The organism is Gallaecimonas kandeliae (assembly GCF_030450055.1).
GTDB lineage: Bacteria > Pseudomonadota > Gammaproteobacteria > Enterobacterales > Gallaecimonadaceae > Gallaecimonas > Gallaecimonas kandeliae.
This window is the reverse complement of record NZ_CP118480.1, coordinates 1,061,591-1,115,894: the sequence shown is the minus strand read 5'-3', so window position 1 is coordinate 1,115,894 and position 54,304 is coordinate 1,061,591. Positions and strand designations below refer to the sequence as shown.

General features: G+C 60.1%; 60 protein-coding genes and 6 tRNA genes. 42 read left to right on the top strand and 24 right to left on the bottom strand.

Going from position 1 to position 54,304, the window contains the following annotated elements:
* Nucleotides 1-171 precede the first annotated feature (171 nt).
* Nucleotides 172-1,272, bottom strand: a complete 1,101-nt coding sequence (locus tag PVT67_RS05380) for an NADH:flavin oxidoreductase/NADH oxidase (protein WP_301499648.1) — start codon at nucleotides 1,270-1,272, stop codon at nucleotides 172-174.
* 187 nt (nucleotides 1,273-1,459) lie between these two features.
* Between PVT67_RS05380 and PVT67_RS05375 the strand changes: the two genes are divergently transcribed.
* The 6 genes from PVT67_RS05375 to leuB all read left to right on the top strand — a co-directional run bounded on the left by PVT67_RS05375 (nucleotide 1,460) and on the right by leuB (nucleotide 7,554).
* Nucleotides 1,460-1,849 carry a GMC oxidoreductase gene (locus PVT67_RS05375; protein ID WP_301498629.1) on the top strand — a complete coding sequence of 130 codons (390 nt, stop codon included), beginning with the start codon at nucleotides 1,460-1,462 and terminating at the stop codon, nucleotides 1,847-1,849.
* Nucleotides 1,850-1,874: 25 nt separating this feature from the next.
* On the top strand, nucleotides 1,875-2,570 hold the full coding sequence (locus PVT67_RS05370) for a TorF family putative porin (protein WP_301498624.1): 696 nt from the start codon (nucleotides 1,875-1,877) through the stop codon (nucleotides 2,568-2,570).
* Nucleotides 2,571-2,974: 404 nt separating this feature from the next.
* Nucleotides 2,975-4,495 (top strand): 2-isopropylmalate synthase, encoded by a 1,521-nt coding sequence (locus PVT67_RS05365; RefSeq protein WP_301498622.1) that lies wholly within the window; start codon nucleotides 2,975-2,977, stop codon nucleotides 4,493-4,495.
* Nucleotides 4,496-4,568: 73 nt separating this feature from the next.
* Nucleotides 4,569-5,966, top strand: a complete 1,398-nt coding sequence (gene leuC / locus PVT67_RS05360) for a 3-isopropylmalate dehydratase large subunit (RefSeq protein ID WP_301498621.1) — start codon at nucleotides 4,569-4,571, stop codon at nucleotides 5,964-5,966.
* Entirely contained in the window at nucleotides 5,963-6,514 is a 552-nt protein-coding gene (leuD, locus tag PVT67_RS05355) for a 3-isopropylmalate dehydratase small subunit (RefSeq protein ID WP_301498619.1), read from the top strand. Before leuC ends, leuD begins: the two co-directional genes overlap by 4 nt.
* A complete protein-coding gene (gene leuB, locus PVT67_RS05350) occupies nucleotides 6,511-7,554 on the top strand; it encodes a 3-isopropylmalate dehydrogenase (RefSeq protein ID WP_301498617.1) in 1,044 nt (347 codons plus the stop codon). Before leuD ends, leuB begins: the two co-directional genes overlap by 4 nt.
* A gap of 31 nt (nucleotides 7,555-7,585) precedes the next feature.
* Here the strand turns inward: leuB and PVT67_RS05345 are convergent, their stop codons facing one another.
* Nucleotides 7,586-8,491, bottom strand: a complete 906-nt coding sequence (locus tag PVT67_RS05345) for a LysR substrate-binding domain-containing protein (protein WP_301498615.1) — start codon at nucleotides 8,489-8,491, stop codon at nucleotides 7,586-7,588.
* A gap of 126 nt (nucleotides 8,492-8,617) precedes the next feature.
* Between PVT67_RS05345 and PVT67_RS05340 the strand changes: the two genes are divergently transcribed.
* Nucleotides 8,618-9,367, top strand: a complete 750-nt coding sequence (locus tag PVT67_RS05340; protein ID WP_301498613.1) for an isocitrate lyase/PEP mutase family protein — start codon at nucleotides 8,618-8,620, stop codon at nucleotides 9,365-9,367.
* Between the two features lie 76 nt (nucleotides 9,368-9,443).
* On the opposite strand, the gene PVT67_RS05335 is transcribed toward PVT67_RS05340, so the two are convergent.
* The 14 genes from PVT67_RS05335 to PVT67_RS05270 all read right to left on the bottom strand — a co-directional run bounded on the left by PVT67_RS05335 (nucleotide 9,444) and on the right by PVT67_RS05270 (nucleotide 17,993).
* The gene (locus PVT67_RS05335; RefSeq protein ID WP_301498611.1) at nucleotides 9,444-9,911 is read right to left on the bottom strand and encodes a hypothetical protein; all 468 of its coding nucleotides are present in this window, start codon (nucleotides 9,909-9,911) and stop codon (nucleotides 9,444-9,446) included.
* A 58-nt stretch (nucleotides 9,912-9,969) separates the two neighbouring features.
* Nucleotides 9,970-10,509: a hypothetical protein gene (locus PVT67_RS05330; protein WP_301498609.1), complete on the bottom strand. Its 540-nt coding sequence runs from the start codon at nucleotides 10,507-10,509 to the stop codon at nucleotides 9,970-9,972.
* Nucleotides 10,510-10,585: 76 nt separating this feature from the next.
* The gene (locus PVT67_RS05325; protein ID WP_301498608.1) at nucleotides 10,586-10,954 is read right to left on the bottom strand and encodes a hypothetical protein; all 369 of its coding nucleotides are present in this window, start codon (nucleotides 10,952-10,954) and stop codon (nucleotides 10,586-10,588) included.
* A gap of 53 nt (nucleotides 10,955-11,007) precedes the next feature.
* Entirely contained in the window at nucleotides 11,008-11,433 is a 426-nt protein-coding gene (locus PVT67_RS05320) for a hypothetical protein (RefSeq protein ID WP_301498606.1), read from the bottom strand.
* Between the two features lie 37 nt (nucleotides 11,434-11,470).
* The gene (locus PVT67_RS05315) at nucleotides 11,471-12,262 is read right to left on the bottom strand and encodes a DUF2971 domain-containing protein (RefSeq protein ID WP_301498604.1); all 792 of its coding nucleotides are present in this window, start codon (nucleotides 12,260-12,262) and stop codon (nucleotides 11,471-11,473) included.
* 147 nt (nucleotides 12,263-12,409) lie between these two features.
* Complete coding sequence (locus PVT67_RS05310; RefSeq protein ID WP_301498602.1) at nucleotides 12,410-12,778, bottom strand: SEL1-like repeat protein; 369 nt, start codon at nucleotides 12,776-12,778, stop codon at nucleotides 12,410-12,412.
* A gap of 4 nt (nucleotides 12,779-12,782) precedes the next feature.
* A complete protein-coding gene (locus tag PVT67_RS05305) occupies nucleotides 12,783-13,625 on the bottom strand; it encodes a tetratricopeptide repeat protein (RefSeq protein WP_301498600.1) in 843 nt (280 codons plus the stop codon).
* A 397-nt stretch (nucleotides 13,626-14,022) separates the two neighbouring features.
* On the bottom strand, nucleotides 14,023-14,319 hold the full coding sequence (locus PVT67_RS05300) for an integrase core domain-containing protein (RefSeq protein ID WP_301498597.1): 297 nt from the start codon (nucleotides 14,317-14,319) through the stop codon (nucleotides 14,023-14,025).
* 80 nt (nucleotides 14,320-14,399) lie between these two features.
* Entirely contained in the window at nucleotides 14,400-14,759 is a 360-nt protein-coding gene (locus tag PVT67_RS05295) for a hypothetical protein (protein ID WP_301498595.1), read from the bottom strand.
* A 167-nt stretch (nucleotides 14,760-14,926) separates the two neighbouring features.
* Nucleotides 14,927-15,493 carry a hypothetical protein gene (locus PVT67_RS05290; RefSeq protein ID WP_301498593.1) on the bottom strand — a complete coding sequence of 189 codons (567 nt, stop codon included), beginning with the start codon at nucleotides 15,491-15,493 and terminating at the stop codon, nucleotides 14,927-14,929.
* An 82-nt stretch (nucleotides 15,494-15,575) separates the two neighbouring features.
* Entirely contained in the window at nucleotides 15,576-16,100 is a 525-nt protein-coding gene (locus tag PVT67_RS05285; protein WP_301498590.1) for an SseB family protein, read from the bottom strand.
* A 110-nt stretch (nucleotides 16,101-16,210) separates the two neighbouring features.
* Nucleotides 16,211-17,095 (bottom strand): IS3 family transposase, encoded by an 885-nt coding sequence (locus PVT67_RS05280; protein WP_301498589.1) that lies wholly within the window; start codon nucleotides 17,093-17,095, stop codon nucleotides 16,211-16,213.
* Nucleotides 17,020-17,382, bottom strand: a complete 363-nt coding sequence (locus tag PVT67_RS05275) for a transposase (protein ID WP_301498586.1) — start codon at nucleotides 17,380-17,382, stop codon at nucleotides 17,020-17,022. The genes PVT67_RS05280 and PVT67_RS05275 overlap by 76 nt, the downstream gene beginning before the upstream one ends.
* Nucleotides 17,383-17,456: 74 nt before the next feature.
* Nucleotides 17,457-17,993, bottom strand: coding sequence for a hypothetical protein (locus PVT67_RS05270; protein ID WP_301498584.1), 537 nt, complete (start codon nucleotides 17,991-17,993; stop codon nucleotides 17,457-17,459).
* A 112-nt stretch (nucleotides 17,994-18,105) separates the two neighbouring features.
* Here PVT67_RS05270 and PVT67_RS05265 point away from each other — a divergent pair, with 112 nt between their 5' ends.
* Nucleotides 18,106-18,411 (top strand): hypothetical protein, encoded by a 306-nt coding sequence (locus PVT67_RS05265; protein ID WP_301498581.1) that lies wholly within the window; start codon nucleotides 18,106-18,108, stop codon nucleotides 18,409-18,411.
* Between the two features lie 87 nt (nucleotides 18,412-18,498).
* Here PVT67_RS05265 and PVT67_RS05260 read toward each other — a convergent pair whose 3' ends face one another.
* Nucleotides 18,499-18,864: a hypothetical protein gene (locus PVT67_RS05260; RefSeq protein ID WP_301498579.1), complete on the bottom strand. Its 366-nt coding sequence runs from the start codon at nucleotides 18,862-18,864 to the stop codon at nucleotides 18,499-18,501.
* 1,023 nt (nucleotides 18,865-19,887) lie between these two features.
* Nucleotides 19,888-21,612 carry a DUF885 domain-containing protein gene (locus PVT67_RS05255; protein ID WP_301498576.1) on the bottom strand — a complete coding sequence of 575 codons (1,725 nt, stop codon included), beginning with the start codon at nucleotides 21,610-21,612 and terminating at the stop codon, nucleotides 19,888-19,890.
* Between the two features lie 128 nt (nucleotides 21,613-21,740).
* Here PVT67_RS05255 and PVT67_RS05250 point away from each other — a divergent pair, with 128 nt between their 5' ends.
* Nucleotides 21,741-22,022 (top strand): hypothetical protein, encoded by a 282-nt coding sequence (locus tag PVT67_RS05250; RefSeq protein WP_301498574.1) that lies wholly within the window; start codon nucleotides 21,741-21,743, stop codon nucleotides 22,020-22,022.
* A gap of 2 nt (nucleotides 22,023-22,024) precedes the next feature.
* Entirely contained in the window at nucleotides 22,025-23,032 is a 1,008-nt protein-coding gene (locus PVT67_RS05245; protein ID WP_301498572.1) for a TIGR00341 family protein, read from the top strand.
* Here PVT67_RS05245 and PVT67_RS05240 read toward each other — a convergent pair.
* Nucleotides 23,029-23,367: a PH domain-containing protein gene (locus PVT67_RS05240; protein WP_301498571.1), complete on the bottom strand. Its 339-nt coding sequence runs from the start codon at nucleotides 23,365-23,367 to the stop codon at nucleotides 23,029-23,031. The two genes, PVT67_RS05245 and PVT67_RS05240, sit on opposite strands and share 4 nt — an antisense overlap.
* Before the next feature lie 440 nt (nucleotides 23,368-23,807).
* On the opposite strand from PVT67_RS05240, the gene PVT67_RS05235 reads away from it, so the two are divergent.
* From PVT67_RS05235 to ychF, 3 genes are read left to right on the top strand one after another with little or no spacing between them, the layout of a single operon-like run.
* Nucleotides 23,808-24,416, top strand: a complete 609-nt coding sequence (locus tag PVT67_RS05235; protein WP_301498569.1) for a 50S ribosomal protein L25/general stress protein Ctc — start codon at nucleotides 23,808-23,810, stop codon at nucleotides 24,414-24,416.
* Nucleotides 24,417-24,419: 3 nt separating this feature from the next.
* Complete coding sequence (pth, locus tag PVT67_RS05230) at nucleotides 24,420-25,004, top strand: aminoacyl-tRNA hydrolase (protein WP_301498567.1); 585 nt, start codon at nucleotides 24,420-24,422, stop codon at nucleotides 25,002-25,004.
* A 17-nt stretch (nucleotides 25,005-25,021) separates the two neighbouring features.
* Complete coding sequence (gene ychF / locus PVT67_RS05225) at nucleotides 25,022-26,113, top strand: redox-regulated ATPase YchF (RefSeq protein WP_301498565.1); 1,092 nt, start codon at nucleotides 25,022-25,024, stop codon at nucleotides 26,111-26,113.
* A gap of 50 nt (nucleotides 26,114-26,163) precedes the next feature.
* Here the strand turns inward: ychF and PVT67_RS05220 are convergent, their stop codons facing one another.
* The 3 genes from PVT67_RS05220 to PVT67_RS05210 all read right to left on the bottom strand — a co-directional run bounded on the left by PVT67_RS05220 (nucleotide 26,164) and on the right by PVT67_RS05210 (nucleotide 27,504).
* Entirely contained in the window at nucleotides 26,164-26,586 is a 423-nt protein-coding gene (locus PVT67_RS05220; RefSeq protein ID WP_301498563.1) for a hypothetical protein, read from the bottom strand.
* A 67-nt stretch (nucleotides 26,587-26,653) separates the two neighbouring features.
* Nucleotides 26,654-26,935, bottom strand: coding sequence for a hypothetical protein (locus tag PVT67_RS05215; protein ID WP_301498561.1), 282 nt, complete (start codon nucleotides 26,933-26,935; stop codon nucleotides 26,654-26,656).
* 74 nt (nucleotides 26,936-27,009) lie between these two features.
* On the bottom strand, nucleotides 27,010-27,504 hold the full coding sequence (locus PVT67_RS05210; protein ID WP_301498559.1) for a GFA family protein: 495 nt from the start codon (nucleotides 27,502-27,504) through the stop codon (nucleotides 27,010-27,012).
* Nucleotides 27,505-27,817: 313 nt separating this feature from the next.
* On the opposite strand from PVT67_RS05210, the gene PVT67_RS05205 reads away from it, so the two are divergent.
* From PVT67_RS05205 to PVT67_RS05165, 9 genes are all read left to right on the top strand, one after another.
* Nucleotides 27,818-29,179, top strand: a complete 1,362-nt coding sequence (locus PVT67_RS05205; RefSeq protein WP_301498557.1) for a bifunctional enoyl-CoA hydratase/phosphate acetyltransferase — start codon at nucleotides 27,818-27,820, stop codon at nucleotides 29,177-29,179.
* The gene (locus PVT67_RS05200) at nucleotides 29,176-30,291 is read left to right on the top strand and encodes an acetate/propionate family kinase (protein ID WP_301498554.1); all 1,116 of its coding nucleotides are present in this window, start codon (nucleotides 29,176-29,178) and stop codon (nucleotides 30,289-30,291) included. The genes PVT67_RS05205 and PVT67_RS05200 overlap by 4 nt, the downstream gene beginning before the upstream one ends.
* Nucleotides 30,292-30,407: 116 nt before the next feature.
* Nucleotides 30,408-31,919, top strand: coding sequence for a GGDEF domain-containing protein (locus tag PVT67_RS05195; RefSeq protein WP_301498552.1), 1,512 nt, complete (start codon nucleotides 30,408-30,410; stop codon nucleotides 31,917-31,919).
* Between the two features lie 122 nt (nucleotides 31,920-32,041).
* A tRNA-Met gene (locus PVT67_RS05190) sits at nucleotides 32,042-32,118 on the top strand.
* Nucleotides 32,119-32,126: 8 nt separating this feature from the next.
* Nucleotides 32,127-32,211, top strand: a tRNA-Leu gene (locus tag PVT67_RS05185).
* Between the two features lie 4 nt (nucleotides 32,212-32,215).
* Nucleotides 32,216-32,290, top strand: a tRNA-Gln gene (locus PVT67_RS05180).
* Nucleotides 32,291-32,388: 98 nt separating this feature from the next.
* Nucleotides 32,389-32,465 (top strand) — tRNA-Met (locus tag PVT67_RS05175).
* Between the two features lie 9 nt (nucleotides 32,466-32,474).
* A tRNA-Gln gene (locus PVT67_RS05170) sits at nucleotides 32,475-32,549 on the top strand.
* Between the two features lie 35 nt (nucleotides 32,550-32,584).
* Nucleotides 32,585-32,659: transfer RNA gene (locus PVT67_RS05165), tRNA-Gln, on the top strand.
* Between the two features lie 83 nt (nucleotides 32,660-32,742).
* Here PVT67_RS05165 and PVT67_RS05160 read toward each other — a convergent pair.
* Nucleotides 32,743-33,882, bottom strand: a complete 1,140-nt coding sequence (locus PVT67_RS05160) for an FAD-dependent monooxygenase (RefSeq protein WP_301498550.1) — start codon at nucleotides 33,880-33,882, stop codon at nucleotides 32,743-32,745.
* 232 nt (nucleotides 33,883-34,114) lie between these two features.
* On the opposite strand from PVT67_RS05160, the gene PVT67_RS05155 reads away from it, so the two are divergent.
* The 6 genes from PVT67_RS05155 (at nucleotide 34,115) to lnt (ending at nucleotide 39,817) form a co-directional block, all read left to right on the top strand.
* Nucleotides 34,115-34,381, top strand: coding sequence for a DUF3718 domain-containing protein (locus tag PVT67_RS05155; RefSeq protein WP_301498548.1), 267 nt, complete (start codon nucleotides 34,115-34,117; stop codon nucleotides 34,379-34,381).
* A gap of 139 nt (nucleotides 34,382-34,520) precedes the next feature.
* Nucleotides 34,521-35,963, top strand: a complete 1,443-nt coding sequence (gene miaB, locus PVT67_RS05150; protein ID WP_301498546.1) for a tRNA (N6-isopentenyl adenosine(37)-C2)-methylthiotransferase MiaB — start codon at nucleotides 34,521-34,523, stop codon at nucleotides 35,961-35,963.
* A 58-nt stretch (nucleotides 35,964-36,021) separates the two neighbouring features.
* Nucleotides 36,022-37,005, top strand: coding sequence for a PhoH family protein (locus PVT67_RS05145; protein ID WP_301499647.1), 984 nt, complete (start codon nucleotides 36,022-36,024; stop codon nucleotides 37,003-37,005).
* Nucleotides 37,002-37,466 (top strand): rRNA maturation RNase YbeY, encoded by a 465-nt coding sequence (gene ybeY / locus PVT67_RS05140; RefSeq protein WP_301498544.1) that lies wholly within the window; start codon nucleotides 37,002-37,004, stop codon nucleotides 37,464-37,466. The genes PVT67_RS05145 and ybeY overlap by 4 nt, the downstream gene beginning before the upstream one ends.
* Nucleotides 37,467-37,484: 18 nt before the next feature.
* Nucleotides 37,485-38,342, top strand: coding sequence for a CNNM family magnesium/cobalt transport protein CorC (gene corC / locus PVT67_RS05135; protein ID WP_301498541.1), 858 nt, complete (start codon nucleotides 37,485-37,487; stop codon nucleotides 38,340-38,342).
* Nucleotides 38,339-39,817, top strand: coding sequence for an apolipoprotein N-acyltransferase (lnt, locus tag PVT67_RS05130; RefSeq protein ID WP_301498539.1), 1,479 nt, complete (start codon nucleotides 38,339-38,341; stop codon nucleotides 39,815-39,817). Before corC ends, lnt begins: the two co-directional genes overlap by 4 nt.
* Nucleotides 39,818-39,899: 82 nt before the next feature.
* Here lnt and PVT67_RS05125 read toward each other — a convergent pair whose 3' ends face one another.
* A complete protein-coding gene (locus tag PVT67_RS05125; protein ID WP_301498537.1) occupies nucleotides 39,900-40,352 on the bottom strand; it encodes a zinc ribbon-containing protein in 453 nt (150 codons plus the stop codon).
* Between the two features lie 137 nt (nucleotides 40,353-40,489).
* On the opposite strand from PVT67_RS05125, the gene leuS reads away from it, so the two are divergent.
* From leuS to lipA, 14 genes are all read left to right on the top strand, one after another.
* Nucleotides 40,490-43,072: a leucine--tRNA ligase gene (gene leuS / locus PVT67_RS05120; RefSeq protein WP_301498535.1), complete on the top strand. Its 2,583-nt coding sequence runs from the start codon at nucleotides 40,490-40,492 to the stop codon at nucleotides 43,070-43,072.
* A 9-nt stretch (nucleotides 43,073-43,081) separates the two neighbouring features.
* Nucleotides 43,082-43,537, top strand: a complete 456-nt coding sequence (locus PVT67_RS05115; RefSeq protein ID WP_301498533.1) for an LPS-assembly lipoprotein LptE — start codon at nucleotides 43,082-43,084, stop codon at nucleotides 43,535-43,537.
* Nucleotides 43,537-44,565: a DNA polymerase III subunit delta gene (gene holA, locus PVT67_RS05110; protein WP_301498529.1), complete on the top strand. Its 1,029-nt coding sequence runs from the start codon at nucleotides 43,537-43,539 to the stop codon at nucleotides 44,563-44,565. Before PVT67_RS05115 ends, holA begins: the two co-directional genes overlap by 1 nt.
* Nucleotides 44,562-45,194 (top strand): nicotinate-nucleotide adenylyltransferase, encoded by a 633-nt coding sequence (nadD, locus tag PVT67_RS05105; protein ID WP_301498527.1) that lies wholly within the window; start codon nucleotides 44,562-44,564, stop codon nucleotides 45,192-45,194. The genes holA and nadD overlap by 4 nt, the downstream gene beginning before the upstream one ends.
* Before the next feature lie 36 nt (nucleotides 45,195-45,230).
* The gene (gene rsfS, locus PVT67_RS05100; protein ID WP_301498525.1) at nucleotides 45,231-45,548 is read left to right on the top strand and encodes a ribosome silencing factor; all 318 of its coding nucleotides are present in this window, start codon (nucleotides 45,231-45,233) and stop codon (nucleotides 45,546-45,548) included.
* Nucleotides 45,548-46,015: a 23S rRNA (pseudouridine(1915)-N(3))-methyltransferase RlmH gene (gene rlmH / locus PVT67_RS05095; RefSeq protein ID WP_301498523.1), complete on the top strand. Its 468-nt coding sequence runs from the start codon at nucleotides 45,548-45,550 to the stop codon at nucleotides 46,013-46,015. The genes rsfS and rlmH overlap by 1 nt, the downstream gene beginning before the upstream one ends.
* Nucleotide 46,016: 1 nt before the next feature.
* The gene (mrdA, locus tag PVT67_RS05090; RefSeq protein WP_301498521.1) at nucleotides 46,017-47,894 is read left to right on the top strand and encodes a penicillin-binding protein 2; all 1,878 of its coding nucleotides are present in this window, start codon (nucleotides 46,017-46,019) and stop codon (nucleotides 47,892-47,894) included.
* Entirely contained in the window at nucleotides 47,878-48,975 is a 1,098-nt protein-coding gene (rodA, locus tag PVT67_RS05085) for a rod shape-determining protein RodA (RefSeq protein WP_301498519.1), read from the top strand. The genes mrdA and rodA overlap by 17 nt, the downstream gene beginning before the upstream one ends.
* A 10-nt stretch (nucleotides 48,976-48,985) precedes the next feature.
* Entirely contained in the window at nucleotides 48,986-49,924 is a 939-nt protein-coding gene (gene mltB, locus PVT67_RS05080; protein ID WP_301498517.1) for a lytic murein transglycosylase B, read from the top strand.
* A complete protein-coding gene (locus PVT67_RS05075; protein WP_301498514.1) occupies nucleotides 49,914-50,744 on the top strand; it encodes a septal ring lytic transglycosylase RlpA family protein in 831 nt (276 codons plus the stop codon). The genes mltB and PVT67_RS05075 overlap by 11 nt, the downstream gene beginning before the upstream one ends.
* A 48-nt stretch (nucleotides 50,745-50,792) precedes the next feature.
* The gene (locus PVT67_RS05070; protein WP_301498511.1) at nucleotides 50,793-51,950 is read left to right on the top strand and encodes a serine hydrolase; all 1,158 of its coding nucleotides are present in this window, start codon (nucleotides 50,793-50,795) and stop codon (nucleotides 51,948-51,950) included.
* A 102-nt stretch (nucleotides 51,951-52,052) separates the two neighbouring features.
* Complete coding sequence (gene ybeD, locus PVT67_RS05065) at nucleotides 52,053-52,316, top strand: DUF493 family protein YbeD (RefSeq protein WP_301498509.1); 264 nt, start codon at nucleotides 52,053-52,055, stop codon at nucleotides 52,314-52,316.
* Nucleotides 52,306-52,959 (top strand): lipoyl(octanoyl) transferase LipB, encoded by a 654-nt coding sequence (gene lipB, locus PVT67_RS05060; protein ID WP_301498507.1) that lies wholly within the window; start codon nucleotides 52,306-52,308, stop codon nucleotides 52,957-52,959. Before ybeD ends, lipB begins: the two co-directional genes overlap by 11 nt.
* Nucleotides 52,956-53,921 (top strand): lipoyl synthase, encoded by a 966-nt coding sequence (gene lipA / locus PVT67_RS05055; protein WP_301498505.1) that lies wholly within the window; start codon nucleotides 52,956-52,958, stop codon nucleotides 53,919-53,921. The genes lipB and lipA overlap by 4 nt, the downstream gene beginning before the upstream one ends.
* Nucleotides 53,922-54,304 lie beyond the last annotated feature (383 nt).

Below are 54,304 nucleotides of genomic sequence, written 5' to 3'. Positions count from 1 at the left end.
ATTTGCCGCAAGTTAGGGACAGACCAGCAAAGAGACTTTTTAGGAGCCGCCAGCGGCGCGGCGCCCTGCCGACAATTCGCCCTCAGTATGGGTCAGATTTTCTACAAGGGAATGATCTGTAATGAGAAAATGCAAAGCCAATAAAAAAAGGCGCCTGCCGGCGCCCCTTGTTTATTCGCTGTCGAAAAGGCCCCTGGCCCCGTGGGGCTCGGCCCGCTGGTACTGGGGCGCCACCTTGACCTTGGCCCCCAGGGCCGCCGCCGCGTGCCAGGGCCAGCGGGGGTCGAAGAGGATGCCGCGGGCCAGGGCCACGGCGTCCGCCCTGCCCTCCTGGAGTATGGCCTCGGCCTGCGCCGGCTCTGTGATAAGGCCGACGGCGATCACCGGCATCTTCACCTGGGCCTTGATGGCCTGGGCCTGGGGCACCTGGTAGTTGGGGCCCACCGGGATCTGCTGGATTGGTGACAGGCCGCCGGAAGAGACGTGGATGAAGTCGCAGCCCCGCTCGTCAAGCACCTTGGCAAGCTCGATGCTTTGTTCGAGATCCCAGCCCCCTTCCACCCAGTCGGTGGCGGAGATCCGCACCCCCACCGCCACCTTGCCTGAGACGGCGCCGCGTACGGCGTCGAACACCGCCAGCAGCAGCCGCATGCGGTTCTGAAGATCCCCGCCGTACTGGTCACTACGCCGATTGGACAGGGGCGACAGGAACTGGTGCAGCAGGTAGCCGTGGGCGGCGTGGATCTCGATGAGTTCCAGGCCGATACGCTCGGCGCGGCGGGCCGCCTCGGCAAAGGCGGTGACGATGCCGTCGATGCCGGCCTGGTCCAGGCTCAACGGTGCCGGTTGCCCCTCGGCGAAGGGCAGCTCGCTGGCCGAGACCGTCTGCCAGCCGTGCTCGGCATCGGGGGCCAGGGCGGCGCCGCCGTCCCAGGGCCGCTGGGTGGAGGCCTTGCGGCCGGCATGGGCCAGCTGGATACCCAGCGGCATGTCGGAATAGCGGCGCACCGACGTCAGCACCTGGCCCAGGGCCGCCTCGGTCTGGTCGTCCCAGAGGCCAAGGTCGGCATGGGTGATGCGGCCGCGAGGCTCGACAGCCGCCGCTTCCAGGATGAGGAGGCCGGCACCGGACTGGGCCAGGTTGCCCAGGTGCATCAGGTGCCAGTCCCCCGCCCTGCCCTCCTCGGCCGAGTACTGGCACATGGGGGCTATGACGATGCGGTTCGGCAGGGCCAGGGGCCCCAGCTGCAAGGGGGTGAAGAGTTGGCTCAAGGTCTTGTCCTCGAAATTGACTGTGGCCACAGGGTAGAAAATGTGACGGCCATCACGCAAGACGGCACCCTTTTCTCACCTGGGCACCAAAAGGTAACCCAGGCCCCTAAGATGGCGCCCTCTGACAACAGCCTGGATGACAGCAGGCTGGGGCTATGGCCTCGGATCCGCATAAAAATGCAGAACCGTGAAGTCCACCCGTGACATTTTCGCCCAAAAAGCGTTTGATTTATTTCGTGGCGAGGAGATCCGACCCGGTTCTGGCTGTACCACGGGCAAGGGCATAAACGCCTTGGCCCGTGCCAAAGCGGACTCCGCCTATCACCCCTGCGGTACCTGCAAGATGGGCGAAGATGCCCTGAGCGTGGTCAACAGCCAGGCTCAAGTCCACGGCGTAGCGGGGTTAAGGGTGGTGGACGCCAACATCATGCCCAGCATCATCTCAGGCGACCTCAACGGCCCGACGGTGATGTTGGCGGAGCCATGCACCGATCATATTTTGGGGAACAAGCTGCTTGCACCTGCCATTACCCCTGTCTTCGATTGGCGTCATGACCACCCGTCTTACAAGGGCTAACTCAAAGCACAAAAAAGGGATCAACATGAAAAAGACCATCACCGCCGCACTGCTCGCCAGCAGCTTCGCCATCGGCGCCCAGGCCGCCGACGTCTCCGCGACCCTGACCGGCGCCAGCGACTACCTCTTCAACGGCTACAGCCAGACCAGCGAGAACCCGGCCATTCAGGGCAGCCTGGACGCGGCCTTCGACAACGGCTTCTACGTGGGTACCTGGGCCTCCAACGTCGACTTCGGCCCAGGTGACAAGGCCCAGGCCGAGTGGGACTTCTACGGTGGCTACAGCGCGGATTTCGCCGACGGCTGGAACTACGACATCGGCATCAACCAGTACACCTATGTGGGCAAGTCCAGCTACAACTACCCGGAAGCCTATGCCTCCATCACGGCCCCCACCCATACCAAGTTCAAGGTCTGGTACACCTGGGAGCAGGCCGGCATCAAGAAGCTGCACCACAGCTACATGCAGCTGCACCAGAGCTATAGCCTCGACGACCACTGGGGCCTGGAAGCGGCCTACACCTACAACAAGGCCCTGTCCGGCCCCGGCTCCAACGACTACTGGGCCGGCAAGGACCACTACAGCAACTGGCTGATTGGCGCCACCGCCAGCTTTGGCGGTTTCGACTTCGCCCTCAACTGGCAGGACACCGACATCAAGGGTGTACCTGAGGCAGACGGCCGGGTCTATTTCTCGGTTTCCCGCAGCTTCGATCTCTGAGCCTTGTCGCAGCGGAGCAGGCGTTTGCCGCTCAAATGCTGACCTCGGCGCCGGGAGTGACTACACTTTGTGCTGTCCTCCCTTAGCCTGGCTTGCCAGGATCTAAGAGTTTGCGCCGCCCTCTCCCAGGGCGGCGATTTTTTTGTTGACATCCCTACCGGGCCATTGCATGTTCATTCACATGAACAAGACAGCCACCTTCTTCCGCATCCAACAACAGGGCCAAAGCATTGACCCTGTCTTAGTGCGCCTGTCTTCTGCCCTCCTCCTTAGCCTCATTCTCCTTCTTAGCAGCGGGAGCGGGGGCCTATTGTGATTTGAGACGCCATTGAGGCGAGACCAGATACCAAGAAACCCGCTCCCAGGAGCGGGTTTTTTTATGGCTTTTTTTCAGGAGAAACAGCATGTCAGACAAGATCATCATCTTCGACACCACCTTAAGGGACGGCGAGCAATCCCCCGGCTGCGCCATGAGCCTGGCCCAGAAAAAGCGCATGGCCAAGGCCCTGGCCGCCCTGGGGGTGGACGTCATCGAGGCGGGCTTCGCCGCCGCCAGCCCGGACGATTTCAAGGCCGTGGCCAGCATCGCCCAGGAAGTGAAGGGCCCCACCATCTGCGCCCTGGCCCGCTGCCATGACAACGACATCCGTGAAGCCGGCCGCGCCCTGGAAGGAGCCGAGAAGAAGCGCATCCACGTCTTCATCGCCACCAGCCCCTTGCACCGGGAGCACAAGCTGAAGATGAGCAAGGCCCAGGTGATCGAAAGGGCCGTGGCCGGAGTACGCCTGGCCAGGACCTTCTGTGACGACGTGGAATTCTCCTGCGAAGACGCCACCCGCACCGAGCCCGACTTCCTGGCCCAGGTGGTGGAGGCGGCCATCGAGGCCGGCGCCACCACCATCAACATCCCCGACACCGTCGGCTACACCACCCCCACCGAGATGTTCGACTGCATCCGCCGCCTCAAGACCCAGGTGCCCAACATCGACCAGGCCATCCTCTCCACCCACTGCCACAACGACCTGGGCCTGGCCGTGGCCAACAGCCTGGCCGCCGTGGAAGCGGGCGCCCGCCAGGTGGAATGCACCCTGAACGGCATCGGCGAGCGGGCCGGCAACTGCGCCCTGGAAGAAGTGGTGATGGCCATCAAGACCCGCGCCAACCACTTCGGCATCAATACCGCCATTCGCACCGAGCAACTGCTGCCAAGCTCCCGGCTGCTGTCGGCCATCACAGGCTCAGTGGTGCCCCGCAACAAGGCCATCATCGGCGACAACGCCTTCGCCCACGCCTCCGGTATCCACCAGCACGGCATGCTGAGCCACCCCGAGACCTACGAGATCATGAAGCCCCAGTCCATAGGCCGGGTCGACACCAGCCTGGTGCTGGGCAAGCACTCGGGCCGCCACGCCCTGGTGGACAAGATAACGGAGCTGGGCTTTGACGCCACCGCCGAGGACATGGACCGCATTTTTGCCGACTTCAAAGCACTGGCCGATCGCAAGAAGCACATCAGCGACGCCGACATCGAAGCCCTGGTGGTGGGCCAGGCCAGCACAGGCCCCTGGCAGCTGGCCCAGATGCAGGTCACCTCAGGCACGGGCGACAGCATCGCCTCGGCCGCCGTGGTGCTGCTGGGCCCGGACGGCAGCGAATACCGGGAAGCGGCCACCGGCGACGGCCCTGTGGACGCGGCCTTTCGCGCCATAGAGCGGGCCACCGGCATGGAGGTGCATCTCGAGGGCCTGTCCGTCAATTCCATCTCCGAGGGCATAGACGCCCAGGGCGAGGCCCAGGTGCGGGTGCGCTTTGCCGGCCAGGCTATCCACGGCCGAGGCATCTCCACCGACATCGTCGCCGCCAGCGTCAGCGCCTTCATGGACGTCATCAACCGCATCAGCCGCCAAATGGCCAAGGCCAGCTAGTCATGACAAAGACCTCATCATTCACGCGCTCAGCCGTCATCAATTTAGCCAAGGCCAGCTAAGGAGAAAACCAATGCCGCAGACAATGTTCGACAAGATCTGGCAGCGCCACATAGTCAGGCCGGCCGAGAACGGCCACCCGGCGGTGATCTACATCGACCTGCACCTCATCCACGAGGTGACCAGCCCCCAGGCCTTCTCCGAGCTCAAACGCCGTAATCTTTCCGTGCGCCGCCCGGACCGCACCCTGGCCACCCTGGACCACTCCACCCCCACCAGTCCCCCCGACGCCCAGGGCCAGCGCTTCTTCGTCAGCGAGGCGGCCTGGCGCCAGGTCTACAAGCTGCAGGAGAATTGCCGCCGCTTCGGCATCACGTTGCACGGCTTCGACAGCCCCCACCGCGGCATAGTGCACGTCATGGGCCCGGAGCTGGGCGCCACCCAGCCCGGCATGACCATCGTCTGCGGCGACTCCCACACCGCCACCCACGGCGCCTTCGGGGCCCTGGCCTTCGGCATAGGCACCACTGAGGTGGGCCACGTGCTGGCCACCCAGAGCCTGCTGCAGCACAAGCCCAAGACACTGCGGGTCTGGGTGGACAACCGGCTGCGCCCAGGCGTATCCGCCAAGGACTTGATTTTGCACATCATAGGCAGGCTGGGCATGGGCGGCGGCACAGGGCACGTCATCGAATACGCCGGCCCCGGCATAGAGGCCCTGACCATGGAAGAGCGGATGACGGTCTGCAACATGTCCATCGAGGCGGGCGCCCGGGCCGGGCTGATAGCCCCGGACGAGACCACCTTCGCCTGGCTCAAGGGGAGATCCATGGCCCCCAAAGACTTCGAGGCCGCCTGTGCCGACTGGCGCACATTGCGCAGCGACGAGGGCGCCGTCTTTGACAAGGAAATTCACATCGACGCCGCCGAGGTGGCCGCCACCATCAGCTACGGCACCCACCCCGGCATGGTGATCCCATTGGGTTCGCCTGTGCCGGCCCCCCGCGACGAAGTGGAAGCCAAGGCCCTGGACTACATGCAACTGAGCGCCGGCGACGCACTGTCGGGCCGCCGGGTAGACATCGTCTTCGTCGGCTCCTGCACCAACGGCCGCCTGTCTGACATGCGCGAGGCGGCCCAGGCCCTTGAGGGCCGCAAGGTCGCCAAGGGGGTGCGGATGCTGGTGGTGCCGGGCTCGGAGGACGTTAAGCGCCAGGCCGAGGCCGAGGGGCTGGACAAGATCTTCCAGGCCGCCGGCGCCGAATGGCGCGAGCCCGGCTGCTCCATGTGCATCGCCATGAACGGTGACATGGCCCAGCCCGGCCAGACGGTGGTCTCCACCTCCAACCGCAACTTCGCAGGCCGCCAGGGCCCGGGCTCCCAGACCTTCCTGGCCAGCCCCGCCACCGCCGCCCAGGCCGCCGTCCGCGGCTTCGTCGCCCAGCCCCAAGCCATGAAGGAAAGCGCATGAAAATCGCATCCAAGACCCTGGTGATCCGCCAGGACAACATCGACACCGACCAGATAATACCGGCCCGCTTCCTGACCACCACCAGCAGGGAGGGCTTGGGCCAGCACGCCTTCGCCGACTGGCGCTATAAGGGCGGGGAAAAGACAGACTCCATCCTTAACAGCGACCACGGCTGCACTGTACTGGTGGCAGGCACCAACTTCGGCTGCGGCTCTTCCCGCGAGCACGCCCCCTGGGCGCTGACCGACTACGGCTTCAAGGCGGTGATATCAAGCCAAATCGCCGACATCTTCCGTGGCAACGCCCTCAAGAACGGCCTGGTGCCCATAGAGGTCAGCCCCGAGCAGCACCGCTACCTGCTGGAACACCCGGGCACCCAGGTCAACATCGACGTCGCAGAGGCCAGTATCGAACTGGATAACGGCGAGACCTGGCGCTTCGAGCTGGACCCCTTCAGCCGCCACTGCCTGGTGCAAGGGGTGGATCAGCTGGGGTATCTCCTGAACCTGGACAGGCAAATTCGCCGCTTCGAGGAGGGCCGCCCGTGAAGGCCAATATCGTTCTTTTGCCCGGCGACGGCATAGGCCCGGAAGTGACCCAGGCCGCCAAGGTGGCCTTGGCGGCCATAGCCCAGCGCTTCGGCCACCAATTCGAGATGACTGAAGCCCTGATGGGCGGCGCCGCCATCGACGCCACAGGCGAGCCCCTGCCGGCCGAGACCCTGGCCGCCTGCCAGGGCGCCGACGCCGTTTTCCTCGGCGCCGTCGGCGGCCCCAAGTGGGACAAAAGCGAGAAGCGCCCCGAGCAGGGGCTGCTGGCCATCCGCAAGGCGCTCGGCCTCTACGCCAACCTGAGGCCGGCCGTCACCCACCCGGCGCTCTTCGATGCCAGCCCCATCAAGGCCGACAGGCTAAAGGACGTGGACATCATGGTGGTGCGCGAGCTGACCGGCGGCATCTATTTTGGCGAGAAGCAGGAAGGCGTGGAGGCCGCCTGGGACAGGTGCGCTTATTCGGCCGAGGAGATAGACAGGGTGCTGCACCAGGCCGCGAGGCTGGCCAAGAGCCGGCGCGGCAAGGTATGCATGGTGGACAAGGCCAATGTGCTGGCCACCTCACGGCTCTGGCGGCGGCGTACCGAAGCGGTCTTTGCCGAGCATTACCCGGAGCTGGAGCTCGAATTTTTGCTGGTGGACGCCGCCGCCATGCATCTGCTCAGCCGCCCGGCCAGTTTCGACGTGCTGGTCACCGAGAACCTCTTCGGCGACATCCTCACCGACGAGGCGGCCATGCTGGTGGGCTCATTGGGCATGCTGCCGTCTGCGTCATTAGGCGACCAAGGCCCAGGCCTCTTCGAGCCCTGCCACGGCTCGGCCCCGGATATCGCAGGCAAGGACAAGGCCAATCCCTTCGCCGCCCTGCTCTCCGCCGCCATGCTGCTGGAGCTGGGCCTGGGCCTGGCCGATGAGGCCCAGGTGCTGCGGGACGCCGTCTTCGCCTGCCTGGAGCAGGGCCAATGCACGGCCGACCTCGGCGGCAATCTCGGCATCCAGGCTGCAACAGAAGCAGTGATAGCAAGGCTCCTCTAGCAAAAAGCCCGGCGAATGCCGGGCTTTTTCTTTAAGGCTGCGAAGGCAGCTGCGCCTTCAGCCAGTCCATGAAGACCTTGAGCTGCTCCAGCTTGGGGGACTGGGGGTCGAAGACGAGGTAACGCCGCACCTTCGCCGGGTGGGGGAACTTGACCGGCATCGCCAGTTGGCCCGCCGCCAGCGGCTCGGCACACAGGTAGCGGGCGGCCAAGGTAAAGCCGTGGCCGTTTGCCACGGCGTTCAGCGCCATGTCGGTGCTGTTGACATAGGTCCATTGGCGGTGCTCCTCAAAGCCGCTGACACCGGCCGCCTCGAACCAGGAGGGCCAATCAAAACAGCCGGGCTTTTCCAGGCTGACCAGCCAGGTGTCCAGCAGATCGGCGGGTTTCTCGAAGCGCTTTTCGGCGGCCAGCTTGGCACTGCAGACGGGATAGACGGGATCTTCGCCAAAGTACTCGCAGGCCAGGCCGCTGCCGGCCGGCACCGACAACTGGCCGCCGAAGCGGATGGCGAGGTCAATCTGCTGGCCCTTGAGATCCTCGAAATGGGGCGAGGCGCTCACCCTGACCTTGATCTCCGGATGCCGCTCGGAAAAGGCGTGCAGCCTCGGCATCAGCCAGAGGGCGGTAAAGGCCTGGGTGGAGGTGATGGTGAGGCTGGCCACCCCCTGCCCCTGGATGTCGCTGACGCTTTTTTGCAGTATGCCAAACGCCTTCTGTACGGCAATGAAGAGGCTTTCCCCCGCCGGGGTCAGCTTCATCTGCCGGCCCTGGCGCAGGAACAAGGCGCTGCCGAGCGCCGCCTCCAGTTGGCGCATCTGCTGGCTGACGGCGGCCTGGCTGACATAGAGCTCGGCCGCAGCCTGGCTGTAGCTGTGGTGCCGGGCGGCGCACTCGAAGCTGCGCAGCAGCTTGATGTTCCTGAAGAGCTTGTCCATAAGGGCCCCGCTTTTTCACCGCAGTATAAGCAGGGCTTATTTTACCGGGCAATTTATATCGTTGGCTCCCGCCCCTGCCCTGGCCGGACAATGGCCGCTAAACCACCAGCTAATCAGGGAAAGACCATGACCGCCAAAGCCTTCACTGCCCTCCACCGGCAAGCCAGCCCCTTGCTGATCTGCAACGTCTGGGACGTGGCCAGCGCCAAAACGGCCGAGCAGCTCAACTTCGGCGCCATCGCCAGGATGCTGGGCTACCGGGACGGCGAGCAGATACCCTTCGAGGAGATGCGCTATGTCGCCCAGCGCATCGCCGCCAACTGTTCCTTGCCCTTCTCCGTCGACATGGAGGCGGGCTACGGCGCCGATCCCCTGGTCACGGCCGCCCATGTCCGGGCCCTGGCCGAGGCCGGGGTCGTCGGCATCAACATCGAAGACAGCAAGGTAGGCACGGCCAGGGCCTTGGTCGACGCCGTGCGCTTCGCCGGCTTCCTCTCGGTCCTCAAGGGGCAACTGGCCAAGGACGGCGTCGAGATCTTCATCAACGTCCGCACCGATCCCTTCCTGCTGGGCCAGAGCGATGCCTTGGCCGAGACCTTGAAGAGGGCCCGCCTCTATGAGGAAGCCGGCGCCGACGGCCTCTTCGCCCCCTGCATCACCCAAGCCGCCGACATCGAGGCCCTGGTCCAGGCCACAAGCCTGCCCGTCAATGTGCTGGCCATGCCCGAACTGCCCGACTTCGACACCCTGGCCCGCCTCGGCGTCAAGCGGATCAGCATGGGCAACTGGCTCTTCGACAAGCTGCAGGAATATCTCGCCACCCAGCTGAACCAGATCCGCCAGGCCAACTCCTTCGCGCCCCTCTTTACGGCCTGAGCCTTGAGATGAAAGAAGCCCGGCAATTGCCGGGCTTCTTTTGGTTGAAGTAAAACAGCTCCAACTCCCTTCGGGATTAGTTACCCGCAGTCATGTCCTCATAACTGTCCAACAGCTTCTTCGCCTGCGCCTTGCTGAGCTGCGTAAAGCCGTATTGGATCGATATGCCACCGACAGGCGCATCCCCGCCAGCGCCAGTGCTGTAAAGGAAATAGTAGGTGTGCTTGGCGGCAAAGTCGCCTCTGATACCGACCGAGCGAATGCCGGAAACCGCTGGGTAGGCCGCAACTAGCTGATGTTTTCCTGCAACAACAGGCATTCGCAGATATTGCCCGCGCCGCAATGTTCCCTTGTCCACCCCATCCACCTGGGCTCCGATGGACCACATGGACAGAGCAAAGGTATCGTCCCGGATAAGATAGACAGTCGCCTCCTCGCCATATTGCGAACCGTTCTCGGCCAGTTGGGCAGGATTGACGTCGAAAGTGCGCGCAGCACAAGCGGAGAGTAACAAAGATAGGAATATGATCAGCCAGTTTTTCACGAAAACCTCTTACTGTTTAATTTCCAAAAATTTTTGAGATAACTACCACAGTCGAACATCACTGGATAGCGCGCAGCTCATTATCAAGACCGGACAGCGGCACCATTATCCGCTCTGGTTCATCCTCGCCTTCACGTTCGAACATGATCCAAAGCAGGCTTCTCTTCTTGAGTTCTTCAAAGAGATCAGGCCCATCAGGGATCTGGGCATGGACGCGGGCCTGGCAGGAGGCCTTGTTGCAGCCGGAGATGGGTAGCCCGAGAAAGTCGTCACCTATGGGAACAAGATGCCACTGACCCTGGCGCTTGACCGAATCGATAAACCTGATTTCAACTTCGGAATCCTGAGGTACGCCCGTAGGCACTATCACAGCGATGAACTCAGGCTGGTGCTTGGCTCTGTCGTAAGAAACGGCCACGCCCCCCTTGCTCATGCCACCTTTTCCTTGGAAGTCGACGATCTTCTCCAGCCAACAACTGTTACCGTCGCAGTCATGGCTCCAAGCCAAGGTCGCCCTGGCTTTTCCCTCAGAGGCAATGCCTTCTGCCGCAACAGCGGCCGAGAACAAGGCAAGAGCAATCAGAATAAAATTTCGCATCCAGCTTTCCACAATTCCAATTTTTAAAAAACATCCAAGTTTAAATATTAAAACCACAAAAAAGCATAACCGTTTATCAATTACTGCTTTTCCTTGACCTGTCCCTTTGGCGGGCCAAACCGAAAATGACAAAGCCAAAGGCTAGGCCACTCCAGGCTTTAAAGACCCCATTAAAAACAGCTAATAAACTGCCCAACAATAAAACAACGGCAAGAAAGTAAAGAGTGCCTGCACTGAATAGCCCCTTGCGTTTCGAGGCATTACCGAAAAGCAATGACAAGCCCAGCAGTCCTAGTGGAACGGCAAAAAACCAAGCAAGGTTGCCCATGATGCTGTCGATGAAATGCCCCAGCACCATCAACATGATTGAAAAAATAAGGAGGCTAGCACCCAAACTTTTTATCTGGTTAGGTGATAACGGCTTGGCAAAAGGAGAAAGGGACATAATAAATAAGCTTACTTTGTTGCTCTACAGTTTCTTATATAGAAATAAGGGAATTAGCATTTGTCCAGATCTTCACCTTTAATCCAGCTTTGGATAATCTTGGTCATATCCAGCCAGTGATCTGACGCTCCGTAGGCCTCAACAAAAGCGGCACAAGAGTCGTTGCTACTGACATCAACACGCATTTGATAGGATCTACTCCAGTTGACCTCTGCCACCGATGACAAGGTGATGGTATTCTCCGCTGTTTTCAGTTTCTCAATATAAGTATTGCTCGTTCCACCATAAATTTCCTGCATTCCATGAGCATAGCAACGCCCCAACTGCCGCTGTATTATATTTACGGTTTCATCGTAGCTTTTTTCAGAACAGAACGCATACTTGGCCTTCCCAGCCGCTTTGATCTCATCAACAGTTCCTGGCAAAGCGGCGCAGCCAACCAAGAACGCAGCCAAAGATGCAATCACGAACTTATTCATTTATTTACCATAAGACAACTGTTAAAAAAGGATGCCGCTATCTATATTTAACGTCACTAATTAGCACATTCGAATGACGTAGAAGTCCCTTTTTTGCGAGGCGATGTTTTATGTGTAGTACAGCAGCCGTTTTGTCTGATACTTTTGGACCAACCACCACAGACGATTGAGGAATCTCAAAAAGAACAGAATTACTTTTATTAAATAGCTTCGGTGGATTAGAAGCATCTAAATTTAACTCATCTGAATCTATGGGGAGAATTTTAAGAATCCTTGCCTCTGCCTCTGAAGCGTACTCTTTATTTTTGTATAAATGTAAGAGTTCAGCCGTCATCATTGTCACAACTCTATCCACAAGCGGTGATAAATCAGTTTTTTTCATTTTGAAGTCGACAAGAGGAGAAAGCGAACCTTCTAATTTTATCGAAGTAGCATTCACCTCCTCATCAGAATATTTAATCTTGTATAGTGAAAATCCAAATGGTGAGACCTTATTTTTCAAAAGTATTTCCGTCAAATCAGAAAGAGCATTGTTCCCAGCATCTTCCGCCCTTTCCACATAATTTGATGGTAGGAATGAGCGATGTGCAGTTTTCACGTCCTGGTTAAAAGCCTTCAATGGCGTGACTAAACAATAGCCGCTGCCATCTCCACCATACGCTCTCCAGAGATCTAGCCTGTCTATTTTTAGTGTGAAGGATGATGCATAGACGGAGTACTCCAGACCATTTGATTTAATGAACGTTAGATCATTCTTTGGATTTAAATAGAACTTGCTCAGCGCTGTAGAAGTATTGAATAATCTCAAACCTTCCTCAGGGTCATTCATGTAAGCCACGTTGTACAGACGGAGGTGATTACTATTCTGACAGTCAATTCCCAATATGCTATCAAGAGCCGATGATGACGTGAAATGCGCAACTCCTTCTAGGGCGTCTGAGTCCGTGACAAGATGTGTTTCTTTTATAGCGTCAACTCACTTTGAAAGAGAGATAAGATTTAGTAAAAGAGTAAAAAAATCTTCTCTTTTTAGTTTTGAGCCTTGCTCATCTCGAAGAATTTCTTTCACTAGGAATCCAGTAAGACCTTGGTCTGTAACTGACTTTTCCAGCCAGCACTCAGCCTTGATCTCATCTGGCGTAGTTCCGATTCCAAATTTGTAAGCAATAGCCAATTGGGACATCGCAGACTTAACCTTCCAAATTTCAGATAATTCTTTTGCCACTTCAAAAAAGGTTTCGTCATCAAGAATATCCAACGTTATTGGAGAAAAAAGCATAAATAAAGGCATGAATGCGAAATGACTTCCTGCACCAATGGCTTCAAGTAACAGCTTCTTCGCCATTTCCTCACTTTTTTCTACCAATACTCCAAAATAATGAAAGAGCGCCAAGTCCGTGATACAATTTGCATATCCCTCTTCTATCCCTCTTTTTTGTCCAATCTAAGGCTTTCTTATGATCAACGGAAACTCCATAACCAGCTGTATAGCAATAGGCAACCGCACGGATGGCTAATTTGTAGTTTTTTTGTGCTGATTCTGAATATAGAGAAAATGCCTCTTCTGGGCTTCCAAACCGCTCAGGATTAGACTGAATAGTCATTGCAAGATTATATTTACTTACAGGATGTCCTTTTCTAGAAGCATTTCGATAGAGTAAAACGGCCCTATCGACATCTTTATCTACAATTACCCCTTCATCATACATGACAGCAAGGTTATGTATGGCTTGAGTATTTCCCGCCTCTGCTGACATGGATGTAAATTCTAATGCTTTTGAGTAATCGAGTTCACATCCCTCACCATATTGATATTTATAGCCAAGGTCACATAAAGCATCGAGATGACCAAGATCGGCTGCATGCTTACACCAGCGAAATGCGCTTCCATATTCTTTTATGGCGTCGTAGTAATTGACTAAGTAATGCGCAGCAATTGGATCACCTGAGAGTGAGATCTTGCAAAGATTGTGAATGCATTTTCTAATGATGGAACGGTTCTTTGCAGATTGAATTTTGAGAATAAAGTAATCTCTCTTTTCATCTCTACTTCCGTTAAGAGCTCGATGTTTAATTCTTTTTAATTGTGTACTAGATAGTTTAGGAATGATCTCGTTAAGAGTAGGCTCTTCTTCTCTAATAAATACAGTCAGATTTTCTCCACCAAAATTAACACCGTTATTTTCTGGCATTGTCTTCAACCAACTCCAAGAGGTTATTTAAAAGAAATACTGATAGTTCATTTCCAAATAATAAAGTTGTTCTCATAAATTTCTAGAGAAATAAATTTTAAGCTACCATTTTTATTTATAAAAAGTAGCGTTAGTGAAAAGAAATTATAAGCAACAAGACATCCATCTCCAAACTATCCAATTTCACTCTTACGCCGGCAGAATTTCTTTGCAGTTTTTGCCCATGAATAGCAGATGAGAATAGGAAAACAGCCTGGAAAATCCAATTCTAAGCTCTGCCCCTGCAGTGTGCAAAGTGATGCTCACCCGATAAAACAGACTCGCTTTGTTATTAAGCGGCTTGCTCGTACTGTATCGGAGATACGTAATCAAGACTACTGCGCAGCCCCACTTTGTTTTAAAAATGCTGGATGTAATGGCCAACCTGTTGGCGCAGTAAATCGATAGTGCTGAACTGGCTATCGTGGATCAGTTCGGCTTTTAGCGTCTTGAAGAACGATTCCACTTCCGCATTATCCGTGCATTGTCCTGTGCGGTCCATGCTGTGGTGAATGCCGTACATGAAAGTGGGAATGTCCAGCGCCTCGGCCACTTCCTTGACGCTGCGGTGGGGCTCATGGCTCCACAGCACGGCTTTCTTCTTGAACTCCAGGCTGTACTGCTGGGTCCGTTTTCCGGTCTTGTAGGCAGGCATCGACTTCCTCTCGGTGAGTGAGTGATGCGTGTCCGTTAAAGCGGGTGAGGTCCAAGCGGTGTTTGACAAACTTGTTAGGCTTATTGCCAATAACTTTTCCCACGCTTTAAATGCTCTTTAGAGCCTTGATTTTCAAGAAGAATAAGCTCATTTTTTCGGATACTTCCAGAAAAATGAACGCCAGAATATTCACCACCTTTTGGAAGAGTAAATTCAACCTGTAACCCTGCTACTTTGACACTCACCAATGCTGAAAATGGAAATCCACCTTCTGCAATTTGTACAAGAGCCTTGTAAGCTCCCTCGCCACCACTTGGGAAAATAAAAACTTCCATGCCTAAAAAATCACCGCCCTCCTCATTATATTCGAGGTTGCTGTAAATACCTGAAATTCTCGGTAAATCCTTTGCGTTCGCAGGTAACGAGATTGCATACAGCATCAAGAGTGTAAGAAATACACTTCGAAAATTCATGATTTAGCCTAACGCCTTGCTCGCCTGCACATACAGCGGAGAGCGCTTTTGTGTGAAAATGGAGCGCCAGCGACACACACAAAAACGAGCGTAGCAGTATGTGTCCGCGTGCAGCAACTTGTTAGTGCTTTGCGCTACCAAAGCTTCCACCATGGCTTATTGCTAGGTGCTTGTTTTTTACTTTCTTCTTTTGGCGGAATATACGGGTATTTCATTCCAGGAACCCATTTTACTTTCCAATCCACATACTCTGCGTATCCCGTGCCATCATCTATGCCCACGATTGAATGGCCAAAACACTTGACTAGTGCAACCATAGAATCAGTGCCGCCATAAGGGTAGCCATGAGGGTAAAAGTTCAGATGATAGTCTTCACTTTCTTTGGAAATAGAAATTAGATCGTAGTCTCCGTTCCAAAAAGCCTCATACATTGACTCCAGATCCCAAGGAGGCAGAGGCATTTTTGGAGAAATGCGAACTTCTACTGAAGTCGATGACCAAAAGTTTTGCCATTCTTTTTGCTCTTCTTCCGACGGGCTCCAGAAATGACTTTTTTCCTCTACTGAAAGAAACGCACTAAGTTTCTCTTCATTTGGCTCTTCTGAAGAATCTTTTTCTTGCTTTAACAATTCAAAGAAGCTTATGAGCCTATTTAATGATTCTTCTTCCTTTGGCTTAAATTTGACGTAGCAATATTCCATGGGCTTCCTTGAGCACTAACGCCTCAATAACCGGCGCAGCTTTGCTACGTCCGGCGCCGAAGGCGCGAAGTTGATTGACTTGTTAGGGTAGCTGGCTTGCATGATGTGATAGATACTCGAGCATTGGGCGCTCTAGTGGAAGCGCATTATGTGCAGGGTTAATTACAACGCCATCATATGTATTGCCCTGAAGCGCGAATGACCATACATCTCTGCTGGGTAATATCCACCCGGAGACTTTTTGATCTGTGTATTGACCTAAAGCCTTCCAATCTGTGAATAAAACCAAGTAATTTTTACCTGCGCTCTCGGCAGATAAAACTCCAAAGGTGCTGCCTTTTTCTATTGTTTGCTGATTTCCGTCATCGGACGATACCTTTAGGCCATCAGTAAACATTGCAGCTAGGTAATTTGCCTGCAAAAGCTGTTTTAGAAGTTCATCTTTGGCTTCATCTGAACCTTCGCGAGCGACACGATCCATCGCAGAAACTAAAGCTGGATTTTCAACCGCTTGATTTACGTCGATTCTTGATTCTTCCTGAGCCATCGCTTCGCCAACCCCAAATATAAGTATGATGTAAACAATATATTGAATTCTTCGGATCATAATAACCCTAACGCCTCAATAACCGGCAGCTGAAACGGAGCGAAGCGCAGTGTAAGCTGTCCGGCGCCGAAGGCGTGATGTTCACCCGGTAAAACGGACACGCGTTGTTGTTAAGCGGCTTGCTCGTACTGTATCGGCGATACGTAATCGAGGCTACTGTGCAGCCGCACCTTGTTGTAAAAATGCTGGATGTAATGGCCAACCTGCTGGCGTAGTGAATCGACAGTACCGAAGTGGCTGTCGTGGATCAGTTCGGCTTTTAGCGTCTTGAAGAACGACTCCACTTCCGCATTATCCGTACATTGCCCTGGGCGATTCATGCTGTGGCGTATGCCGTATTTCGTCAGCCATTTCTGCATGGCTTTGGCCCGGAACTCCACGCCTCGGTCGGTGTGCAATATCAGCTCTGGTTTGGGCTTGCGCTGCTTTAACGCTTTGTAGAGCGCCACTGTGGTCAGTTCGGCATTGAGGGTTTCATGCAGTGCCCAGCCGACGATTTTCCGTGACCACAGGTCCACTATTACGGCCAGAAACACATGCCGACGGCCAAAGCGGATGTAGGTGACGTCGCTGGACCATTGCTGGTTGGCGCCACTTGGCTTGGCCATGTCCAGACGATGATTGGGCAGCACTTTCAGCTCGGCACGGCGCTTATTCATGCGCCGGTAAACCCGTTCAACACGGGCCTTGAGGCCAGCTTCACGCATCAACCTCACCACCCGTTTTACGCCAACTCGGATGCCTTCCAGGCGCAGGGCGCGATGGATTTTAGGGCTGCTATAGCGTGACTTGGCCTGCGCAAACAGGCGGCGGACATCGACCAGTAAGGCCTGGTCCTGCTGCTGGCGTTGGCTCGGTTGGCGTTTGAGCCAGTCGTAGTAGCCGCTGCGCGACACCTTCAGCCTGGCGCACAGTGCCTTTACCGAGATTTGCCCTTGGTGCCGCTGGATGAAGCGATACCGTTGCGCCGTTCCTCCGCCTGGAAACGTTGCCACTTTTTTAGGATGTCGTTCTCCATCTCCAGTTCGGCAATGCGCTTCTTGAGCTGTTTGACTTCATCCTGCTCTTTGAGCTTGCCCTCGGGCTTGGGGGTCTTGCTGGCCATGCCGTACTTACCTTCACGAAATTCCTTGCGCCAACGAGACAACATGAAGGGGTGAATGTCCAGCGCCTCGGCCACGTCCTTGACGCTGCGATGGGGCTCATGGCTCCACAGCACGGCCTTGACCTTGAACTCAAGGCTGTACTGCTGGGTCCGTTTTCCGGTCTTGTAAGCGGGCATCGACTTCCTCTCGGTGAGTGGGTGATGCGTGTCCGTTAAAGCGGGTGAGGTCCAGCGCGCAGTTGATTGATTTGTTAGGTTTCATTGGCAGACACGAAGTTCGTTATATGACCATCATCTTCTAGCAAGAAGAGCAAATCCTGAGAAGCATTTTGGAAAACTTCTTGGACTATTCCATGAATTCCATACCATTCTTCTGAATTCTTACGATCAGAATGAATCGTGTCATCAGAAAAATCTACACCGCCAGCGGCTGCCTTCTGAGCAAGAAGAAAGGCTTCATCAAATGAAATTGGTGTATCTAATTTGTGTGCCAACCGGTTTCTTATTCCATTTACCTCATGGAGAAAACACGCCATTCCGTTATGAATTAGACCTCTTGCTTCAGCAGCATTAATTTTTCTGTAAAAGCTCCAATCGAAATACCCACCTTTATCGGACTCATTGGGTGTCGTTTCTAGCATTAATACCAACACTGACTCAAGAACCAGATGGCCCGCCAAGAATGCTCCCAGCACTTCATTTTCAAATAAAGAAGTTATGTGCGCTATGTTTGGTTTAGTCCTGTTTTCCCACGGATCTTTCATAGTTTTTAAACCTAACGCTGCCATAAACGGCCGAGCGACAGCGAGGTCCAGCGCAGGAACTGCGCGTGTTTGATGGCTTTGTTAAGTGATTGCACGATTCCAACCATGACGAAAACCTAGAAGAAGCTTAAAAACTATGAAGCTTGTACTTGGCCAAAAAAAGGAGAAAGTACTAGCAATAGCCCCTCCCCCACCTGCCAAACATAGTGCTGCACCCAATATGCCCAAAAGAATTCCGCTGATTGAATACGCAACCAGTGTAGCGTTGGTGAATTTAACTAATGCCAAATGTACCGGAACCATCAGCAAGGAGAAAAACAACGGCAAAAGCGCCGCAATAATTATTGCAAAACCATACTGTGCTCGCCCATCACCAAGCAGAACTATAGGACCGGTGGCAATGAGCGCAATTATTGGACTAAAAACAACTGCTAGTTCTTGACGCATTGATTCACACACTTAACGCTGCCATAAACGGCCGAGCGACAGCGAGGTCCAGCGCAGGAACTGCGCGTGTTTGATGGCTTTGTTAAGTGATTGCACGATTCCAACCATGACGAAAACCTAGAAGAAGCTTAAAAACTATGAAGCTTGTACTTGGCCAAAAAAAGGAGAAAGTACTAGCAATAGCCCCTCCCCCACCTGCCAAACATAGTGCTGCACCCAATATGCCCAAAAGAATTCCGCTGATTGAATACGCAACCAGTGTAGCGTTGGTGAATTTAACTAATGCCAAATGTACCGGAACCATCAGCAAGGAGAAAAACAACGGCAAAAGCGCCGCAATAATTATTGCAAAACCATACTGTGCTCGCCCATCACCAAGCAGAACTATAGGACCGGTGGCAATGAGCGCAATTATTGGACTAAAAACAACTGCTAGTTCTTGACGCATTGATTCACACACTTAACAGCGTAATAGTGCGCACGCTCGCTTTGTGACATTAGACCAGTGCCTTTAAATTCATGTAAGACACTGTTCTCCCAATATATTTCACTACTGCCATAATATGTCCAGGGATGAAAGCGAGCATGCGCGTTATCATTCCATCCCTGACTCACCTATCTACTCATCGGATCACTATAACAGCTTCTATATTAACCACTTACCCCTGGTCCGAGGTGTAAAAACGCGCACCGACTGGGGAGATAGTGCGCACAGCCCGAGGCCAAACTCCGTTCATACTGTATGCCCATCCAAAACCCTGAACGAAGCTGGTGAGACTGTCGTTACTGCCGGATCTGCTGAAATAGGGCTCTTGGGGCCCCTTTCAGTGGAGCGCTGAGCCGCCGGGAGCGTGAGCTGACGCGAGACAGGGATGTCGAGCGAGCGAAGGACGCGTCGGGAACCGTACGCAGCGGTCAGCGGCAAGCGACCAGAGGCGAAGATCGAGCGTAACGCTAGGGTGGCCTTCTTTCGGTTCCTTTCTTTGGCCAAGCAAGAAAGGAACCCGCCCGCCGGTGCGGGAACCGGCAAACAAAAACCCGTGCCCGCAGGGCGAAGCTCGAAATGAAAGCGTTTCTTTCATGCTGCTTCGCGCGAGCCCCTGGATGGGCGAGCCGGAATGAGCCGCCATGGACGGCTCTCAGCTCAGGCCCCATGTACAACGGCAAGCGACCAGAGGGCACATTCAAGACACGCTACCGCCCCTGAGTTCACGGGCCTCACCTTCCCTGTTCTCATCCTGAGCTGTCTTGTCCCTCTCAAATCAGTCCTGATTTGTAACCGGTCATTCTGAACAGTGCATCCTGTGACTCACTGTCAACCTCAGACTAACTCCATGAAAGCCTTTGGTAAATAACCAAAACCCTATCTGCCAAATCCAAGCGACCACCGAGCACCGCAGCTTGAAAGCGGCCCACAAAAAACCCGGCCAACGCCGGGTCTTTTGTGGTAAGGCGCCCGTCAGGGCAAAACTCACAGGTATTTGGGAACAAACTCTTCCATCACCGCCTTCTCAAGCAAGTCGGGCGGCAACAAACCTTGGGACAGGATGAAGTCATGGTAAGCCTGCTGGTTGAACTTGTCCTTGAGCTTCAGCTCCACCTGGGCCCGCAGTTCACGCAGCTTCATGTAGCCGTAGTAGTAGCTGGTGGCCTGCCCGGGGGCGCGGAAGGTATAGCGGTCCACTTCCTGGGCGGCGAAGGGGGCGGACAGCACCACTTCGTCGGTCAGCACCTTGCGGGCGTCTTCGGGACTGATCATGCCGAGGTTCAGCATGGGGTCCAGAAAGGCGCGGGCGGCGCGCTGCAGGCGGGCCTGCAAGGAGAACAGCTGGCCGTCGAGAGGCAGGTACTGCTTCATGATGGCCTCAGAATAGAGGGCCCAACCTTCGACGTTGGCGCTGTTGAAGGCGAAGATGCCGCGGGCCTGGGAGACGCCGTTTTCCACCATCTTGGCGAACTGCAGCTCGTGGCCGGGGCGGGCCTCATGGACCGTCAGGGTCCAGGAGAAGGCTTCGTTGGTGAAGTCGTCCAGATGGCCCTTGGCGTTGGGGTCGTTGAGGGGCAGCACGAACTCGCCATATTCCCCCTTGTTGCCGATGAGGCGCGGCGGGTTCATGTGCGGCGCCGGCTGGGAGGCGGATTCGGCCTCGGACGCCAGGCGGATGCTGGCCTTGCGCTCGGGCAAGGTGACGATGTGGTGGTCGCGCACCATTTCCTCGATGTCGGCCAGGCGCTTCTTGTAGAAGGGCAGTATGGCCTTGCCTGTGACCTGGCGTTTTTTCAGCTCACGGATGACGTCGCGGTAGTCGTCGTTCTTGAAGCCTTCTTTCTTGGCGATCTGGGTCGCCAGGGACTGCATCTCGTCACGGATCTCGGCGAAGCCGAACAGGGCCCGCTCCATCAGTTCGCGGGGCGGCATCATGACGCCGTAGTTCTTGAGGGCGTCGCTATAGAGCGCTTCGGGCATTACGTTGCTGGTGCGGGCGCGAGGCATGATGGTGCTCTTGACCCAGGCGTCGTAGCCGGTGAGCTGCTTGGCGAGCTGGTCGTAGGCTTGCTGCCAGCCGTCGAGCTTGTTGGCCTCGAACAGCTGCTTGATGCCGGCCAGGAAGCGGGGGCTGTTGGCCAGGGCCTGCTCCACTTCCGGCTTGTAGGGGCCGATCAGTTTCTGGTCGCCGAGGCGCTCCTCGGTGCGGGCCTCGGCCTCGCTGACCAGGCTGTCGTGGCCGTCCAGGCCGGCGTAGGCGCGCAGGCGAGCCACGGCCTTGGCCTTGCGCTCGGCGCTGTTGCGCTCGTCGAGCAGGCTCTGCAGGCCGCTGAAGACGCTCTCGCCGACGTTGTAGAAGGGCAGCACTTCGTCATGTTGCAGCTTGCCGGAGGCCAGGTTGCGCTCGACGGTCTCGACCATGATGCCCAGATCCTGCTTGACCCTGGGGTCTTTCTCCTTGGCCAGTTCGGCCTTGAGCTTGGCCAGCACGGCCTCGCTGCCCTTGCGGGAGCGCTCATAGACGCCCTTGCCAAGGTCCACCACCTTGTCGTCATAGGCTTCCAGGCCCAGGAAGGAACCCATCTCGGGGTTGTACTTGGCCATCTCTTCCAGCACCGGCTGGGCATACTGGTTGCTCTGGGTAACCCAGGCCGGTTCGGCCACGGCCAGGCAACTGGCGAGGCTCAGCAGCAATAATGACTTTTTCACGTCGCGCTCCACTCTCGTAGGGAAAAAGGTTAAGGTCAGGCTCGAACTTATCAGGCTGTTTTTTAAAACAAAACCATCATGAAACACTAAAATGTCAGCAGATGTGACATTAAGTGTGGGAGAGCAGGATGCGAATGATGACAATGGCGCTGGCGGCCCTGCTGGCCGGCTGCGCCACCCCAGGCAGCGCCCCACGCGGCACCAGCGATGCCAACCCGGCCGCAGCCGTCCATTACAGCGGCCCCGGCGCCCTGGTGATGGCCGCCCTTTACCTGGCGCAAGACGTCACCCTCAAGTCTCGAACCCCTGACGCCCCCGAGGTGGCCTGCGACAAGGCCGGCGCCGGCGACGACCTCAGTCGCGGCAGCCCCGACAACACCCCCGGCTGCCACATCCGCCAGGGCCAATAGGTATGGCCCTGCGGCTGGTAACCCTGGTAGTGAGCCTGGACGCCAAGGACAGGCTGGACAGGTTATTGGCCGAGCGCGAGATAAAAGACAGCTGGCAGATAGGGGATGGCGGCCTGCTGCAGACCCAACTGGTGCTGAGCGCCGAACAGGCCGAACCCCTGATGGACGCCTTCAACCAGGCCTTCGGCAAGCAGGAGCTGTTCAAGCTGCTGCTGTCGCCGGTGGAGGCGGCCCTACCCAATCCCGAGGAAAAGCCGGAACAGACGGCGGCACAAGTGGCCGCCGATGAAGAGGAAGCCAGGAAGACGGCCAACAGGGTGGCCAGGGAGGAACTTTTCGAAGAGGCCATCGAAGGCACCCGCCTTGGCCGCAACTACCTGCTGATGGTGGTGCTGTCGGCCCTGGTGGCGGCCATAGGGCTGCTGCGCAACGACATCGCCATCATCATCGGCGCCATGGTGATAGCCCCCTTGCTGCTGCCCAACATCGCCCTGAGCCTGGCCACCACCACAGGGGATCCCCGCCTCGGCAAGGCGGCGCTGCTCTGCAACGCCGTTGGCCTGGGCCTGGGCTTTGCCCTGGCGGTGGCGGTGGGGCTGGTGCTGCGGGTAGACCCCCATATTCCCGCCATCGACGCCCGCACCCAGGTGGCGCTGTCGGACTTGGTGCTGGCGCTCTGCGCCGGCGCCGCCGGCACCCTGGCCTTCACCGCCGGCCAGGCGGTTGCCGTCATAGGGGTGATGGTGGCGGTGGCACTGATGCCGCCTTTGGTCACCGCCGGCCTGCTGCTGGGGGGCGGCCACCTGGCCTTGGCGGCCAAGGCCGGGCTGCTGCTCTTTGCCAACCTGGTCTGCATCAACCTGGCCGGCGTCGGCACCTTCCTGTTGCAGGGCCTGGGACCCCGCTACTGGTGGCAGGAGGAAAAGGTGCACAGGGCCAGCATTCGCGCCTTCCTGATCTGGACGGCGCTGCTGCTGGCATTGGCGGCGGTGATCCGCACCCTGCTTTAAAGCAGGTGGCTGGACAGGGTCCGGTACAGCTCGCGCACGTCGTTGCCCCGGCCCAGCTCACGGCTGATGGGTTCGGCCTCCGAGCCCACCCAGACCTTGATCTCGGCGTCCAGGTCGAAATGGCCGGCCGTTTCCAGGGCATACTTGGTGACCTTGCTGTAGGGCACGGAGAGGATGAACGGCTTCTTGCCGGTCAGGCCCTGCTTGTCGACCAGGAGCAAGCGCTTGTTGGTGAACACGAAAAGATCCCTGACCAGCCGGTAGGCCTTGTCCACCTGCTCGCCTTCGGCCAGCAGCGGCCCAAGGCTGTATTCCGGGGCTGTGCATGATTGCATCGCTGCGCCAAAAGGACGGGGCCAAGGCGGCTGGTGCAGGGCAAAGTGGGCCTATGGTCAAGCCCGGCAACGCAGACAGCGCCCTTTTGGAGCGCGACCTTAAAGGCTGGCACCACAGCCAGCCCATGCGGCGTTAGAGGGCGCTTATTTGGCGCCCACCAAACCTCGCGACCTCTGCGACAACCTGTTGTGCCAGTGCAATTAACGACCAGCCCAGGAATACAGCCTCCCTCGTCCAATTTCTCGGCGCTGACCTCGGAACCCATCCCTAAAAGTCCCGAAAACAATCCCATTGCTTTTCTCCTGTTGCGCCCAGCCGCTTGTTGTGGTGGCGGAGGGGCTTTGTTAAACTAGCGCGCCCTCAGCCGGACCCGGCGGGGGAACGGGTCGGTTTCTTGGTCGCGGGAAGCCGACAAGCTTATTCTTTTTGGAGTAACACCATGTCTTACATTTTTGAAGCAGAACTCCGTACTGACCTGGGGAAAGGTGCGAGCCGCCGCCTGCGTCGTGAGGACAAAGTACCTGCTATCGTTTACGGCGCCGACAAAGAGCCCGTCTCCATCACCCTGGATCACAACAAAGTGATCGAGGCCCAGGCTGACGAAGGTTTCTACACCCATATCCTGACCCTGAACATCGCTGGTGAGAAGATCGAAGTTCTGGCCAAGGACATGCAGCGCCACCCCTTCAAGCCGAAGGTCACCCACATCGACTTCCTGCGCGTTGACGCTTCCCACAAGCTGCACACCAAGGTTCCCCTGCATTTCGTAGGCGAAGAACTGGCTGCCAAGAAAGGCGGTGTGGTTGCCCACCACGCTTCCGAAGTTGAAATCAGCTGCCTGCCCAAGGATCTGCCTGAGTTCGTGGAAGTGAACGTTGCCGGCATGGAAGTAGGTGACACCCTGCACCTGACCGACCTGAAACTGCCCCGTGGCGTTGTTTCCGTCGAGCTGGCCAAAGGTGAAGACCACAACCAAGCCGTTGTTTCCCTGAACGCCCCGAAAGGCGGCGCCAGTGAAGAAGCCTCTGAAGAGGCAGCTGCTGAGTAAAGCGTGAGCGATATTCAACTGCTGGTGGGCCTGGGTAATCCAGGCCCCGAATACGCCCAAACCCGCCACAATGCCGGCGCCTGGTACATAGAGGCCCTGGCCCGCCTTCACCGGCAATCCCTGAACCTGGAAAGCAAATTCAGCGCCTTCACCGCCCGCATCCAAATCAAGGGCAAGGACGTGCGCCTGCTTATCCCCACCACCTATATGAACCTCTCCGGCAAGGCCGTCAGCGCCCTGGCCAACTTCTACCGTATCCCGGTGGAGAGCATAATGGTGGCCCACGACGAGCTGGATCTCCCCCCTGGGGTGGCCCGGTTCAAACAGGGCGGCGGACACGGCGGCCATAATGGCCTCAAGGACATCATGGCCAAGATGGGCAACAACCCCAATTTCCACCGGCTGCGCATCGGCATCGGCCACCCCGGCGACCGCCACAAGGTCACGGGCTATGTGCTGGGTAAAGCCCCCGCAGCCGAGCAAGAGCAGATAGACGCCGCCATCGACGAGGCCATCCGCGCCACCGAACTGCTGTTCGACAGTGGCATGACCAAGGCCCAGAACCGGCTTCACGCCTTCAAGGCATAAGATTTCGAGGACAGATCATGGGATTCAAATGTGGCATAGTGGGCCTGCCCAACGTCGGCAAATCCACCCTTTTCAATGCCCTGACCAAGGCCGGCATCGAAGCCGCCAACTTCCCCTTTTGCACCATTGAACCCAACACCGGCGTGGTGCCGGTGCCGGATCTGCGCATGAACAAGCTGGCCGAGATCGTCAAGCCCCAGCGGGTACTGCCCACCACCATGGAGTTCGTCGATATCGCCGGCCTGGTGGAAGGCGCCTCCAAGGGTGAGGGCCTGGGCAACAAGTTCCTGGCCAACATCCGCGAGACCGACGCCATAGCCCACGTGGTGCGCTGCTTCGAGAACGACAACATCATCCACGTCGCCGGCGCCGTTAACCCCGCCGAAGACATCGACGTCATCAACACCGAACTGGTGCTGGCCGACATGGAAGCGGTGGACCGCGCCCTGACCCGGGTGCAGAAGAAGGCCAAAGGCGGCGACAAGGAAGCCAAGCTGGAGCAGGAAGTGCTGCTGAAGATCCAGCCGCACCTGGAAGAAGGCAAGATGCTGCGCGGCTTCCCCCTGAGCCCCGAAGAAAAGGCCGCCATCGGCTACCAGAACTACCTGACCGGCAAGCCGACCATGTACATCGCCAACGTCAACGAAGACGGCTTCGAGAACAACCCCTACCTGGACAAGGTGCGGGCCATAGCCGCAGAAGAAGGCTCAGTGGTGGTGCCTGTCTGCGCCGCCATCGAAGCGGACCTTGCCGATCTCGACGACGAAGAGCGTGATCTCTTCATGGCCGAGATCGGCCTGGAAGAGCCGGGCCTGAACAGGGTGATCCGCGCCGGCTACGAACTGCTGAACCTGCAGACCTACTTCACCGCAGGCGTCAAGGAAGTGCGGGCCTGGACCATCAAGGTCAACTCCACCGCCCCCCAGGCAGCTGGCAAGATCCACACCGACTTCGAGAAAGGCTTCATCCGCGCCGAAGTGGTGGGCTATGACGACTTCGTCGCCAACGGCGGCGAGCAGGGTGCCAAGGAAGCCGGCAAGTGGCGCCTGGAAGGCAAGGACTACATCGTCAAAGACGGCGACGTCATCCACTTCCGCTTCAACGTCTAAGCAGCCGTGCTGGATCGAAAAAAGCCGCCCTTGGGCGGCTTTTTTGTTGCCTATATCCAGATCCAGGCGTCCAACAGGACAAGCCCGAAAATGAAGAAGGCTTCCGCAGCGCACCGACGCTCCCCCACATCCCAGAAAGGGCTCTCGTCTGATAACACGGCCAAGAGATCGGCGTTCACGGCCGCCCAGACGAAGAGCGCGGGCAAGATCGCCAACATCAGGTAGACGTTGGCGGCCCCTCTGGGGGATTGCGCCAGGAAAGTAGCCAATTCATAGGTGCCTGGAGCAAGGGTCTTCAGCTTTGCCAGCAAGAGCAGGTGTGAAAAGAAAAGCAGCATGGCGAGCCAGGCCGCCTTGGAGCCGAGTATCCGCGATACCAAAGCTGGCAGCTGATCCTGTTGGCTGCCCCGTACGCCAAGGCCTGCCACCCAGACCAACAGTGAAACCAGGAGATAGCAAGACTGGAGTGCCACAGGCCGCCCTTTAACGCAGAGAGTGGCCGACAATCCTAAAGGAAAAGCCGCCCCTTGGGCGGCTTTTTCAGTAACCCACCAGCTGCATCGCCAGCGCCAGGTAGCAGATAAAGCCGGCGATGATGCCGCCGGCCATGGCGCTGCTCTTGACGTCCCTAGCCCAGGCGGGCCGGCAGAGGTAAAGGGAGCCGAAGGTGCCAAGGCCGGCCAGCAGGGCGCCCATCAACAACAGGGCCAGGCCGCCGGGATGTCCTTCACCGAGATACCAGTAATACGCCCAGGTGGAACCGACGACCAGGGCGTTGCCGGAACAGCTCAGGGGTAACGCCCATCTTGAGTTCGGCTTCATGATGCCGCCTTCAAATGTTATGGACCTGTTAAATATATAGCCCATTTTTTGTACTTGGCGGCTTGGCTGGGTTTTTAGCCGCTGGGCAGACCGGCCCTGGCCAGCATGGCTTCCCGGCGTTTCAGGCTCTCTTCCGGCCAATACTGGTCGCGCTGGTAGTACTGGGGTACAGCCGGAGCCCCATCGCCCAGCTGCAACCAGGGTTGCTTGGAATCGGTGAAGATATGGATATCGGGCGACAGCAGGTCGGGGTTGTCCAGGGTGCCGACCCGTATGAAGGACACCAGCTTGCCGGCCCCGGCGTAATGGCTCCAGAGGGCCAGGTGGCAATGGGGGCAACGGGCGATCAGCTGGCCCTTGCCGCTTTCCGACGGTGTCTCTACCCAGAGGGGCTCACCGCAGAGCAGGGTCAGGCGCTCGGACTCTATCATGGCGTTAAGGGCGAAGGCGGCACCGCTTTCCCGCTGGCACCAGCGGCAATGGCAGCAGTGCACGAACAGGGGAGCCGTTTCGATACGGTAACGCAGGTAGCGGCAGTCGCAACCGCCTTCCTGGGGAAAGCTGTTCATGGGATCCCTCCTTTAGCTTGGGTTTGCCTACCTTAGGCAGTGAACTCAAACAGTACCTGATTTCGGGGCTGGCCCAAAAGGCTGCCGCCAAGGCCGCCTAAGCAAAGTTGCCAACACCGGAGGCATCCCTTGGGAGCGCGGCCTGCAAGCGGGGTAAAACTTCAGTCCGCCGGTGATCTCCCGGCCGCCCATTATTTGATCTGGACTATAAAAAGGCACTGGGGCCTGGCGCATCATGAACCAGGGGCCCTGCCCCCTAAAAATGGTTGCCAGGGAAGCCGGCAGCCCAAGCCTGCCCGCCAAAGGTAACGCCATGAGCCAGGAACTGCTGAGCAATATTCCCTTCGACCAGTTGCAGGTGGGGCAAAGCGCCAGCCTGAGACGCACCCTGACCGAGGAAGACATCAAACTGCTGGATCTGGTGTCCGGTGAATCCGACGGCCAAGGCAACGGCTACGGCATCTGGGCGGCCTCACAGATAACCACAGTGCTCAGCACCCTGCTGCCTGGCCCGGGCAGCCGCCTGCTGGCCCAACAGCTGCGTTTCCTGAAACCCCTGGATCCCGGCCATGAAGTGCAGGTGGCATTGACGGTCAGGGAAAAGGCCGAAGACAGCCCGACAGTGGTGCTGGACTGCCTGTGCCGCAATGCCCTGGGGGAAACCCTGGTGGAGGGCAGCGTCACGGCCCTGGCCCCGACGGCGCCCCACCAGGTGCCAAGGCCTTCCCTGCCCCGGGTGGAGCTCTACCGGGACCACTACCAGGCGGTGCTGGCCCGCTGCAAGGAACTGGCCCCGGTCCCCACCGCCGTTGTCCATCCCGTGGACGCCAATGCCCTCAGGGCCGTGAAGGAAGCGGCCGAACAGGGGCTTATCGAACCTGTGCTGGTGGGACCCCAGGCACGGATCCTGGCTGCGGCCCGGGAGAGCGGCATCGACATCCAGGGCTGGCCTCTGCTCGATGCCGAGCACAGCCATGCGGCGGCGGCCAAGGCGGTGCAACTGGCGGCCTCGAGCCAGGTGGCCGCCCTGATGAAAGGGGCCCTGCACAGCGACGAGCTGATGTCGGCCGTGGTGCGCTCGGACAGCGGCCTGCGCACCGAGCGCCGCATCTCCCACGCCTACGTGATGGAGGTGCACGGCTACCACAAGGCGCTGGTGATCACCGATGCCGCCATCAACATAGCCCCCAGCCTGGAGCAGAAGGCCGACATCTGCCAGAACGCAATCGACCTCTGGCGTACCCTCTTTGGCGCCGCGCGCAAGCCCAAGGTGGCGCTGCTCTCGGCGGTAGAGACGGTGACCAGCCGCATGACCTCCACCCTGGACGCCGCCTGCCTTTGCAAGATGGCCGACAGGGGCCAGATCACAGACGCCCTGCTGGACGGCCCCCTGGCCCTGGACAACGCCATCAGCCCCCAGGCCGCCAAGGACAAGGGCATCGCCTCCAAGGTCGCAGGGGATGCCGACATCTTGCTGGTACCGGACATCGAGGCCGGCAACATGCTGGCCAAGCAGCTGACCTTCCTGGGCCACGCCAATGCCGCCGGCATAGTGCTGGGGGCCAGGGTGCCTATCATCCTCACCAGCAGGGCCGACAGCCTGCGCACCCGGCTGCTGTCCTGCGCCGCCGCCCTCTTCCTGGCCGAAGCCCGCCGCAGGGGAGAACTGAAATGACCCAGGCCCTTTTGGTACTCAATACCGGCTCTTCCAGCCTCAAGTTCCGGCTCTTCGCCCTGGCTCCTGGGCTGCCGCTGCTGGCCGGCGGCAAGGTGGAAGACATCGGCCTGGATGCCCGTTTCAAGGCCGATGACGGCCAGGAAGCGGCGCAATTGCAGCCGGTCGCGGCGCCGGACCACCAGGCGGCCCTGCAGGTGGCGCTGGAGTGGCTGGAGCAGCGCCAGAATGGTTGGACCTTGGTGGCGGCCGCCCACCGTATAGTCCACGGCGGCGATCGTTTTGCCGGCCCCACCCGGCTCGATCAGGAGGCCCTGGACTACCTGCACGGCCTTTGTCACCTGGCCCCCTTGCACCAGGCCCATAACCTGGCGGGGGTGGCCACCCTGGCCGCCCGGCGGCCCGATCTGGTCCAATACGGCTGCTTCGACACCGCCTTCCATGCCCGCCACCAACCGCTCTTCCAGCGCTATGCCCTGCCCCTTTGGCTACATCAGAAAGGGGTACGCCGCTACGGCTTCCACGGCCTGTCCTTCGACTGGATAGCCCACTGCCTCAAACAGGACCACCCCCAGTTGGCCGATGCCAGGGTGGTGGCTGCCCACCTCGGCAACGGTGCCAGCCTCTGCGCCATCAACCAGGGGCAGAGCGTGGACACCACCATGGGCCTGACCGCACTGTCTGGGCTGCCCATGGGTACCCGTTGCGGCGACCTGGACCCGGGGGCCGTGCTCTACATGCAGCGGGAACTGGGCATGAGCCTGGCGGAAACCGAGCACCTGCTGTACCAGGAGTCCGGCCTCAAGGGCTTGTCCGGCCTGACCAACGACGTCAAGACATTGCTGCGCGACCACAGCGACGCGGCCCGCTTCGCCCTCGATTACTTCGCCCTCAAGGTCGCCCAACAGGTGGCGGCCATGGCCGTCTCCATAGGTGGCCTGGACGCCCTGGTCTTCACCGGCGGCATAGGGGAAAACGCAAGACCGGTGCGCAAGGCCATATTGGCCCGGCTGGCGTTCCTGGGGCCTTTCCCCAGCCTGGTGATCCCCGCCAACGAGGAGCGCTGCATGGCGATGGAGATCCAGGAAAGCTTCTACGCAGGGTCCGCTTAAGAAAGCGCTGGCAAGGCGCACGGCTACGGGTAAAGATGGACTGGATCCCGGTCTGGAAGTGTTAACATCATGGAGAAATGGATTTTCATAAAAACACGAATACCTAGAAAGGCAAGATGGCAGACAACAGCCCAAGCCATAAGGTAGTGCCCTTGGATAAAGCCCCTATTACCGCTCCCATGAAGAGGCTGCAGCAGAAGATCCGCATCAATTCGCTGCTGCTGCGCGCCACTTGGCTTGGCCCCCTGGTGCTGGGCCTGCTTTGGCTGGCGATGTGGCGGGTATCGGCCCTTCTGGAATACGCCCCCCACGTCAGTGTCTGGTTTCCACCGGCGGCGGTCAGCTTTGCGGCCCTGCTGCTGCTGGGAAGAAAGGCGCTGCTGCCCTTGCTGTGTGCCGCCCTGCTGGCCACCTTCTGGGAAGATGACCTCTACCAGTCCCACCAACCCTGGCAGCAACTGCTGCTGTCGGGCGGCCTCTTCGGCGCCGCCCACCTGCTCTCCTACGGGGTAGGGGCGGCGGCACTCAACTGGGTGATAGCCCGTACCCAGCGTCAGAAGCTGCCGGCGGCCATACTGGCGATGCTGGTGCTGGGAGCCATTTCGGCCCTGCTGGCGGCTCTGCTTGGCACCCAGGCGCTGGTTGTCGGCGGCATCATGGACCAGGAAGAGGCGGCCCAAAGCTGGCTACCCTGGTGGATAGGGGACCTGGTGGGCGTGGTGGTGCTGACGCCGCTGTTCATCTCCGTCATCAGCAGGCTCTACCCCAAGAGCGGCGCCTGGCTCAGCCAACTGGGCCTGCGCCACCTCAGGGAGCCATTGCTGCCCTATATCGTCAAGCTGCTGGCCAGCATGGCGCTGCTGCTCCTGACCATGGCCTTGACCGCCGATTTCCGTTACCCCGATGTGGCCTTCACCGCCTTCTTCCTGAGTATCCCCCAGATGTGGATCGTCTACACCGAGAGCCCGCTGCGCAGCGGCCTCAGCCTGGCCCTGCTCAGCACCCTGACCGCCCTCGGCATCAAGTGGTTCGGCTTGGGGGATCACGCCCTCATCTACCAGTTCGCCATCAATGTGCTGGCCGCCAGCACCTACTTCGGCCTGACGGTGCCGATACTGGCCAGCCATAACAGCCAGCTCCGCCAGATGGTGCTGATGGATAGCCTGACCCAGGTGGCTTCCCGCAGCCATTTCTTCGAGCAGGCCAGCCAGGAGATCATGCGCGCCCGCCACTACGGCAAGCCCATCTCCCTGGTCGTCTTTGACATCGACCACTTCAAGGAGATCAACGACAGCTTCGGCCACAGCGTCGGTGACTGCGCCCTGGTGGAGGTGGCCAAGGCCGTCCAGCAGGAGCTGCGCCAGGCCGACCTGCTGGGCCGCTTCGGCGGCGACGAGTTCCTGTTGCTGCTCCCCGGCACCAACCTGGCCGAGGCCTGCCACACGGCCGACCGGCTGCGCCAGGCCATCAAGCAGATAACCGCTGAGGGTCAAAGCCTTGCCGGCAGCTTCGGGGTGGTGGAAGTGGTAGAAGCGGAAAGCCTGATGGCCGCCTTCGACAGGGCCGATGCCCAGCTGCTGGCCGCCAAGCGCGGTGGCCGCGACCAGGTCTGCGCCTCCGCAGGTTGATGGCCAGGTTGGCCAGCGCCCGAGCAGCCCTGACTAAATAGTCGGCAAACAAACAAGGACTTGTACCTTAACCGTTGACGCTGTGCTTTGGTCTCGGCATAATTCGCGCCGTTCGTTACGTTGGCTATGTAGCTCAGTTGGTTAGAGCACATCACTCATAATGATGGGGTCGCAGGTTCGAATCCCGCCATAGCCACCATTCGACGAGCGGAAGTGGCGGAATTGGTAGACGCACTGGATTTAGGTTCCAGCGCCGCAAGGCGTGAGAGTTCAAGTCTCTCCTTCCGCACCAAAATTGGAGTATCGCCAAGCGGTAAGGCAGCGGGTTTTGATCCCGCCATTCCCAGGTTCGAATCCTGGTACTCCAGCCATATTCCTGGTGTTCGCCCAAGGCGGATATCAAAGGGACAGGCAGTTGACGAGAGCCTCCGGCTCCTGAATAATTGCCAGCCCTGACAAGTTTTAGTGTGGCTATGTAGCTCAGTTGGTTAGAGCACATCACTCATAATGATGGGGTCGCAGGTTCGAATCCCGCCATAGCCACCATGATTTTGCTGGAGTATCGCCAAGCGGTAAGGCAGCGGGTTTTGATCCCGCCATTCCCAGGTTCGAATCCTGGTACTCCAGCCATTATTCAGCATCCCAAGAAGATGCAACCAGCTTGCTGGAGTATCGCCAAGCGGTAAGGCAGCGGGTTTTGATCCCGCCATTCCCAGGTTCGAATCCTGGTACTCCAGCCATTATTTGAAGACCCGCCCTAGTGGCGGGTTTTTCTTTTCCTGTTCCAGATAAAAGAAAGCCGCCTCGACAGGCGGCTTTCTTGTCAGAGCCCGGCGGCGTATTTCAGCACCTGGCGCTTGAGCGGCGGCGCCAGCCCCAGGCCCCCCATGGCCAGGCCCCTCAGGGTGGCCAGCAGCGGGTTGCGGTTGGAAAAGCCCTTGTAGCAGGCGTCCATCATGCCCTGCATCAAGAGGTTATGGGGGCGTCTCGCCCGCGCATAGGCCTTGAGCTGGGCATAGCTCCACCAGGCCTCACCCCGGGCAAAGGCGCCACCGATCAGGCTATCCAGAACTTCCACGTCCCGAAAGCCAAGGTTGACCCCCTGCCCCGCCAGGGGGTTGATGGTATGGGCCGCGTCCCCCACCAGCCAGACACCGTTCTGGCCATAGCGCTGGGCATGGCGGCGGGTCAGCGGGAAATTGCCGTGGCGCAGCACCTCGACCTCTCCCAGCAGGGCCGGGAAGGCCCTCTTGGCCTCTTCGGCAAGGCGGGCATTGTCGAGGCTGGCCAGGCGCTTGATCTCAGCGGCGCTGTCGTACCAGGCCAGCACCGCCTGGTTGTCAGGCATGGGCAGCCAGGCCCTGGGGCCTTCGGGGGTGAATTCCTGCCAGGTGGTGTCCGCCATCTGCCCCTGGGTTTTTACCGCCACCAGCAGGCAGCGTTGGCGGTAGTCCCAACCGGTCAGGCCGATACCGGCCTGGCTGCGCAGCCAGGAGTTGGCGCCGTCGGCGGCTATGGCCAGCCGCGCCTCTATGACCTCGCCGTTATCCAGAGTCAGCGTCACACCGCCATCCCCATGGTGGAAATCCTTGGGACTGGCCAGCACCGGTGTCACTTCATCCGGCAGCGCCTCCCAGATGGCCTTTTGCAGCCGGGCATTTTCGATAAAGAGCCCCAATTGCTCCAGCCCCAGCTCATCGGCGCTGAACTGGCATTGGTTTGCCCCTTCGGCCACCTGCAGCTGGCGGTAGGGCTGGCACTGCGCCAGTGGTAACTCGACCCCCAGCCGCCCCAGGTACCGCAGGGCGCCTTCACTGATGGCGCTGACCCTGGGGTCCAGTTCGGCGGGCAGGACAGGAGCTTGGCGCTCAACCAGCACCACCTCCATACCCTGGCGCCCAAGAGCCAAGGCCAGAGCCGCCCCCACCATGCCACCACCAACGATAACCAGCTCCGTTTTCATAACCATTCCTTCTGAACCACCAGAGGCATTCTACCCCCGGTTACCCCCAGACATCTTTACTTACCAATGATAAAAAAACTTACATTTGCGCAAAAAACAATCAGGAACTTTCCCCTGTCTAACCCTCTGCCACAAGACAAGAAGTGGAGCACTCAATATGAAACGTTTCATTCTCATTGCTGCCGGGGCCGTTTTGTTGTCCGCGCCTGCCATGGCAGCCATGGACAGTTACATGAAGTCTGCACTGGTCGACGTCTGCAAGGCGTCCATCAGCAACAAGACCTTCCTCCTTACCCATAAAGTCAAGGAGTATCGTCTGACCTATCCTACCATCGCCGCCAAGCTGGTCTGCAACGGCCAGTCTGTCTACAACTTCGCCAAGGACTATGGTGCCGACCGCACAGCTGCCCAGATATTCGAGCGTGGCCGCATGGGTGTGGTCACCATCCAGGATATTTCCATGGTACCGGACAACGAACGCTGGTACGTCAGCTTCTAACCCTGCCAGCATGCCATCCCCGCCTCGGGGGTGGCTTGCTTCTGATCATGAAACCCCTTTTCTGCGCTGTGGTAGCCCTTGCTGCCTTGGGGTAGAATATGGGGTCTTTTTTCGTCCCGAAGTTGCAGGTATTAGATCCATGGGCAAGAAGTTGCACATCAAAACCTGGGGTTGCCAGATGAACGAGTACGATTCGGCCAAGATGGCGGATCTGCTGGGCAGCACCCATGGGCTCAGCGTCACCGAGATCCCGGAAGAAGCCGATGTGCTGCTGCTCAATACCTGCTCCATCCGCGAGAAGGCCCAGGAGAAGGTGTTCCACCAGCTGGGCCGCTGGAAAGAGCTGAAGAAGACCAATCCCGAGCTCATCATCGGCGTCGGCGGCTGCGTGGCCTCCCAGGAAGGGGAATTCCTGCGTGAACGCGCGCCTTTCGTTGACATCGTCTTCGGCCCCCAGACCCTGCACCGCCTGCCTGAGATGATCAACCAGGTGCGCGGCACCAAGGCCCCCATAGTCGACATCTCCTTCCCGGAAATCGAGAAATTCGACCGCCTGCCCGAGCCCAAGGCCGAAGGCCCCAGCGCCTTCGTGTCCATCATGGAAGGCTGCTCCAAGTACTGCTCCTTCTGCGTGGTGCCCTACACCCGCGGTGAGGAAGTGAGCCGCCCCGTTGACGACGTCCTCTATGAAGTCGCCCAACTGGCCGAACAGGGCGTGCGGGAAGTGAACTTGCTGGGCCAGAACGTCAACGCCTTCCGCGGTGCCACCCACGACGGCGGCATCTGCTCCTTCGCGGAACTCTTGCGCCTGGTGGCGGCCATCGACGGCATCGACCGCATCCGTTACACCACCAGCCACCCGGTGGAGTTCACCGACGACATCATCGAGGTCTACCGCGACACCCCCGAAGTGGTGAGCTTCCTGCACCTGCCGGTGCAAAGCGGCTCCGACCGGGTGCTGACCCTGATGAAGCGCAATCACACGGCCCTGGAGTACAAGTCCAAGATCCGCCGCCTGCGCGAGGCCCGCCCCGATCTCTGCCTGAGCTCTGACTTCATCGTCGGCTTCCCCAACGAGTCCGACGAGGACTTTGCCCAGACCATGAAGCTCATCGCCGACATCGGCTTCGACCAGAGCTTCAGCTTCGTCTACTCGGCCCGCCCCGGCACCCCGGCTGCGGACATTCCCGATGACGTGACCGAGGACACCAAGAAGCAGCGCCTCTACATACTGCAGGAGCGCATCAACCAGCAGGCCATGCAGATCAGCCGCCGCATGCACGGCACAGTGCAGCGTATCCTGGTGGAAGGCCCCTCCAAGAAGAATCTGATGGAGCTGCGCGGCCGCACCGAGAACATGAGGGTGGTCAACTTCGAAGGCGACCCGGCCCTGATCGGCACCTTCGTGGACGTCGAGATCACCGAAGTACTGCCCCATTCCCTGCGCGGCAAGCTGGTGCGCACCGAACCGGAAATGGGCCTGCGGGTGGCGATAAGCCCCGCCGACATCATGGCCCAATACGACGCCCGCAACGGCAAGGCCGACGCCCTTGGCGTCACCACCTTTGACCCCAGAGCCTAAGAGGACCCCCTTGGCTAACCCTTTACTGACTGTCAGCGTCTTTCTCGAGCCCGCCGACATGGACCGCCTGGCGGCCCTGTGCGGGCCCTTCGATGATAACCTCAAGCAGATAGAGCGCCGCCTGGGCGTCGAGATCAACTACCGCGACAACCACTTCCAGGTGCTGGGCAAGGCCCTGGTCGCCAAGGCGGTGGCCGATCTCCTGAAGAACCTCTACGTGGAAACGGCCCCGGTCAAGGGCAAGACCCAGGATCTGGATCCCCAGGACGTGCACCTGGCCATCCAGGAACTGAAGGTGCTGGAAGCCGAAGACGGCCTGGACCAGGCCAAGGAGATCTTCGTCAAGACCAAGCGCGGCGTGGTCAAGCCCCGCACCCCCAACCAGGGCCAATACATCCAGAACATCTTCCGCCACGACATCTGTTTCGGGGTAGGCCCGGCCGGTACCGGCAAGACCTACCTGGCGGTGGCCTGCGCCGTGGACGCCCTGGAGCGCCAGGAAGTGCGCCGTATCCTCTTGACCCGTCCGGCCGTAGAGGCGGGCGAGAAGCTGGGCTTCCTGCCCGGGGATCTCAGCCAGAAGGTCGACCCCTACCTGCGCCCCCTCTACGACGCCCTCTTCGAGATGCTGGGTTTCGAGAAGGTCGAGCGCCTCATCGAGCGCAACGTCATCGAAGTGGCGCCGCTGGCCTACATGCGCGGCCGCACCCTCAACGACGCCTTCGTGATCCTCGACGAGAGCCAGAACACCACCGTCGAACAGATGAAGATGTTCCTGACCCGCATCGGCTTCAACTCCAAGGCGGTGATCACCGGCGACATCACCCAGGTGGACCTGCCCCGCAGCACCCGCTCAGGCCTGCGTCACGCCATCGAAGTGCTACGTGACGTGGAAGAGGTGTCCTTCAACTTCTTCCAGTCCGGTGACGTGGTCCGCCACCCTGTGGTGTCCAAGATCATCAACGCCTACGAAGCCTTCGAGGAAGAGCAGGAGCGCCAGAAGGCGGTCCGCAAGCAGGAAAACCAGGAGCCCAAGGCATGAGCCTCTATCTCGATCTGCAAATCGCCAGCCTCGCCAAGGATCTGCCCAGCCAGGAAGACTTCGAACTCTGGGTCGGCAAGGCCCTGGAAGGCAGCGGCCGGGATGAGACCGAACTGACGGTGCGCATCGTCGACGAGGAAGAAGGCCTGGAGCTCAACAGCCAGTACCGCGGCAAGGATTACGCCACCAACGTGCTGTCCTTCCCCTTCGAGGTGCCGGACGGCATAGAGCTGCCGCTGCTGGGGGATCTGGTGATCTGCGCCGGCGTGGTGGCCTCTGAGGCCGCCGAGCAGGGTAAGGCCCCCCAGGCCCACTGGGCCCATCTGGTCATCCACGGCACCTTGCATTTGCTGGGGTATGACCATATAAAGGACGAGGACGCGGAGCTGATGGAAGGCAAGGAAATTGCTCTTCTCCAGGCGCTGGGTTATCCCGACCCCTACGGCGACCGCGACATTTAATTTTTGGTTTAAAGGACTATGAGCGACGACAACCCCCACTCGAGTCAGGGCTCTTCAAAGAGCTGGCTGGAGCGATTGAGCCATTTCTTTTCCGACGAGCCCAAGAACCGTGACGATCTGATGGTGGTGATCGAAAGCGCCACCGACCGGGAGCTTATCGACGCCCAGACCAAGGAGATGATCCAAGGGGTGCTGGACGTCTCCGAGCTTCGCGTCAGGGACATCATGATCCCCCGCAGCCAGATCGTGGCCATCGACAAGAGCCAATCGGTGCAGGAATTCCTGCCCACCATCATCGAATCGGCCCACTCCCGTTTCCCGATCATCAACGAAGACAAGGACCACGTCGAAGGCATACTGCTGGCCAAGGATCTGCTCAAGTACGCCTTCGGCGAAGCCCAGGACTTCGATCTCGACATGGTCAAGCGCCCGGCCGTCATAGTGCCCGAGTCCAAGCGGGTGGACGTGCTGCTCAAGGAGTTCCGCTCCGGCCGCTTCCACATGGCCATCGTCGTCGATGAATTCGGCGGCGTCTCCGGCCTGGTCACCATAGAGGACATCCTCGAAGAGATCGTCGGCGACATCGAAGACGAGTACGACGCCGAGGACGACGAAGGGGACGACATCCGCCGCCTCACCAACCGCAACTTCGCGGTGGCGGCCCTCACCTCCATCGAAGACTTCAACGAGCACTTCGGCAGCCACTTCTCCGACGAGGACGTGGACACCGTCGGCGGCCTGGTGATGCACGCCTTCGGGCACCTGCCGGCCCGGGGCGAGGAAGTGGCGTTGGCGGGCTTCAACTTCAAGGTCACCCGCGCCGACAAGCGCCGCCTGCTCCAACTCCAGGTCACATTGCCAGAAGAACAGGAATGATCCTCCACCGTCTCAAAGCACCCCTGGCAGCCTGGCTGCTGGGGGGCCTGAGCCACCTGGCTTTCGCCCCCTATCACCAGGCCTGGTTGCTGCTGTTCACCCTACCGCTCTGGCTTTGGCAACTGGAAGGCAGGGGCCCGCGCCAAGGCGCCTGGCTGGCCTTCGCCTTCGGCTTCGGCTTCTTCCTCACCGGTGTGGCCTGGGTCCATGTCTCCATAGTGCAGTTCGGTGGCCTGCCCCTGGCCGTCAGCATGCTGTTCATGGCCATACTGGCCGGTTACCTGGCCCTTTACCCGGCCTTGCTGGGTTACCTCCTCAACCGCTTCTTTCCCCTGCCCGGCTGGCCCCGTTACCTCGTTGCCCTGCCGGTACTCTGGATTGGCAGCGAGTGGCTGCGCGGCTGGGTACTGACCGGCTTTCCCTGGCTGAACCTGGGTGCCAGCCAGTTGGACAGCCCCTTCGGCAACTGGCTGCCCATCGGCTCCGAGGCCCTGGCCGGCTTCATGCTGATGCTCTGTGTCGGCGCCCTGGCGCTTTGCCGCCAGCAAAAAGCCTGGGCCCTGGCGGCCCTTGGCCTTATCGGCCTGTCCCTGCTGCTGCCCCGGCATTGGGTCACCCCCACCGGCAAGACGCTCAAGGTGGCCCTGGTCCAGGGCAATATCCCCCAGAGCCTCAAGTGGAACCCGGACAGCCTGGAGCCGACCTTGCTCAAGTACCAGGACCTGACCCGCCCGGCCATGGGCGCCGACCTGGTGCTCTGGCCCGAGGCGGCGGTGCCGGACCTTGAGCCCATGGAGCAGCCTTTCCTGGCGCAGCTCGACGCCGTCGCCGCCTTTCGCCACACCAGCCTGGTGACCGGCATCATCGACTACCACTTAGGCAACGACAGCTACTTCAACACCGTCATCGTCCTGGACGGCAACTACAGTTACGGCGATGCCAACCGCTACAACAAGCACCATTTGCTGCCCATCGGCGAGTTCGTGCCCTTTGCCGAGCTGCTGCGCCCCATAGCCCCCTTCTTCAACCTGCCCATGTCCGACTTCGCCCGAGGCCCCTTGGTGCAGCCCAACCTCGAGGTGGCGGGACACAAGGCGGCCATGGCCATCTGCTACGAAGTGGCCTTCTCCGGCCAGGTCCGGGCCAATGTGCAGCCCGATACGGATCTCTTGATGACGGTATCCAACGACGCCTGGTTCGGCGATTCCATAGGCCCCTGGCAGCATCTGCAGATAGCCCAGGTGCGGGCCCGGGAGCTGGGCCGGCCCATGCTGCGCGCTACCAACGACGGCGTCACCGCCACCATGGACGCCGATGGCCATATCCAGCGCCAGTTGCCCCGCTTCGTGCCGGCCGTACTCAATGACGAGATAGTCCTGGTCAGCGGCCAGACCCCTTACGGCCGCTTCGGCCTGCTGTGGTGCTGGCTGCTGCTGCCTTTCTCCTGGCTGGGTTGGCGCTTTCGGCTGAAATGAAAAAAGCCCCGGCAAGGGGCTTTTGCGAATGGGGTATGTGGACCCAGTATGAAAAAGCCCGGGATAACCCGGGCTTTTCTTGTCAGGCGCCTTGCAACTCCCGCTGGAAATGGTCGTTGCCGCACTGGGGGCAGAGGGGAATGCGCCCCGGGTGATAGAAGTGCATCACGAAACCGCAGCGTACGCAGCGCAGAGCTCCGAAGCCGATGTAATCGTCGCTGCTGTAACCGTCAGGATGGGCCAGATCCCGCACCATGCTCTGCCAGCCAAGGGCTGTCTGGTCGGCGGCGTCGTAGAGCAGCTTCCACAGCTCCTCGGCACGGGGGTCCACCTCCCCTTCCTGGGCGGCCAGGGCCTTGAGATCGTCCTTGAGCTTGGCTTCCACCAGGGCCCATTCGTCCTTGGTCAGCTCGCCGGCGGCGTGGAGAAATTCCCTGGCTTCTTCCAAGAGGGCGTCGAAGCGGGCCTCAACCTCGCCTTCCTTGATGCGTTTTTTCAGTTCGTCCAGCAGGCGCTGGTACCCTTTGATGGTCATAACGGCACTCCTTGATTTCCTTCCTAGATACGCCTTCAGGCGCCGCTTTGCAAGTTGGCAAAGGTGGGTGGCAGGGGGGCTTTGCGCAAGGTATCCTATGGCGATTATCTTCAGCCCCATTCGCCATGCGGTAAGTCATGCAAGAACAATACGATCACAGTGCCATCGAGCCCCAGGTACAGCGCCACTGGGAAGCCAACCAGACCTTCGTGGTCAACGAAGACGACAACAGGGAAAAGTTTTACTGCCTTTCCATGTTCCCCTATCCCTCGGGCCGCCTGCACATGGGCCATGTGCGCAACTACACCCTCGGGGACGTGATCGCTCGTTACCAGCGCATGCAGGGCAAGAACGTGCTGCAGCCCATGGGCTGGGACGCCTTCGGCCTGCCGGCCGAGAACGCCGCCATCAAGAACAACACGGCGCCGGGCAAGTGGACCTACGAGAACATCGAGTACATGAAGGGCCAGCTCAAGATGCTGGGCTTCGGCTACGACTGGACCCGTGAAGTCACCACCTGCCGCCCCGAGTACTACCGCTGGGAGCAGTGGTTCTTCACCAAGCTTTACGAGAAGGGCCTGGTCTACAAGAAGATGGCCACCGTCAACTGGGACCCGGTTGACCAGACGGTATTGGCCAACGAACAGGTGGTGGACGGCCGCGGCTGGCGTTCCGGCGCCCTGGTGGAGCAGAAGCAGATCCCCCAGTGGTTCGTGAAGATCACCGACTACGCCGAAGAGCTGCTCAATGATCTTGAGAAGCTCGAAGGTTGGCCCGAGACCGTCAAGTCCATGCAGAGCCACTGGATCGGCCGCTCCGAAGGGGTCGAGCTGAGCTTCGACATCAAGGGCCAGGCCGCCAAGCTGGACGTCTACACCACGCGCCCCGACACCCTGATGGGCGTCACCTATGTGGGCATCGCCGCCGGCCACCCCCTGGCCGAACAGGCCGCCAAGGGCTTCCCCGAGCTGGCCGAATTCATCGACGAATGCAAAAACACCAAGGTCGCCGAGGCCGAGATGGCCACCATGGAGAAGAAGGGCATGGACACCGGCCTCAAGGCCATCCATCCCCTGACCGGCGCCGAAGTCCCGGTATGGGTCGCCAACTTCGTGCTGATGGATTACGGCACCGGCGCCGTCATGGCCGTCCCCGGCCATGACCAGCGCGATCACGAATTTGCCAGCAAGTACGATCTGGACATCAAGCAGGTCATCAAGCCGGTCGAAGGCGACTGGGACATCAGTGAGGCCGCCTTCACCGAGAAGAGCGGCGTGCTGGTCAACTCCGGCGAGTTCGACGGCCTGGCCTTCGAGGCCGCCTTCAACGCCATCGCCGACAAGCTGGTGGCCCTGGGCCACGGCCAGCGCAAGGTCAACTACCGCCTGCGCGACTGGGGCGTGTCCCGCCAGCGCTACTGGGGCGCCCCCATCCCCATGCTGACCCTCGAAGACGGCACCACTGTGCCTGTACCCGAAGACAGACTGCCGGTGTTGCTGCCCGAAGACGTGGTGATGGACGGCATCACCAGCCCCATCAAGGCCGACCCCCAGTGGCGCAAGACCACCTATAATGGCGCGCCTGCCGAGCACGAGACCGACACCTTCGACACCTTCATGGAGTCCAGCTGGTACTACGCCCGTTATGCCAGCGCCAACACCACCGACGCCATGCTCGACCCGGCCAAGGCCAACTACTGGCTGCCGGTAGACCAGTACGTGGGCGGCATAGAGCACGCCGTGATGCACCTGCTCTATTCGCGCTTCTTCCACAAGCTGCTCCGTGACGAAGGCCTGGTCGATTCCGACGAGCCCTTCAAGCGCCTGCTCTGCCAGGGCATGGTGCTGGCCGACGGCTTCTACCACGTCAACGAAAAGGGTGGCCGCGACTGGATCTCCCCCCTGGACGTGACAGTGGAGCGCGACGACAAGGGCCGCATCACCAAGGCCTTCGACCAGGACGGCCGTGAGCTGGTCTACGACGGCATGTCCAAGATGTCCAAGTCCAAGAACAACGGCATCGACCCCCAGGTGATGGTGGAGCGTTACGGCGCCGATACCGTGCGCCTGTTCATGATGTTCGCCGCGCCGCCGGAGCTGACCCTGGAGTGGATCGAGTCCGGCGTCGAAGGGGCCAACCGCTTCATCAAGCGCCTCTGGAAACTGGCCTTCGAACACCAGGCCAAGGGCCCTGTTGCCGCCCTGGATCTGGCCGCCCTCAACAACGACCAGAAGGCCCTGCGCCGCGAGCTGCACAAGACCATCGCCAAGGTGGGCGACGATCTGGGCCGCCGCCAGACCTTCAACACCGCCATCGCCGCCGTGATGGAACTCTTGAACAGGCTGGCCCGTGCACCCCAGGACTCCGAACAGGACCGCGCCCTGCTGCAAGAAGCCCTGATGAGCGTCACCTTGCTGCTGCACCCCATCATCCCCCACGTCACCACGGCCCTTTACCAGGCCCTGGGCGGCGAAGGCGAGATAGTGAACGCCCCCTTCCCCGCTGCCGACGAGGCCGCCCTGGTGGAAGACGAGAAACTGGTGGTGCTGCAGGTCAACGGCAAGGTGCGTGGCAAGGTGACGGTTCCGGCCGGTATCGGCAAGGACGAACTGGAAGCCCTGGCCATGCAGGACGACAACGTCAAGCGCTTCCTGGACGGCGTCACTGTGCGCAAGGTCATCATAGTGCCGGGTAAACTGGTCAACATCGTCGCCAACTAAGGACAACCTATGCGCTGGCTCCTCCTCTCGCTGACATTGCTGGCAAGCGGCTGTGGTTTTCACCTCAAGGGCAGCTACGAGATGCCCGCCGCCTACCGGCAGGTGACCCTCACCAGCTTCGACCAGTATGCCCGCATCACCACGCTGGTGTCCCAGAGCCTGGCCGGCAGCGGCGTGGCCCTGGGCCAGGGTCCCGAGGTGCATATCCTCAGCGACAACCTGGACCGCCAGACCCTGAGCCTGTTCAGCACAGGCCAGGTGGCGGAATACGAGCTGGTCTACAGCCTGAAATGGCAGCTGATCCGGGAAGGCCAGGAGCCGCAGGTGCACGTCATCGAAGTGCGCCGCGACTACCAGGACGACCCGGCCCGCACCCTGGCCAAGGACAGGGAGCGGGACCTGCTGCTGGAGGAGATGCGCAAGGAAGCGGCGGACCGCCTGGTCCGGCAACTGGCCCTGGACTGATGCAGATCCGCGGCCCCCAGCTCGGTGAAGCCCTCAAGCGCCAGCCCTCCTGGGTGCTGGTGTTCGGGGACGACGCCTTCCTGGTGGAAGAGGCCCTGGACAAGGTCCGGGGCCATGCCCGCCGCTGGGGCAGCGAGGAAAGGCTCAGTTTCAGCAATGACGGCGGCTTCGACTGGAGCCTGCTCAGGGCCGAATACCAGAGCCTCTCCCTCTTCGCCTCCCGGCGCCTTATCGAGCTGAACCTGGCCCAGAAGCCAGACGAGGCCGGTAAACAACTGCTGCTGGAGCTCACCCAGCATCCCAATCCCGATGTGTTGCTGGTCATTCGCGGCCCCCGTGCCGAGAAAGGCGTCAGCAACGCCCCCTGGTTCAAGACCATGAGCGAGCAGGGCCTCTACCTGCCCCTCTACCCCCTTGGCGACCGGGAATTCCCCGGCTGGCTGGCCCGTAAGCTTCAGGACGCCGGCTTCAAGCCGACCCCGGGCGCTATCCAGGCCCTGGCCCATTTCACCGAAGGCAACCTGCTGGCCGCCGCCCAGGAAGTGGAAAAGCTCGGCCTGCTGCACCCCCCCGGCCCCCTGAGCGAAGAGGACGTGGCCCTGGCGGTGCTGGACCATGCCCGCTTCGACCTCTTCCAGTGGACGGACGCCCTCTTGGGCGAGGATCCGGCCAAGGCGCTGCGGGTGCTGGCAAGGGTGATGGAGGAAGGCACGGAGCCGCCGCTGCTGCTCTGGGCTTTGGGCCGCGAGCTGGACAGCCTGCTTTCACTTTCCACCAGCGGCAATGTCCAGGCCGAGCTTGGCAAGAGGCGTATGCCGCCCCAGCGCAAGGGCCTCTATCTTGCCGCCCTCAAACGCCTCTCCGCCGGCCGGCTCCGCCAGATAGGCCGGCACCTGGCCTGGCTGGATCAACACTTCAAGACTCAGGACGGCAGCAGCGTCGAGCAGGGCCTCAAGGATCTGACCCTCGCCTTCTTCCCCGGCCGACGGCCGCCACTGCCGGTGATACGCCCGGAGCTGGCGCCATGAAGCCCTTGGGTTTGTTTGGCGGGACTTTCGATCCCATACATAACGGCCATCTGCGCCTGGCCGTGGAAGTGCTGGAGGCCTTCGGCCTCGAAAGCCTCAGCCTGCTGCCCAACAAGGCGCCGCCCCACCGCGCCCAGCCCCTGGCCGACGCCGGCCAGCGTCTGGCCATGGCACGGCTGGCGGTGGAAGGGGTGCCGGGGCTCAAGGTCGACGACATCGAGCTCAGGCGCGCCGGCCATTCCTATACGGTGGACACCCTGGAGGCCTTTGCCGGCGAGCATCCGGGCCGGCCGCTGCTGTTCGTGATGGGCATGGACAGCCTGCTGTCCTTCACCAGTTGGCACCGCTGGCAGCGGATTTTGGAACTGGCCTCCCTGGCCGTGTGCTGCCGCCCCGGCCACCTGCTGGACCCCCTGGCCCTCGACACCCGCCTGGCCAGCTGCCTCGGCGAGGGGCCTGTGACGGGCCCCGGCGCCATCCGGGCCCTGACCACCACAGAGCTGGCCATCTCCGCCACCGACATCCGCGCCAGGATAGCCCAGGGCCAGCGCCTGGATTTCCTGGTCCCCCAGGCCGTGGCCCAATACATTGAGGCCCAAGGCCTGTACCGAACGCCCGCCGCTTCGTGATAAACTCCCGCCTTCCGATTTTTTGCAGGTAAAGACATGAACGGCGAACAACTGAAAGATTTTGTTGTCGACAAGGCTGACGACCTGAAAGCCGTGGATATCAAGGCCCTTGATGTGCGCGGCAAGTCATCCGTCACTGAATTTTTGGTGGTCTGCTCCGGCACCTCCCGTACCCACGTCAACGCCATCGCCGAGAACGTCGTCACCGAAGCCAAGCATGCCGGCCTCCAGCCGCTCGGCATCGAAGGCAAGGCGGGCGGCGAATGGGTGCTGGTTGACCTGGGTGACGTGGTACTGCACGTGATGCAGGAACAGACCCGCGATTTCTACCAACTGGAAAAACTCTGGAGCTGATGAAGCTCAAGTTGATCGCCGTCGGTCAGAAGATGCCCGCCTGGGTGACCGAAGGCTTTACCGAGTACCAACGCCGCTTTCCCCGTGACTGTCCCCTGGAGCTCATCGAGATCCCGGCCGGCAAGCGCGGCAAGAACGCCGACATCCCCCGCATCCTGGACAAGGAAGGGGAACTGATGTTGGCCCAGGCCCAGGGCTGTTGCATCCTCACCCTGGATATTCCTGGCAAGCCCTGGGACACCCACCAGCTCGCCGAGCAATGGACCCGCTGGCAGCAGGACGGCCGTGATGTCGCCATCATGGTCGGGGGCCCGGAAGGCCTGGCCCCGGCCGTCAAGGCGGCGGCCGAGCAGTCCTGGTCCCTGTCCAGGCTCACCCTGCCCCATCCCCTGGTGCGGGTGGTGATGGCCGAGGCCCTCTACCGGGCCTGGAGCCTCAACAACAACCACCCCTACCACAGGGAGTAGCATGGCCCGCCAGAAGGTACAGATCCGCGACCACGGCTTTGAAGCGTCCCTGTTCTGGCGCCGTGCCCTGTTCTGCCTGCTGGTGGTGCTGCTCTGTTTCGGCGGCCTGGTGGCCAACCTCTACCACCTGCAAGTGGTGGAGTACCAGAACTACCAGGTCCGTTCCAACGACAACCGCATCAAGCTGGTGCCTGTGGCCCCCAACCGCGGCATCATCTACGACCGCAACGGCGTGGTGCTGGCCGAGAACAGGCCCGTCTTCTCCCTGGAAGTGGTGCCCGAGCAGGTCAAATCCTGGGACCAGCCCCTGGCCGACCTCAAGGCGCTGCTGGGCATAGACGACGACACCCTGGCCGATTTTCGCGAGTCCCTCAAAGGGGTGCGCCGCTTCAAGAAGGTGCCGCTGCTGGAGGAGATGAGCGAGCAGCAGGTGGCGCTGTTCTCGGTCAACCAATACCGCTTCCCCGGCTTTTCCGTCGAGGCCCGCCTCAAGCGCTACTACCCCTACGGTGACGCCCTCACCCACGTGTTGGGCTATGTGTCGCGGATCAACGACAAGGATCTCCAGGATCTTGCCGAAAAGGACCAGCTCTCCAACTACGCCGCCACCCATGAGATAGGCAAGCTGGGCGTGGAGCGCTATTACGAGGATACCCTGCACGGCCAGGTGGGCTACATGGAGGTGGAGGTCAACAACCGCGGCCGGGCCGTGCGTACCCTGCGTTTCGAACCGCCGGTGCCGGGCAAGGATCTCACCCTCAACATCGACTTGAACCTCCAGCTCAAGGCCCAGCAGCTGCTGGAAGGCCGCCGCGGCGCCATCGTCGCCATAGATCCCAACGACGGCGGCGTGCTGGCCATGGCCAGCGCCCCTTCCTACGACCCCAACCTCTTCGTCAAGGGGATCTCCAGCAAGGAATACAACAAGCTGCTGCATTCCCCGGACAGGCCGCTGATCAACCGCGCCACCCAGGGCCGCTACCCGCCGGCCTCCACCGTCAAACCCTTCCTGGCCCTGGTGGGCCTGGAGGAAGACAAGATCACCCCGGCCACCAAGGTCTGGGACCCGGGCTACTTCCAGCTGCCTGGCCTGGAACACAAGTGGCGGGACTGGAAACGCTGGGGCCACGGCTGGGTTGACCTCAAGCGGGCCATCGCCGAGTCCTGCGACACCTATTTCTACACCCTGGCCGTGGATCTGGGCATCGACAAGATCCACGACTGGATGAGCCTGTTCGGCTTCGGCCAGTTCTCGGGCATCGACATCCACGAGGAAAGCAGCGGCGTCATGCCCTCCCCCAGATGGAAGGAGCGCCGCTTCCGCCAGCCCTGGTATACCGGCGACACCATTCCCATCGGCATAGGCCAGAGCTACTGGACAGTGACACCGGTGCAGCTGGCCACCGCCACCACCATCATGGCCAACGCCGGCACCTACCATACGCCGCGCATCCTGAGGGCCACCGGCTCCAAGAGCGGCACCCTGGCCCTGCCCCCCGAGGACAAGCCCGCCGTGGTGGCCAGCCCACTGCACTGGCAGGAAGTGGAAAACGCCATGCACAGGGTGGTGGCCCACCCCACGGGCTCAGGCCACAAGGCCTTCGAAGGCGCCCTGTACAGCGCCGCCGGCAAGACGGGTACGGCCCAGGTGGTGAACATAGCCCAGGACGAGCGTTACGACGCCCACAAGGTCGCTGAGCGCCACAGGGACAACGCCATGTACATCGGCTATGCCCCCTTCGAGGCCCCCAAGATAGTGGTGACAGTGGCCCTGGAGAACATCATCGGCGGCGGCGGCTCAATAGCGGCCCCCCTGGCCCGCCAGATGATGGATTACTACCTGATCGACGAAGGTGCCGCCAATGAACGACAACCGTAGCCTGCTCAACAAGTTGCACATCGACGGCTGGCTGCTGCTGTTCGTGTTGTGCCTGATGGGGGTCAGCCTGGTGGTGGTCTATTCCGCCTCAGGCCAGAACATGGCCATGATGGAACGCCAGCTGGTGCGCCTCTTCCTGGCCCTGGGGGTGACGGCCGTGCTGGCCCAGATCCCCCCCGACGTCTACAAGCGCTGGTCGTTGCCGCTGTTCTCGGTGGGCACCCTGCTGCTGGTGGCGGTATTGGTGGTGGGTGACATCGGCAAGGGCGCCCAGCGCTGGCTGGATCTCGGCTTCATGCGCTTCCAGCCGTCGGAGCTGATGAAACTGGCGGTGCCGATGATGGTGGCCTACTACATCTCCCGCCATCCCCTGCCGCCGACCCTGCTGCAGTTGGTCAAAGGCTTCATGCTGGTGATAGTGCCGACCTTGCTCATCGCCAAGCAGCCTGACTTGGGCACCGCCATCCTCATCGCCGCCTCAGGGGTCTTCGTACTGTTCCTGTCCGGCATGAGCTGGCGCCTGGTGGCGGCGGCCGTCGGCGCCGTCAGCGCCTTCCTGCCGATCCTCTGGTTCTTCCTGATGCGCGACTACCAGCGCCAGCGGGTGCTGACCTTCTTGAACCCCGAGTCCGACCCCCTGGGCAGCGGTTACCACATCATCCAGTCCAAGATCGCCATAGGCTCGGGCGGCCTCTGGGGCAAAGGCTGGCTGCACGGCACCCAGTCCCAGCTGGAATTCCTGCCCGAGCGCCACACCGACTTCATCTTCGCCGTACTGAGCGAAGAGTTCGGCCTGGTGGGGGTGCTCTGCCTGTTGCTGCTCTATCTGGCCATCATCACCCGCGGCCTCTACATCGCCTCCCAGGCCCAGACGGCGTTCAGCCGGCTGTTAGGTGGCGCCATTATCCTGACCTTCTTCGTCTATGTGTTCGTCAACATCGGCATGGTGTCCGGCATGTTGCCGGTGGTGGGGGTTCCCCTGCCCCTGGTCTCCTATGGCGGCACCTCCATGGTGACGCTGATGGCCGGCTTTGGCATCCTGATGGCGATCCATACCCATAAACGCCTGCTGCACAGCTAAGGAAGAAAGGATGGCAAGATGGAAATGGGCACTGCTGGCGGTGCTGGCGCTGCCGGTTTGGGCCGAGATCCCCGCCGACAAGGCCAAGGCCCTGGCGGACCTTTCTGGCCTGAGCCCCGCCGAGGTGCAGAGCGCCTTGGCCGGTGCCGAGAAAAACCAGAAGATCCTCGACGCCATCGCCACCCCCTGGGAAGCCAAGCCCTGGTACCAGTACAGGCCCATCTTCATCACCCCGGAGCGCCTGGCAAAGGGCCTGGCCTTCTGGCATGAGCACGAGGCGGTCCTGGCCAAGGCCCAGGCCCAATACCAGGTGCCTGCGTCGGTCATCGTCGCCATCCTCGGGGTCGAGACCTACTACGGCCAGCACCAGGGGGTCTACCCGGTGCGGGACGCCCTCTATACCCTGGGCTTCTTCTACGAGCCCAGGCAGGATTTCTTCTTCAAGGAACTGGGCCAGTACCTGAAGCTGGCCAAGGAACAGGGCTGGCAGCAGAGCCCGCTCGGCAGCTATGCCGGCGCCATGGGCCAGGGCCAGTTCATTCCGTCGAGCTACCAGCACTTTGCCGTGGATTTCAACGGTGACGGCAAGCGCGATCTCTTCTCGAGCGAAGACGCCATCGGCTCGGTGGCCAACTATTTCCACGAGCACGGCTGGCGCCTGGGCGAGCCGGTGCTGGCCAAGGCCGACATCAAAGGCCAGGCCCCTCTGACCGACGGCCTGGAGATCGACAGCACTGTCGCGGCCCTCAAGGCCCAAGGCGTGGAAGCCGGCAAGGAACTGGGCGGCGACACCCCGGCCAAGCTGTTCGCCTTCGCACTCAAGGACGGCACCGACTATCAGCTGGGCTTTCACAACTTTTACGTGATCACCCGCTACAACCGCTCTCCCCTCTACGCCAGGGCCGTCTGGACCCTGGCCCAGCAGCTGGAGCAGGCCCATGCAGGCTAAATGGCTCTGCTGGTTGCCACTGCTGTGGCTGGCGGGCTGCGCCGGCCCCCAGCGGGGTGAGGCCCCCGGCCAGCAGGGGCGCTACGCCCAGCAAGAGGACGCCTACCCGGTGGACGTGCCGCGCCTTGACCATGTGCAGGACGCCACCGTCACCGACGAACCCTATTCCCGCGCCGGCAACCGCGACTACGAGCTGGGCGGCCAGTTCTACCGGGTGATCAAGGAGCCCAAGGGCTTCGTGCAGGAAGGCTACGCCTCCTGGTACGGCACCAAGTTCCACGGCTACAAGACCTCCAACGGCGAGATCTACGACATGTACGCCATGAGCGGCGCCCACAAGCGGCTGCCGCTGCCGAGCTTCGTGCGGGTCACCAACCTGGACAACGGCCGCCAGGTGGTGGTGCGGGTCAACGACCGCGGCCCCTTCCATGAAGGGCGCATCATCGACCTCTCCTACGCCGCCGCCTATAAGCTGGATATGCTCAAGAAGGGCACGGCCCATGTGCGCCTGGAAGTAGTAACGCCGCCCCAGAAGGAAACGGTGCTGGCCCCCATCAAGGCCCAAAACCCCATCTTCGTGCAGGTGGCTGCCAGCAGCGACCCGGGCCGGGCCGACGCCGCCGGCAAACGCTTGGCGGCCCTGGTCGGCAGCGGCTACCAGGTGGTCCAGGAGCAGGGCCTCTACAAGGTGCAGCTGGGCCCGGCGGCCGATGAACTCAAGGCAGAGGCGCTGATCGAGGCCCTCAAACGCCAGGGTGTCGGTAGGCCTTTCAAAGTTTATGTGGAACCTCAAGGGCAGACTGGGGTCAACATCCCCTGATGCCTCTGGTAACCTATTCCTATTCGAATTAAGAAGAAGACATTACCCATGCGCTATGCCCTCCTCTCCCTAAGCCTGCTTGGCCTGTCCGCCTTCTCTGCCCAGGCTGACCGCATCATTCCCCAGGCCCCCAACGTTGACGCCAAAGCCTATGTGTTGATGGACTTCAACTCCGGCAAGATCCTGGCCGAAAGCAACGGTGACGAGCGCCTGCCCCCCGCCTCTTTGACCAAGATGATGACCAGCTACATCATCGGCAAGGAGATCAAGGCCGGCCGCCTGCACCGCGACGACAAGGTCACCGTCTCCCAGAACGCCTGGGCCAAGAACTTCCCCGACTCCTCGAAGATGTTCATCGAGGTGGGCACGGAGGTGACGGTCGGTGAGCTCAACAAGGGCATCATCATCGATTCAGGCAACGACGCCTGCGTGGCCATGGCCGAACACATCGCCGGCACCGTCAGCGGCTTTGCCGACCTGATGAACGCCGAGGCCAAGCAGCTGGGCCTGACCGAGAGCCACTTCGTCAATCCCCACGGCCTGCCGGACCCTGACCACTACTCCAGCGCCCGCGACATGGCCCTGCTGGGCGCCGCCCTCATTCGTGACCTGCCGGACGAATACAAGATCTACTCCGACGAGTCCTACACCTACAACGGCATCAAGCAGTACAACCGCAACGCCCTGCTGCACGACAGGTCCATGAACGTGGACGGCATCAAGACGGGTCACGTCGCCGAGGTGGGCTATTCCCTGGTGGCCTCCGGCGTCAAGGACGGCATGCGCCTGGTGTCCGCCGTCATCGGCACCAAGTCCAACAACGCCCGCCGCGACATCTCCAAGGAGCTACTGAACTGGGGCTTCCGCTTCTTCGAGACCGTCACCCCCTTCAAGGCCGGCCAGGAGTTCGCCAGCCAGCGCATCTACATGGGTAACATCAAGAACGTGCGCCTGGGCGTGATGGAAGCCACCCCGGTAACGGTGCCCCGCGGCGCCGCCGCCGACATCAAGGCCGACTTCCAGCTGGACAAGGAACTCAAGGCGCCCCTGGCCAAGGGCGAGCGGGTCGGTACCCTCTTCCTGAAACTGGACGGCAAGGACATCGCCCAGTACCCGTTGGTGGCCCTGGACGAAGTCCAGAAAGGCAGCTGGTTCTCCCGCCTGATGGACTACTTCGCCCTGCTGTTCAAAGGCTGGTTCAGCTGAGCTTGATCCCCACTGCTCCGACCCCATATCTAAAGGCGCCCTCGGGCGCCTTTTTCATCGCTTTCTGTTACACTGTGCCCCGTTGATGTCTGGAGTGGTAGCATGCAGACCGAATTTGACAAGTACCTGGAATTTCCCTGCCTCTTTCCCTTCAAGGTCCTGGGCGCCGCCCGTGAAGACCTGGTGGATGACGTGCTGGCCGTCGTGCAGCAACATGCCCCCGGCGACTATTCCCCCACGGTCAGGCCCAGCAGCAAGGGCAGCTACCATTCGGTGACGGTGCAAGTGACTGTCACCTCCAAGGACCATGTAGAGACCCTCTACAAGGCCCTCGGCGCCATCGAAACGGTCAAATATGTCCTCTGAACTCATCGTCCGCCAACTGGGCCGCCAGCCTTACCAGGGCGTCTGGGACGCCATGAAGGCCTATACCGACCAGCGCGGCCCCGAAAGCCGCGACGAACTCTGGCTGGTGGAACACGACCCCGTCTTCACCCAGGGCCAGGCCGGCAAGGCCGAGCATGTGCTCTTCCCCGGCGACATCCCTGTGGTGCAGGTGGACCGCGGTGGCCAGGTGACCTATCACGGCCCCGGCCAGCGTGTACTTTACGTGCTGCTGGACCTGCGCCGCCGTAAGCTCGGCGTGCGCGAACTGGTCAGCCATATCGAAGACGCCGTGGTGGACACCCTGGCCGAATTCGGCGTCCAGTCCGCCCCCCGCCCAGACGCCCCCGGCGTCTATGTGGGCGAGCAGAAGATCTGCTCCCTTGGCCTGCGGGTGCGCCGCGGCTGCTCCTTCCACGGCCTGGCCCTGAATGTGGCCATGGATCTGGAGCCCTTCCTGCGTATCAACCCCTGCGGCTACGCCGGCATGGAAATGACCCAGTTGAGCCAGTTCAAGCCTGGCACCGGCCTCAACGACGTAGATCCCATACTGGTGGCGAAGCTGGCCCAGCGCCTGGGCTTCGACCATTGGTCACATCAAGACGGATTGGATTTTTCTTCATGAGCAAGACCGTACGCATCGAACCCGGTGTCAAGCTGCGCGACGCCGACAAAATGGCCCTGATCCCGGTCAAGGTCATGCCCACAGAGCCCAAGGAAATGCTCAGGAAGCCGGCCTGGCTGAAGGTCAGGCTGCCGGCCAGCACCCAGCGCATCGAAGACATCAAGGGCGCCATGCGCAAGCACGGCCTGCACTCTGTCTGTGAAGAAGCCTCCTGCCCCAACCTCTCAGAGTGCTTCAACCACGGCACCGCCACCTTCATGATCCTGGGCGCCATCTGTACCCGTCGCTGCCCCTTCTGCGACGTGGCCCACGGCCGCCCCCTGGCCCCCGACGCCCAAGAGCCGGAAAAGCTGGGCCTGACCATCCGCGACATGAAGCTCAAGTACGTGGTGATCACCTCCGTCGACCGCGACGATCTTCGTGACGGCGGCGCCCAGCACTTTGCCGACTGCATCAAGGCCATCCGCAAGTACAGCCCCGAGATCAAGATAGAGATCCTGGTGCCGGATTTTCGCGGCCGCATGGACATCGCCCTCGACATCCTCAGCGAGACCCCACCGGACGTCTTCAACCACAACCTGGAAAACGTACCGCGCCTCTACAAGATGGTCCGCCCCGGCGCCAACTACGAGTGGTCCCTGGAGCTCTTGAAGCGCTTCAAGGAACGCAACCCCGGCATCCCCACCAAGTCAGGCCTGATGATGGGCCTCGGCGAGGAAAACGACGAAATTCGCACCGTGATGCAGGATCTGCGCGACCACGGCGTCACCATGCTGACCCTGGGCCAGTACCTGCAGCCGAGCCGCCACCACCTGCCGGTGGCCCGCTATGTGCCCCCGGCCGAGTTCGACGAGCTGCACGACAGCGCCATGGACATGGGCTTCGAGCACGCCGCCTGCGGCCCCCTGGTGCGCTCCAGTTACCACGCCGACAAGCAAGCGGCCGGCGAGGAAGTGAAATAAGCTTCGTACGACATGAAAAAGGCGCCTTAGGGCGCCTTTTTTCATGGCCGGCAGATTCACCCAGATATAGTTATGTTCAGTCAACCTGCAAATTCTCATTGTATGCCATTGTTGCAGATAAAATGGCAATAAGACGGACTCTATGGCTGCTCTAATCAAGGTACGATCTTCTAAACCTAGAACTCATGCAACAGAGTCAACTGAAGATAGGGACCGTTCATCAGGTAAAAGTATTAATATATGCACAAGTATTAATGAATAATCAAGAAATCTTATAAACTTGCATCAACTCCAAAAGTATCTCTCACAACAGAATGCTTTATTTCCCTTGCCATCACAACACCAGTCAACTAGAAAATTGAAATAAAGGAAGTTCCAACAGT

Excerpts from the sequence above, each read along its gene's own strand:
- PVT67_RS05245 (WP_301498572.1), top strand. The coding sequence starts at position 22,025 with ATGGCCCTGCGGCTGGTAACCCTGGTAGTGAGCCTGGACGCCAAGGAC.
- PVT67_RS05315 (WP_301498604.1), bottom strand. The coding sequence starts at position 12,262 with ATGAATGACCCTGAGGAAGGTTTGAGATTATTCAATACTTCTACAGCG.
- rodA (WP_301498519.1), top strand. The coding sequence starts at position 47,878 with ATGAACGACAACCGTAGCCTGCTCAACAAGTTGCACATCGACGGCTGG.
- lipA (WP_301498505.1), top strand. The coding sequence starts at position 52,956 with ATGAGCAAGACCGTACGCATCGAACCCGGTGTCAAGCTGCGCGACGCC.
- PVT67_RS05250 (WP_301498574.1), top strand. The coding sequence starts at position 21,741 with ATGCGAATGATGACAATGGCGCTGGCGGCCCTGCTGGCCGGCTGCGCC.
- rlmH (WP_301498523.1), top strand. The coding sequence starts at position 45,548 with ATGAAGCTCAAGTTGATCGCCGTCGGTCAGAAGATGCCCGCCTGGGTG.
- PVT67_RS05345 (WP_301498615.1), bottom strand. The coding sequence starts at position 8,491 with ATGGACAAGCTCTTCAGGAACATCAAGCTGCTGCGCAGCTTCGAGTGC.
- PVT67_RS05290 (WP_301498593.1), bottom strand. The coding sequence starts at position 15,493 with ATGGAATATTGCTACGTCAAATTTAAGCCAAAGGAAGAAGAATCATTA.
- PVT67_RS05215 (WP_301498561.1), bottom strand. The coding sequence starts at position 26,935 with ATGAAGCCGAACTCAAGATGGGCGTTACCCCTGAGCTGTTCCGGCAAC.
- PVT67_RS05235 (WP_301498569.1), top strand. The coding sequence starts at position 23,808 with ATGTCTTACATTTTTGAAGCAGAACTCCGTACTGACCTGGGGAAAGGT.
- PVT67_RS05285 (WP_301498590.1), bottom strand. The coding sequence starts at position 16,100 with ATGATCCGAAGAATTCAATATATTGTTTACATCATACTTATATTTGGG.
- nadD (WP_301498527.1), top strand. The coding sequence starts at position 44,562 with ATGAAGCCCTTGGGTTTGTTTGGCGGGACTTTCGATCCCATACATAAC.
- ychF (WP_301498565.1), top strand. The coding sequence starts at position 25,022 with ATGGGATTCAAATGTGGCATAGTGGGCCTGCCCAACGTCGGCAAATCC.
- corC (WP_301498541.1), top strand. The coding sequence starts at position 37,485 with ATGAGCGACGACAACCCCCACTCGAGTCAGGGCTCTTCAAAGAGCTGG.
- PVT67_RS05320 (WP_301498606.1), bottom strand. The coding sequence starts at position 11,433 with ATGAATAAGTTCGTGATTGCATCTTTGGCTGCGTTCTTGGTTGGCTGC.
- PVT67_RS05275 (WP_301498586.1), bottom strand. The coding sequence starts at position 17,382 with ATGCCCGCTTACAAGACCGGAAAACGGACCCAGCAGTACAGCCTTGAG.
- PVT67_RS05145 (WP_301499647.1), top strand. The coding sequence starts at position 36,022 with ATGGACCGCCTGGCGGCCCTGTGCGGGCCCTTCGATGATAACCTCAAG.
- PVT67_RS05240 (WP_301498571.1), bottom strand. The coding sequence starts at position 23,367 with ATGCAATCATGCACAGCCCCGGAATACAGCCTTGGGCCGCTGCTGGCC.
- ybeD (WP_301498509.1), top strand. The coding sequence starts at position 52,053 with ATGCAGACCGAATTTGACAAGTACCTGGAATTTCCCTGCCTCTTTCCC.
- PVT67_RS05125 (WP_301498537.1), bottom strand. The coding sequence starts at position 40,352 with ATGACCATCAAAGGGTACCAGCGCCTGCTGGACGAACTGAAAAAACGC.
- PVT67_RS05210 (WP_301498559.1), bottom strand. The coding sequence starts at position 27,504 with ATGAACAGCTTTCCCCAGGAAGGCGGTTGCGACTGCCGCTACCTGCGT.
- PVT67_RS05200 (WP_301498554.1), top strand. The coding sequence starts at position 29,176 with ATGACCCAGGCCCTTTTGGTACTCAATACCGGCTCTTCCAGCCTCAAG.
- mltB (WP_301498517.1), top strand. The coding sequence starts at position 48,986 with ATGGCAAGATGGAAATGGGCACTGCTGGCGGTGCTGGCGCTGCCGGTT.
- PVT67_RS05265 (WP_301498581.1), top strand. The coding sequence starts at position 18,106 with ATGAAGCTTGTACTTGGCCAAAAAAAGGAGAAAGTACTAGCAATAGCC.
- leuD (WP_301498619.1), top strand. The coding sequence starts at position 5,963 with ATGAAAATCGCATCCAAGACCCTGGTGATCCGCCAGGACAACATCGAC.
- lipB (WP_301498507.1), top strand. The coding sequence starts at position 52,306 with ATGTCCTCTGAACTCATCGTCCGCCAACTGGGCCGCCAGCCTTACCAG.
- miaB (WP_301498546.1), top strand. The coding sequence starts at position 34,521 with ATGGGCAAGAAGTTGCACATCAAAACCTGGGGTTGCCAGATGAACGAG.
- PVT67_RS05370 (WP_301498624.1), top strand. The coding sequence starts at position 1,875 with ATGAAAAAGACCATCACCGCCGCACTGCTCGCCAGCAGCTTCGCCATC.
- PVT67_RS05365 (WP_301498622.1), top strand. The coding sequence starts at position 2,975 with ATGTCAGACAAGATCATCATCTTCGACACCACCTTAAGGGACGGCGAG.
- PVT67_RS05340 (WP_301498613.1), top strand. The coding sequence starts at position 8,618 with ATGACCGCCAAAGCCTTCACTGCCCTCCACCGGCAAGCCAGCCCCTTG.
- ybeY (WP_301498544.1), top strand. The coding sequence starts at position 37,002 with ATGAGCCTCTATCTCGATCTGCAAATCGCCAGCCTCGCCAAGGATCTG.
- holA (WP_301498529.1), top strand. The coding sequence starts at position 43,537 with ATGCAGATCCGCGGCCCCCAGCTCGGTGAAGCCCTCAAGCGCCAGCCC.
- PVT67_RS05195 (WP_301498552.1), top strand. The coding sequence starts at position 30,408 with ATGGCAGACAACAGCCCAAGCCATAAGGTAGTGCCCTTGGATAAAGCC.
- PVT67_RS05305 (WP_301498600.1), bottom strand. The coding sequence starts at position 13,625 with ATGCCAGAAAATAACGGTGTTAATTTTGGTGGAGAAAATCTGACTGTA.
- PVT67_RS05330 (WP_301498609.1), bottom strand. The coding sequence starts at position 10,509 with ATGCGAAATTTTATTCTGATTGCTCTTGCCTTGTTCTCGGCCGCTGTT.
- PVT67_RS05295 (WP_301498595.1), bottom strand. The coding sequence starts at position 14,759 with ATGCTGTATGCAATCTCGTTACCTGCGAACGCAAAGGATTTACCGAGA.
- PVT67_RS05115 (WP_301498533.1), top strand. The coding sequence starts at position 43,082 with ATGCGCTGGCTCCTCCTCTCGCTGACATTGCTGGCAAGCGGCTGTGGT.
- PVT67_RS05075 (WP_301498514.1), top strand. The coding sequence starts at position 49,914 with ATGCAGGCTAAATGGCTCTGCTGGTTGCCACTGCTGTGGCTGGCGGGC.
- PVT67_RS05205 (WP_301498557.1), top strand. The coding sequence starts at position 27,818 with ATGAGCCAGGAACTGCTGAGCAATATTCCCTTCGACCAGTTGCAGGTG.
- PVT67_RS05260 (WP_301498579.1), bottom strand. The coding sequence starts at position 18,864 with ATGCGTCAAGAACTAGCAGTTGTTTTTAGTCCAATAATTGCGCTCATT.
- PVT67_RS05310 (WP_301498602.1), bottom strand. The coding sequence starts at position 12,778 with ATGGCGAAGAAGCTGTTACTTGAAGCCATTGGTGCAGGAAGTCATTTC.
- PVT67_RS05270 (WP_301498584.1), bottom strand. The coding sequence starts at position 17,993 with ATGGCAGCGTTAGGTTTAAAAACTATGAAAGATCCGTGGGAAAACAGG.
- leuS (WP_301498535.1), top strand. The coding sequence starts at position 40,490 with ATGCAAGAACAATACGATCACAGTGCCATCGAGCCCCAGGTACAGCGC.
- PVT67_RS05070 (WP_301498511.1), top strand. The coding sequence starts at position 50,793 with ATGCGCTATGCCCTCCTCTCCCTAAGCCTGCTTGGCCTGTCCGCCTTC.
- PVT67_RS05300 (WP_301498597.1), bottom strand. The coding sequence starts at position 14,319 with ATGCCTGCCTACAAGACCGGAAAACGGACCCAGCAGTACAGCCTGGAG.
- rsfS (WP_301498525.1), top strand. The coding sequence starts at position 45,231 with ATGAACGGCGAACAACTGAAAGATTTTGTTGTCGACAAGGCTGACGAC.
- lnt (WP_301498539.1), top strand. The coding sequence starts at position 38,339 with ATGATCCTCCACCGTCTCAAAGCACCCCTGGCAGCCTGGCTGCTGGGG.
- mrdA (WP_301498521.1), top strand. The coding sequence starts at position 46,017 with ATGGCCCGCCAGAAGGTACAGATCCGCGACCACGGCTTTGAAGCGTCC.
- PVT67_RS05160 (WP_301498550.1), bottom strand. The coding sequence starts at position 33,882 with ATGAAAACGGAGCTGGTTATCGTTGGTGGTGGCATGGTGGGGGCGGCT.
- PVT67_RS05325 (WP_301498608.1), bottom strand. The coding sequence starts at position 10,954 with ATGTCCCTTTCTCCTTTTGCCAAGCCGTTATCACCTAACCAGATAAAA.
- leuC (WP_301498621.1), top strand. The coding sequence starts at position 4,569 with ATGCCGCAGACAATGTTCGACAAGATCTGGCAGCGCCACATAGTCAGG.
- PVT67_RS05155 (WP_301498548.1), top strand. The coding sequence starts at position 34,115 with ATGAAGTCTGCACTGGTCGACGTCTGCAAGGCGTCCATCAGCAACAAG.